The sequence below is a fragment of the Mangrovibacter yixingensis genome (assembly GCF_020523985.1).
GTDB lineage: Bacteria > Pseudomonadota > Gammaproteobacteria > Enterobacterales > Enterobacteriaceae > Mangrovibacter > Mangrovibacter yixingensis.
Genome location: NZ_JAIVKM010000005.1, coordinates 173015 through 230685, shown reverse-complemented (window position 1 = coordinate 230685; position 57671 = coordinate 173015). Strand labels below are relative to the sequence as shown.

Annotated in this window: 53 protein-coding genes (2 of these 53 running past the window's edge); 42 read left to right on the top strand and 11 right to left on the bottom strand. The window is 50.0% G+C overall.

Translation table 11 applies throughout. From position 1 onward, the window contains the following. Window positions 1–536: the 5' portion of a uracil-DNA glycosylase gene (ung, locus tag LC084_RS17055; RefSeq protein WP_226572365.1), read on the bottom strand. 157 nt of this gene lie to the left of the window's left edge; 536 of the gene's 693 nt are visible here — the first part of the coding sequence; its start codon is at window positions 534–536; its stop codon lies beyond the left edge, outside the window. Window positions 537–852: 316 nt separating this feature from the next. Here ung and grcA point away from each other — a divergent pair, with 316 nt between their 5' ends. Beyond that, a complete protein-coding gene (gene grcA / locus LC084_RS17050) occupies window positions 853–1236 on the top strand; it encodes an autonomous glycyl radical cofactor GrcA (RefSeq protein WP_226572364.1) in 384 nt (127 codons plus the stop codon). Between the two features lie 136 nt (window positions 1237–1372). Here the strand turns inward: grcA and srmB are convergent, their stop codons facing one another. Then, window positions 1373–2722, bottom strand: coding sequence for an ATP-dependent RNA helicase SrmB (gene srmB, locus LC084_RS17045; RefSeq protein ID WP_226572374.1), 1350 nt, complete (start codon window positions 2720–2722; stop codon window positions 1373–1375). 129 nt (window positions 2723–2851) lie between these two features. Here srmB and trmN point away from each other — a divergent pair, with 129 nt between their 5' ends. Further along, entirely contained in the window at window positions 2852–3589 is a 738-nt protein-coding gene (trmN, locus tag LC084_RS17040; RefSeq protein ID WP_226572363.1) for a tRNA(1)(Val) (adenine(37)-N(6))-methyltransferase TrmN, read from the top strand. Here the strand turns inward: trmN and nadB are convergent. Further along, complete coding sequence (gene nadB / locus LC084_RS17035) at window positions 3574–5193, bottom strand: L-aspartate oxidase (RefSeq protein ID WP_226572362.1); 1620 nt, start codon at window positions 5191–5193, stop codon at window positions 3574–3576. The two genes, trmN and nadB, sit on opposite strands and share 16 nt — an antisense overlap. Before the next feature lie 424 nt (window positions 5194–5617). On the opposite strand from nadB, the gene rpoE reads away from it, so the two are divergent. The 11 genes from rpoE to acpS all read left to right on the top strand — a co-directional run bounded on the left by rpoE (window position 5618) and on the right by acpS (window position 14990). Further along, window positions 5618–6193, top strand: a complete 576-nt coding sequence (gene rpoE, locus LC084_RS17030; RefSeq protein ID WP_226572361.1) for an RNA polymerase sigma factor RpoE — start codon at window positions 5618–5620, stop codon at window positions 6191–6193. 33 nt (window positions 6194–6226) lie between these two features. Continuing rightward, window positions 6227–6886, top strand: a complete 660-nt coding sequence (gene rseA, locus LC084_RS17025) for an anti-sigma-E factor RseA (RefSeq protein WP_226572360.1) — start codon at window positions 6227–6229, stop codon at window positions 6884–6886. Further along, entirely contained in the window at window positions 6886–7842 is a 957-nt protein-coding gene (gene rseB, locus LC084_RS17020) for a sigma-E factor regulatory protein RseB (protein WP_226572359.1), read from the top strand. Before rseA ends, rseB begins: the two co-directional genes overlap by 1 nt. Beyond that, window positions 7839–8318 carry a SoxR-reducing system protein RseC gene (gene rseC / locus LC084_RS17015; RefSeq protein ID WP_226572358.1) on the top strand — a complete coding sequence of 160 codons (480 nt, stop codon included), beginning with the start codon at window positions 7839–7841 and terminating at the stop codon, window positions 8316–8318. Before rseB ends, rseC begins: the two co-directional genes overlap by 4 nt. A 202-nt stretch (window positions 8319–8520) precedes the next feature. Beyond that, window positions 8521–10320, top strand: coding sequence for a translation elongation factor 4 (gene lepA / locus LC084_RS17010; protein ID WP_226572357.1), 1800 nt, complete (start codon window positions 8521–8523; stop codon window positions 10318–10320). Between the two features lie 12 nt (window positions 10321–10332). Further along, on the top strand, window positions 10333–11307 hold the full coding sequence (lepB, locus tag LC084_RS17005; protein WP_226572356.1) for a signal peptidase I: 975 nt from the start codon (window positions 10333–10335) through the stop codon (window positions 11305–11307). Between the two features lie 166 nt (window positions 11308–11473). Beyond that, window positions 11474–12154 (top strand): ribonuclease III, encoded by a 681-nt coding sequence (gene rnc / locus LC084_RS17000; RefSeq protein WP_036116412.1) that lies wholly within the window; start codon window positions 11474–11476, stop codon window positions 12152–12154. Continuing rightward, on the top strand, window positions 12151–13056 hold the full coding sequence (gene era / locus LC084_RS16995; RefSeq protein WP_036116411.1) for a GTPase Era: 906 nt from the start codon (window positions 12151–12153) through the stop codon (window positions 13054–13056). Before rnc ends, era begins: the two co-directional genes overlap by 4 nt. 11 nt (window positions 13057–13067) lie before the next feature. Then, on the top strand, window positions 13068–13808 hold the full coding sequence (recO, locus tag LC084_RS16990; RefSeq protein ID WP_226572355.1) for a DNA repair protein RecO: 741 nt from the start codon (window positions 13068–13070) through the stop codon (window positions 13806–13808). A gap of 70 nt (window positions 13809–13878) precedes the next feature. Beyond that, entirely contained in the window at window positions 13879–14610 is a 732-nt protein-coding gene (gene pdxJ / locus LC084_RS16985; RefSeq protein WP_226572354.1) for a pyridoxine 5'-phosphate synthase, read from the top strand. Next, on the top strand, window positions 14610–14990 hold the full coding sequence (gene acpS, locus LC084_RS16980) for a holo-ACP synthase (protein WP_226572353.1): 381 nt from the start codon (window positions 14610–14612) through the stop codon (window positions 14988–14990). Before pdxJ ends, acpS begins: the two co-directional genes overlap by 1 nt. Here the strand turns inward: acpS and LC084_RS16975 are convergent. Together LC084_RS16975 and LC084_RS16970 are read right to left on the bottom strand one after the other, a co-directional pair. Then, window positions 14987–15247 carry a YfhL family 4Fe-4S dicluster ferredoxin gene (locus LC084_RS16975; RefSeq protein ID WP_226572352.1) on the bottom strand — a complete coding sequence of 87 codons (261 nt, stop codon included), beginning with the start codon at window positions 15245–15247 and terminating at the stop codon, window positions 14987–14989. The two genes, acpS and LC084_RS16975, sit on opposite strands and share 4 nt — an antisense overlap. A gap of 46 nt (window positions 15248–15293) precedes the next feature. After that, window positions 15294–16142 (bottom strand): MurR/RpiR family transcriptional regulator, encoded by an 849-nt coding sequence (locus LC084_RS16970; protein WP_226572351.1) that lies wholly within the window; start codon window positions 16140–16142, stop codon window positions 15294–15296. A 122-nt stretch (window positions 16143–16264) separates the two neighbouring features. On the opposite strand from LC084_RS16970, the gene murQ reads away from it, so the two are divergent. From murQ to tadA, 3 genes are all read left to right on the top strand, one after another. Next, on the top strand, window positions 16265–17164 hold the full coding sequence (murQ, locus tag LC084_RS16965; RefSeq protein ID WP_226572350.1) for an N-acetylmuramic acid 6-phosphate etherase: 900 nt from the start codon (window positions 16265–16267) through the stop codon (window positions 17162–17164). Continuing rightward, a complete protein-coding gene (gene yfhb / locus LC084_RS16960) occupies window positions 17151–17822 on the top strand; it encodes a phosphatidylglycerophosphatase C (RefSeq protein ID WP_226572349.1) in 672 nt (223 codons plus the stop codon). Before murQ ends, yfhb begins: the two co-directional genes overlap by 14 nt. A gap of 185 nt (window positions 17823–18007) precedes the next feature. Then, on the top strand, window positions 18008–18532 hold the full coding sequence (gene tadA / locus LC084_RS16955; RefSeq protein WP_226572348.1) for a tRNA adenosine(34) deaminase TadA: 525 nt from the start codon (window positions 18008–18010) through the stop codon (window positions 18530–18532). 3 nt (window positions 18533–18535) lie between these two features. Here the strand turns inward: tadA and mltF are convergent, their stop codons facing one another. Beyond that, complete coding sequence (gene mltF / locus LC084_RS16950) at window positions 18536–19981, bottom strand: membrane-bound lytic murein transglycosylase MltF (RefSeq protein WP_226572347.1); 1446 nt, start codon at window positions 19979–19981, stop codon at window positions 18536–18538. Window positions 19982–20249: 268 nt separating this feature from the next. Between mltF and purL the strand changes: the two genes are divergently transcribed. From purL to glnB, 5 genes are all read left to right on the top strand, one after another. Beyond that, window positions 20250–24131 carry a phosphoribosylformylglycinamidine synthase gene (purL, locus tag LC084_RS16945; RefSeq protein WP_226572346.1) on the top strand — a complete coding sequence of 1294 codons (3882 nt, stop codon included), beginning with the start codon at window positions 20250–20252 and terminating at the stop codon, window positions 24129–24131. A 583-nt stretch (window positions 24132–24714) separates the two neighbouring features. Further along, window positions 24715–26169, top strand: coding sequence for a sensor histidine kinase (locus LC084_RS16940; RefSeq protein WP_226572345.1), 1455 nt, complete (start codon window positions 24715–24717; stop codon window positions 26167–26169). Then, a complete protein-coding gene (locus LC084_RS16935; RefSeq protein ID WP_226572344.1) occupies window positions 26162–26935 on the top strand; it encodes a two-component system QseEF-associated lipoprotein QseG in 774 nt (257 codons plus the stop codon). The genes LC084_RS16940 and LC084_RS16935 overlap by 8 nt, the downstream gene beginning before the upstream one ends. Next, window positions 26932–28272 carry a two-component system response regulator GlrR gene (glrR, locus tag LC084_RS16930; protein WP_226572343.1) on the top strand — a complete coding sequence of 447 codons (1341 nt, stop codon included), beginning with the start codon at window positions 26932–26934 and terminating at the stop codon, window positions 28270–28272. Before LC084_RS16935 ends, glrR begins: the two co-directional genes overlap by 4 nt. Before the next feature lie 108 nt (window positions 28273–28380). Then, window positions 28381–28719 carry a nitrogen regulatory protein P-II gene (gene glnB, locus LC084_RS16925; protein WP_226572342.1) on the top strand — a complete coding sequence of 113 codons (339 nt, stop codon included), beginning with the start codon at window positions 28381–28383 and terminating at the stop codon, window positions 28717–28719. A gap of 69 nt (window positions 28720–28788) precedes the next feature. Here the strand turns inward: glnB and hmpA are convergent, their stop codons facing one another. Continuing rightward, window positions 28789–29979: an NO-inducible flavohemoprotein gene (gene hmpA / locus LC084_RS16920; RefSeq protein WP_226572341.1), complete on the bottom strand. Its 1191-nt coding sequence runs from the start codon at window positions 29977–29979 to the stop codon at window positions 28789–28791. A gap of 319 nt (window positions 29980–30298) precedes the next feature. Between hmpA and glyA the strand changes: the two genes are divergently transcribed. Together glyA and LC084_RS16910 are read left to right on the top strand one after the other, a co-directional pair. Beyond that, window positions 30299–31552 (top strand): serine hydroxymethyltransferase, encoded by a 1254-nt coding sequence (gene glyA, locus LC084_RS16915; protein ID WP_226572340.1) that lies wholly within the window; start codon window positions 30299–30301, stop codon window positions 31550–31552. Between the two features lie 137 nt (window positions 31553–31689). Further along, on the top strand, window positions 31690–32835 hold the full coding sequence (locus LC084_RS16910) for a 3-phenylpropionate MFS transporter (protein WP_226572339.1): 1146 nt from the start codon (window positions 31690–31692) through the stop codon (window positions 32833–32835). Between the two features lies 1 nt (window position 32836). Here LC084_RS16910 and csiE read toward each other — a convergent pair whose 3' ends face one another. Then, window positions 32837–34120, bottom strand: a complete 1284-nt coding sequence (gene csiE, locus LC084_RS16905; RefSeq protein ID WP_226572338.1) for a stationary phase inducible protein CsiE — start codon at window positions 34118–34120, stop codon at window positions 32837–32839. A gap of 132 nt (window positions 34121–34252) precedes the next feature. Between csiE and LC084_RS16900 the strand changes: the two genes are divergently transcribed. Beyond that, window positions 34253–34867, top strand: coding sequence for a DUF1007 family protein (locus LC084_RS16900; RefSeq protein WP_226572337.1), 615 nt, complete (start codon window positions 34253–34255; stop codon window positions 34865–34867). Beyond that, the gene (locus LC084_RS16895; protein ID WP_226572336.1) at window positions 34858–35862 is read left to right on the top strand and encodes a nickel/cobalt transporter; all 1005 of its coding nucleotides are present in this window, start codon (window positions 34858–34860) and stop codon (window positions 35860–35862) included. The genes LC084_RS16900 and LC084_RS16895 overlap by 10 nt, the downstream gene beginning before the upstream one ends. Window positions 35863–35908: 46 nt before the next feature. Here LC084_RS16895 and suhB read toward each other — a convergent pair whose 3' ends face one another. Then, window positions 35909–36712, bottom strand: a complete 804-nt coding sequence (suhB, locus tag LC084_RS16890) for an inositol-1-monophosphatase (protein ID WP_226572335.1) — start codon at window positions 36710–36712, stop codon at window positions 35909–35911. A gap of 119 nt (window positions 36713–36831) precedes the next feature. Here suhB and trmJ point away from each other — a divergent pair, with 119 nt between their 5' ends. The 11 genes from trmJ (at window position 36832) to sseB (ending at window position 45611) form a co-directional block, all read left to right on the top strand. Continuing rightward, entirely contained in the window at window positions 36832–37566 is a 735-nt protein-coding gene (gene trmJ, locus LC084_RS16885; RefSeq protein WP_226572334.1) for a tRNA (cytosine(32)/uridine(32)-2'-O)-methyltransferase TrmJ, read from the top strand. 125 nt (window positions 37567–37691) lie between these two features. Continuing rightward, the gene (iscR, locus tag LC084_RS16880; protein WP_036116374.1) at window positions 37692–38183 is read left to right on the top strand and encodes a Fe-S cluster assembly transcriptional regulator IscR; all 492 of its coding nucleotides are present in this window, start codon (window positions 37692–37694) and stop codon (window positions 38181–38183) included. A gap of 111 nt (window positions 38184–38294) precedes the next feature. Then, a complete protein-coding gene (locus LC084_RS16875; protein ID WP_226572333.1) occupies window positions 38295–39509 on the top strand; it encodes an IscS subfamily cysteine desulfurase in 1215 nt (404 codons plus the stop codon). 30 nt (window positions 39510–39539) lie between these two features. Then, entirely contained in the window at window positions 39540–39926 is a 387-nt protein-coding gene (gene iscU / locus LC084_RS16870) for a Fe-S cluster assembly scaffold IscU (protein WP_036116369.1), read from the top strand. A 48-nt stretch (window positions 39927–39974) separates the two neighbouring features. Further along, window positions 39975–40298 (top strand): iron-sulfur cluster assembly protein IscA, encoded by a 324-nt coding sequence (iscA, locus tag LC084_RS16865; RefSeq protein ID WP_036116367.1) that lies wholly within the window; start codon window positions 39975–39977, stop codon window positions 40296–40298. A 78-nt stretch (window positions 40299–40376) separates the two neighbouring features. Next, complete coding sequence (gene hscB / locus LC084_RS16860; RefSeq protein ID WP_226572332.1) at window positions 40377–40892, top strand: co-chaperone HscB; 516 nt, start codon at window positions 40377–40379, stop codon at window positions 40890–40892. Window positions 40893–40956: 64 nt separating this feature from the next. Next, on the top strand, window positions 40957–42807 hold the full coding sequence (gene hscA, locus LC084_RS16855; RefSeq protein WP_226572331.1) for a Fe-S protein assembly chaperone HscA: 1851 nt from the start codon (window positions 40957–40959) through the stop codon (window positions 42805–42807). 1 nt (window position 42808) lies between these two features. Beyond that, complete coding sequence (gene fdx, locus LC084_RS16850) at window positions 42809–43144, top strand: ISC system 2Fe-2S type ferredoxin (protein ID WP_226572330.1); 336 nt, start codon at window positions 42809–42811, stop codon at window positions 43142–43144. A gap of 12 nt (window positions 43145–43156) precedes the next feature. Then, window positions 43157–43357: a Fe-S cluster assembly protein IscX gene (gene iscX, locus LC084_RS16845; RefSeq protein WP_226572329.1), complete on the top strand. Its 201-nt coding sequence runs from the start codon at window positions 43157–43159 to the stop codon at window positions 43355–43357. 96 nt (window positions 43358–43453) lie between these two features. Continuing rightward, complete coding sequence (gene pepB, locus LC084_RS16840) at window positions 43454–44743, top strand: aminopeptidase PepB (RefSeq protein WP_226572328.1); 1290 nt, start codon at window positions 43454–43456, stop codon at window positions 44741–44743. Window positions 44744–44816: 73 nt separating this feature from the next. Further along, a complete protein-coding gene (gene sseB / locus LC084_RS16835; RefSeq protein ID WP_226572327.1) occupies window positions 44817–45611 on the top strand; it encodes an enhanced serine sensitivity protein SseB in 795 nt (264 codons plus the stop codon). Between the two features lie 43 nt (window positions 45612–45654). Here sseB and sseA read toward each other — a convergent pair whose 3' ends face one another. Further along, window positions 45655–46494, bottom strand: a complete 840-nt coding sequence (gene sseA, locus LC084_RS16830) for a 3-mercaptopyruvate sulfurtransferase (RefSeq protein WP_226572326.1) — start codon at window positions 46492–46494, stop codon at window positions 45655–45657. 178 nt (window positions 46495–46672) lie between these two features. Here sseA and LC084_RS16825 point away from each other — a divergent pair, with 178 nt between their 5' ends. From LC084_RS16825 to LC084_RS16810, 4 genes are all read left to right on the top strand, one after another. Continuing rightward, window positions 46673–51613 (top strand): alpha-2-macroglobulin family protein, encoded by a 4941-nt coding sequence (locus tag LC084_RS16825; RefSeq protein WP_226572325.1) that lies wholly within the window; start codon window positions 46673–46675, stop codon window positions 51611–51613. 3 nt (window positions 51614–51616) lie between these two features. After that, window positions 51617–53953, top strand: coding sequence for a peptidoglycan glycosyltransferase PbpC (pbpC, locus tag LC084_RS16820; RefSeq protein WP_226572324.1), 2337 nt, complete (start codon window positions 51617–51619; stop codon window positions 53951–53953). Window positions 53954–54114: 161 nt separating this feature from the next. Further along, entirely contained in the window at window positions 54115–54546 is a 432-nt protein-coding gene (gene ndk, locus LC084_RS16815; RefSeq protein ID WP_226572323.1) for a nucleoside-diphosphate kinase, read from the top strand. 161 nt (window positions 54547–54707) lie between these two features. After that, window positions 54708–55880, top strand: a complete 1173-nt coding sequence (locus LC084_RS16810; protein ID WP_226572322.1) for a bifunctional tRNA (adenosine(37)-C2)-methyltransferase TrmG/ribosomal RNA large subunit methyltransferase RlmN — start codon at window positions 54708–54710, stop codon at window positions 55878–55880. A 182-nt stretch (window positions 55881–56062) separates the two neighbouring features. On the opposite strand, the gene LC084_RS16805 is transcribed toward LC084_RS16810, so the two are convergent. Continuing rightward, window positions 56063–56260, bottom strand: a complete 198-nt coding sequence (locus LC084_RS16805) for a hypothetical protein (RefSeq protein WP_226572321.1) — start codon at window positions 56258–56260, stop codon at window positions 56063–56065. 26 nt (window positions 56261–56286) lie between these two features. Between LC084_RS16805 and rodZ the strand changes: the two genes are divergently transcribed. Together rodZ and ispG are read left to right on the top strand one after the other, a co-directional pair. Further along, window positions 56287–57297, top strand: a complete 1011-nt coding sequence (gene rodZ / locus LC084_RS16800; protein ID WP_226572320.1) for a cytoskeleton protein RodZ — start codon at window positions 56287–56289, stop codon at window positions 57295–57297. 22 nt (window positions 57298–57319) lie between these two features. Further along, window positions 57320–57671: the 5' end (the start) of a flavodoxin-dependent (E)-4-hydroxy-3-methylbut-2-enyl-diphosphate synthase gene (gene ispG, locus LC084_RS16795; protein ID WP_226572319.1), read on the top strand. Its footprint extends 767 nt past the window's final position; only the first 352 of its 1119 coding nucleotides appear in the window; its start codon is at window positions 57320–57322; its stop codon lies beyond the right edge, outside the window.

The window sequence follows — 57671 nt, the reverse complement described above, 5'->3', positions numbered from 1 at the left end:
CTTTGCCGGTCGATTATACTGCCTTTTTTCTGTGCATGTGCGCCCCACAACAGAAAGACGACACCTTCACAGTGCGCATTAATCAATGAAATTACTTTATCAGTGAATGTTTCCCAGCCAAAACTGGCATGAGAATGCGCTTTTCCTGCTTCAACGGTTAGTACGGTGTTGAGCAGCAATACCCCCTGGCGTGCCCAACTTTCAAGATAGCCATGGTTCGGGCGTTGAAAACCGGGTAATGAACCTTCCAGCTCTTTATACATATTCACTAGTGATGGTGGTGGTGCAATGCCTGGCAGGACAGAGAAAGCCAGCCCATGGGCTTGCCCCGGGCCATGATAAGGGTCCTGTCCCAGAATTACGACTTTGATATCGCCTAATTCGGTATAACGAAATGCATTAAACACATCTTTTGCTGGTGGGTAGACTGTAATACCAGCTCGGCGAACATCAGCCACTCTTTGCAGTGTTTCGATGAAATAAGGTTGCTGCTTTTCCTCTGCCAGCACATCGTGCCAGGTTAGTTTTCCTGCCATGCCTTTCTCCCACAATTTTGCTGGGGCTAGCTTACCGTGTTCACCCTGCGAAGCAAAATGCCACCTTCATTTTTGTTTATTTTGTTCAAATTTTTTTGAAAATTTACAAAACTTTTTTCCATCAGTGAAATGCATAAGTTGATGTAAAACAAATAGAACCATTAATGACCTTTTTATTCGAATGGTTTTTATTGATTAAAATCAAAGAATGCAGCCCTGGTGACTGGTATATAAACAATATCGCAACAATGGTTTTACCAATTGGCCAGGCACTGGCCATTAAAATCACGAACAACTGCTCTTAGGGAGACATAGCATGATTACTGGTATTCAGATTACAAAAGCTGCAAATGACAATTTGATGAATTCTTTCTGGCTGCTGGACAGCGAAAAAGGCGAAGCACGCTGCGTTTGTGCAAAAGCTGGTTTTGCCGAAGATGAAGTGGTTTCAGTAAGCAAACTGGGTGAAATCGAATATCGCGAAATTCCAATGGAAGTAAAACCGGAAGTCCGCGTTGAAGGTGGTCAACACCTTAACGTTAACGTGCTGCGTCGTGAAACACTGCAAGATGCAGTGAAACATCCAGAAAAATACCCGCAGCTGACTATCCGTGTTTCTGGCTACGCAGTGCGTTTTAACTCACTGACTCCGGAACAACAGCGTGATGTTATTGCCCGTACTTTCACAGAAAGTCTGTAATATCCGCACCAACAATTTATTCAGCGCCATACCTTCGGGTGTGGCGTTTTTTTGTATTCAGGGTGGGGGTAATTGAAATAAATAAGCCCACGCTTGAACATGGGCTTATATAGTGTTTGGCAGGTGTGCCAGGCCATTATGACTGTTTGTCAGTGCCTTCTGCTTCTGGTGCAGCCTGTTTGACTGAAGCTGGTTGGCGCCTTTTACCCACATTTTTGGTGTCACGGTGGCGCTGTTTCACTCTGCCTTTTGTTTTATTCTGCTCTTTTTTCTTGTCTTCACGGCGAGCTTTAACTTTCTTAGAGGGTTTCCCTTTCAGTTTGTCGCTCGGAGTTCTCGTGGTGGGCCGGAGCTCATCAATGACTCGCGATTTGAGTGGCTCCTGAATATAACGCCCAATTTTGCCCAGTAATAAATGGTCGTGGGCTTCAACTAACGAAATGGCTGTCCCTTTGCGCCCGGCACGGCCTGTTCTGCCAATACGGTGAAGATAAGTGTCTCCCCCACGCGGTAAGTCAAAGTTGAATACGTGGCTGACATCCGGAATATCAATACCACGGGCTGCGACATCCGTGGCAATAAGTACATTAACTCTGCCATCGGTCAGGCGCTTGATTGCTTCATTACGTTTAGCCTGAACCATTTCACCTTCAAGATAACAGGTTTGAATTCCGGCATCGCGCAGCCACCCGGCTAACTCATGAACACGTTCGCGCTTACGCACAAAAACAATGGAGCGCGTAACATCAGATTGACCAAGCAGATTTACCAGCAACGCAGTTTTATGCTCAACGTTGTCAGCACGGTAATACCACTGGTGGATTTTTTTACGCTCACGTACTGATGGCGTAGAAGACACTTCGGCCGGATCATCAAGCAGACGTTCGGCAAAATCTTTTATTGCTTGCCCTTCAAGGGTGGCGGAAAACAACATGGTTTGTTTACGCCAGCGAGTTTCACCTGATATATGCTCGATATCCTGGGCAAACCCCATATCCAGCATCCGATCCGCTTCATCAAGAATCAGCATTTCAACAGCACGGCAGTCGAAATTCTCTTCTTTTATGTATTGCAACAAGCGGCCTGTCGTTGCGACAACAATGTCCTGGTTCTCGCTGAATACTTCAGCATGGTTCATGTAAGCAACACCGCCAGTAATGGTGGCAATATCCAGCTTAGTATGGGCTGCCAGCTCTTTGGCATGCTCTGCAACTTGCATTGCCAGCTCGCGAGTCGGAGTAAGGATCAATACCCGAGGAGGCCCTGACTTTTTACGCGGAAAATCGAGCAGATGTTGCATCACCGGCAATAAGTAAGCCGCAGTCTTCCCGGTTCCGGTTGGTGCGGAGCCCAGAATATCGCGCCCCTCCAGTGCAGGAGGAATAGCTTCAGCCTGAATAGCCGTTGGGCGAGTAAAGCCTTTATCCTGAAGTGCATCCAGTAGGCTTTCATCAAGTTCGAGTTCGGAAAAAGTGGTTACAGTCATCATCTACCTCTGAGTGGGGGGGCGATTATAGACGTTTAGGCTAATATGTTCATCTCTAATATCATGAACCCCTTTTCCCTTAACGCCCTTTCTCCTATGCTACAACGGTTTCATGTAAAGGTGGCAAGTATGACCGGGCATAAAGCAGTACTTCGTCGGGGTGGTTTTACCTTCAAACAGTTTTTTGTGGCTCATGATCGTTGCGCGATGAAAGTCGGAACCGATGGTGTACTTCTGGGGGCCTGGGCACCGGTGGCCGGTGTAAAACGTATCCTGGATATTGGTACGGGTAGTGGCTTGCTGGCATTGATGCTTGCTCAGCGCACCCATGGCAATGCGTTCATTGATGCTGTTGAGCTTGATAGCGCCGCAGCAATTCAGGCTGGGGAAAATGTAGCTGCCTCGCCATGGGCCGATAAAATTACAGTTCATCAGGCGGATATCAAACAGTGGCATTTGCAGCATTCTGAGCGTTATGAACTCATTGTTAGCAACCCGCCGTACTTTGACAAAGGTGTATCCTGTGCCACACCTCAGCGGGAAGGTGCCCGTTATACTACGCAACTTGATCATGGCTCTCTTCTACAATGTGCAGCTGAACGCATCACTGAGCAGGGTTTTTTTTGTGTGGTGTTGCCAGAATCGATAGGGCAGGTTTTTGTATCGCAGGCAGAACAGCAAGGCTGGTATTGTCGTTTTCGTGCAGATATCACTGAGCATGAAGCGAAGCCGCCACACCGCGTGTTACTCGGTTTGTCTCCAACCTCAGGGGAATTCTTTGCGGAACGAATTGTTATCCGCGGGCCAGACCAGCATTACTCAGAAGCATACACCGGCCTGACCCAGGACTTCTATTTATTTATGTAGCTGGTGGGCGAGAGAATGCTCGGCCCGGATTCAGGTAATGTGTCTGGGTAATCCAGCGTATAGTGCAGACCACGGCTCTCTTTACGCATCAGTGCGCAGCGGACAATTAACTCAGCAACCTGAACCAGGTTACGCAGTTCCAGCAAATTATTGGAAACGCGGAAATTGGCGTAATATTCATGAATTTCTTGCTGCAGCATTGTAATACGCCGTAATGCCCGCTCCAGGCGTTTAGTGGTACGAACAATACCTACGTAATCCCACATCAACAAACGAAGCTCATGCCAGTTATGCTGAATGACAACACGTTCATCAGCATCATCGACGCGGCTTTCATCCCAGACAGGCAGTTTCTGAACATGCCTGATGGCCGGAAGGCGTTTGTTGATATCTTCAGCAGCAGACCAGCCATACACCAGACATTCCAGTAATGAGTTAGACGCCATACGGTTGGCGCCATGCAGCCCGGTATAGCTTACTTCTCCAATGGCATACAGCCCGTCAATGTCTGTTCTCCCATGCTCATCAATCATTACACCACCACAGGTATAATGTGCGGCTGGAACTACAGGTACGGGATCAGTAGTTAAATCAATACCCAGTTCTAACAGTTTTTCGTAAATCATGGGGAAGTGCTGGCGGATAAAAGGCGCGGGTTTGTGGCTGATATTGAGGTACATACAATCCGCGCCAAGGCGTTTCATTTCATGGTCAATGGCTCTGGCAACCACATCCCTTGGAGCCAGTTCTGCACGCTCATCTATCTCAGGCATGAAGCGGGAACCATCCGGGCGAGTCAGGTGTGCACCTTCGCCACGGAGTGCTTCAGTTAACAAGAAATTACGTGCCTGTGGGTGGAATAACGCAGTCGGGTGGAATTGATTAAACTCAAGATTAGCCACCCGGCAACCGGCTCGCCATGCCATGGCAACACCATCTCCAGAAGCAATGTCCGGGTTTGTCGTATACTGGTAGACCTTTGATGCTCCACCGGTTGCCAGCACAACAGAACGGGCTTTACAGGTCTCTACTTTTTCTTTTTCTCGGTTCCAAATCCAGGCACCGACCACGCGTCGGGTTCCGGATAACCCAATTTTGTCTGAAATAATCAGGTCGACGGCATTAAACCGTTCGAGAACCTGAATATTGGGGTGACTCAACGCCTGGCTGACCAGCGTGGTTTCAACCGCTTTCCCCGTAGTATCGGCAGAGTGAAGGATTCGGCGATGACTGTGCCCTCCCTCACGAGTCAGGTGATAGCCTGCTTCACCGTTGGGCTGAGTTTCAGTATCGAACATTACCCCTTGGTCTATCAGCCACTGCACACAATGACGGGCATTGCTGGCAACAAACTCAACGGCACTCTGTTCACAAATGCCTGCTCCGGCTACCAGCGTATCTTCCACATGCGCTGTAACACTGTCTGTCTCATCAAAAACAGCGGCAATTCCGCCTTGTGCATAAAAGGTAGAGCCTTCGCTGATAGGGCCTTTACTCAGTACAATCACCTTGTGGTTACTGGCAAGGCGTAACGCCAAAGACAAGCCAGCAGCTCCACTCCCTATAATCAGTACGTCACTAATATAATCAGATGAAGTTGTCATGATGTTGTGTTTAATTTACTAAACAAGATTAGCTGAGCATAGCACCAGGTTGCGAAAAAATGCACAATTTTTTTATTTTCGTAGCAAAGACTAAACAGCTTAAGCGGCGCAGGTCGGGATAAAGCGCAAACTTAAGTAAATATTTGCGAGGCTTGTCCTTAGTCTGTGATTTTGAGGTGAAAAAACATGATGCATGAGATACCCTGCACAAACTTGAACGCAAATTTCTGTTGCCAGAATTTGTGTTTAGCTGCGGCAAAAAAGAATGAAAATGATATTTGTCCGTAATCAATGAACAAAAACAATAGCGTAATGGAACTCTGGTTGTTTCTGCGTGTCTTAGCTGGTACTTGCTCATTGTGCGAAGACAGAGTGGCAGTTTGGTTACGCGTGGAAATTTGGGTTTGGGGAGAAATTACCTCGGATGAGCGAGCAGTTAGCGGATCAGGTTCTTGTCGAACGGGTCCAGAAGGGAGATCAAAAATCATTCAACTTACTGGTTGTTCGCTACCAGCATAAGGTTGCGAGTCTGGTTTCCCGTTATGTTCCTTCAGGTGATGTACCTGATGTGGTTCAGGAATCTTTCATCAAAGCATATCGCGCACTGGATTCTTTCCGGGGTGAAAGTGCTTTTTATACCTGGCTATATCGTATTGCGGTGAATACCGCGAAAAATTATTTGGTTGCTCAGGGGCGTCGCCCACCATCCAGTGATGTTGATGCAAATGATGCTGAAAATTTCGAAACGGGTGGGGCATTAAAAGAAATTTCGAACCCTGAGAACTTAATGTTGTCTGAGGAACTGAGACAAATTGTTTTCCGGACGATTGAGTCCCTCCCGGAAGATTTGCGCATGGCTATTACATTGCGTGAGATCGAAGGGATGAGCTATGAAGAAATAGCAGCCATCATGGACTGCCCTGTCGGTACGGTTCGTTCACGTATCTTCCGGGCCAGGGAAGCAATTGATAATAAAGTTCAACCGCTTATCCGGCGTTGACGATAGCGGCATACTGGAAAAAGGTATCTAGGCATGCAGAAAGAAAAACTTTCCGCTCTTATGGATGGTGAAACTCTGGACAATGAAACTATCAGCGAGTTATCGCGCGATAAATCATTGCTGCAGACGTGGGAAAGCTATCACCTTATCCGTGACACTCTTCGTGGCGATACAGGACCAGTCCTGGATTTTGATATTTCCGCCCGTGTTATGGAAGCCATAGAAAAAGAGCCCGCACGTAATCCGTCGCCTCTTATTACAGAATCTCAGCCAACGCCTCACCAATGGCAAAAAATGCCATTTTGGAAAAAGCTTCGCCCCTGGGCAAGCCAGCTTACTCAAATTGGTGTTGCCGCGTGTGTATCGCTTGCCGTGATAGTCGGCGTGCAGCAATATAATACCGGTGGCAGAGCAGCGGATTCTGTTGCTCAGCCTGAAACTCCGGTGTTCAATACCTTACCCATGATGGGGAAAGCCAGCCCGGTTAGCCTTGGTGTGCCATCTGACAGCATGAGTGTGGATGGTGGCCAGCAACAAATGCAGGAACAGCGTCGTCGGATTAATGCCATGCTGCAGGACTACGAACTGCAGCGCCGGTTGCACGCAGAGAAACTGCAATTTGAACAGGCGCAAACCAAGCAGGCGGGAATTGAAGTTCCCGGCAATCAAACTTTAGGAACGCAATCGCAGTAATGAAGCAGCTTTTGTGTGTTGTCTCTTTACTGGCTGGTAGTGTTTTTTTTACGCATAACGCCTCGGCAGATACTACATCGCCCGGGGCGTTGTTGCAGGAAATGAACCAGGCCAGTCAGTCTCTGAACTATGAGCTTTCTTTTATCAGCATCAATAAACAGGGTGTGGAATCGCTGCGTTATTCCCATGCCCGGCTGAACAATGAAACTCTGGCTCAACTCCTTCAGATGGATGGCCCTCGTCGCGAAGTCGTTCAGCGCGGCAATGAAATCAGCTATTTTGAGCCTGGCCTGGATCCTTTCACGCTTAATGGCGATTATATTGTCGATTCGTTACCTTCTCTGGTGTATAGCGATTTCAAACGTTTGGCTCCCTATTATGATTTTATTCCGGTAGGCCGCACGCGTGTAGCAGACAGGCTGTGCGAAGTGGTGCGTATTGTTGCCCGCGATGGCACGCGCTATAGCTATATTGTCTGGCTGGACAGTGAAACACACCTTCCTCTGCGGGTTGACTTACTAGACCGTGATGGTGAAACGCTTGAACAGTTTCGGGTTATCTCCTTTAGCGTAGAGCCACAAGTGCCGGAAAAAATTAAAAAACTGGAAAAAGCCAGTTTGCCGCCACTACTTTCCATTCCTGATACGGAAAAAAATAACTTCTCTTGGGCACCTACCTGGCTGCCACAGGGTTTTACTGAAGTGTCCAGTAGTAAGCGTCCGATACCAACTCTTGATGTTCCTGTAGAGTCACGCCTTTATTCTGATGGTTTGTTTAGTTTTTCGATTAATATTAACCGTGCTGAAGGCGTTACAGGAGATCAAGTATTACGCACTGGTCGTCGTACAGTAAGCAGTGAAGTGCGGAATAGCATGGAAATTACTGTCGTAGGTGAGTTACCGCCACAAACGGCAAAACGTATTGCAGACAGCGTAAAATTCAAGGCAACACAATGATCAAAGAGTGGGCAACCGTGATTTCCTGGCAAGATGGCACTGCGACAGTGCAGTGCGATGTGCAAAGTGGCTGTAGCCAGTGCTCATCTCGCAAAGGTTGTGGTAGCCGGGTATTAAACAAACTGGGGCCAGAAACGGTACACCAAATTTCGGTTTACTCAAAAGAGCCGCTCAGTGCCGGGCAGAAAGTTGAACTGGGTATTGCTGAAAGTAGTTTGCTGGGTTCGGCATTGTTGGTTTATATGGTGCCACTTATTGGCCTGTTTATCGTGTCCGGTATTTGTCAGGGTGTTTTTGCCAGTAACCTCTGGACGGGTATGGGGGCTGTGGTTGGTGGTCTGCTTGGGTTTTGTGTTGCGCGTTGGGCTGCTTCCCGCCTGAGTGCTCGTGCTTCAATGAACCCAGTTATTTTGAGCATTGGGTTGCCCCCCGGCACCTGGCGTACTGTTGATTCCTCTCCCGCTGCTTCCAGGTAATTCCTTCAAAAAACGATTGGCGCCTGCTGCTGTCTCTCAATAAATTAGTCAACCGCGGTGTAGGAGTGCATGAGCATTTCCTCGCTTTCTGGTTGTAGTGTAGAATGCAGCGTTTCAGGCACCAGTCGGCCATATAGATATCAGGCTTATACTGCGCGTAGCGCGGAGCCTCCCAGGATTTGAAAGGCATAAATCTCCAAATATGAAGAACATACGCAACTTTTCTATCATCGCACATATCGACCACGGTAAGTCGACCCTGTCGGACCGAATTATCCAGATTTGTGGCGGTTTGAGTGACCGGGAAATGGCCGCACAGGTGCTGGATTCCATGGATCTTGAGCGTGAGCGCGGTATTACCATCAAAGCGCAAAGCGTTACTCTCGACTACAAAGCAACTGATGGCCAGGTCTACCAGTTAAACTTTATTGATACCCCAGGCCACGTTGACTTCTCCTACGAAGTTTCACGTTCCCTGGCGGCTTGTGAAGGTGCATTGCTGGTGGTGGATGCAGGTCAAGGGGTTGAAGCCCAGACCCTGGCGAACTGCTATACCGCTATCGAGATGAATCTTGAAGTGGTGCCAGTACTGAACAAAATTGACTTACCTGCAGCAGACCCTGAGCGTGTCGCAGAAGAAATTGAAGACATTGTGGGTATTGATGCTGCTGATGCCGTGCGCTGTTCAGCCAAAACAGGTGTTGGTGTGCCTGAAGTGCTGGAACGACTGGTTCGGGATATCCCGGCGCCTGAAGGCAGCCCGGAAGCACCATTGCAGGCTCTGATTATCGACTCATGGTTCGATAATTACCTGGGTGTTGTCTCTTTGATTCGTATTAAAAACGGTAGCCTGCGTAAAGGCGATAAAGTCAAAGTGATGAGCACTGGGCAGGCATACAATGCAGACCGCTTGGGTATATTTACACCGAAACAAATAGATCGTGATGTTCTTAATTGTGGTGAAGTAGGTTGGTTAGTCTGCGCCATCAAAGATATTCATGGCGCGCCAGTGGGCGATACGCTTACTCTTGCTCGAGCACCCGCGGACAAAGCTCTGCCAGGTTTCAAAAAAGTGAAACCACAGGTATATGCAGGGTTATTCCCGGTCAGTTCCGATGACTATGAAGCGTTCCGCGATGCCTTGGGTAAACTCAGTTTAAATGATGCGTCTTTATTCTATGAACCGGAAACTTCCACTGCGCTGGGCTTTGGTTTCCGCTGCGGCTTCCTTGGCCTGCTCCATATGGAGATTATCCAGGAGCGCCTGGAACGTGAATACGATCTGGACCTGATAACAACAGCTCCAACCGTGGTTTATCAAATTGAAACCACGGCAGGTGAAGAGCTGTATGTTGACAGCCCTTCCAAATTACCCGCTATCAATAATATTGCAGAATTACGCGAACCTATTGCGGAATGTAACATGCTTCTGCCGCAGGAATACTTGGGTAACGTGATTACACTGTGTATCGAGAAACGTGGTGTACAGACGAACATGGTCTACCACGGCAACCAGGTCGCGCTGACTTACGAAATTCCAATGGCCGAAGTGGTTTTGGATTTCTTTGATCGTCTGAAGTCAACCTCGCGTGGTTATGCTTCTCTTGATTACAACTTCAAACGTTTCCAGGCTTCCGACATGGTGCGTGTAGATGTATTAATCAATAGTGAGCGCGTGGATGCACTGGCTATCATTACTCACCGGGATAACGCACCTTATCGTGGTCGTGAACTGGTTGAGAAAATGAAAGATTTGATTCCGCGCCAGCAATTTGACATTGCAATTCAGGCCGCGATTGGTAACCACATTATTGCCCGTTCTACGGTGAAACAGTTGCGTAAAAACGTACTGGCAAAATGCTATGGTGGCGATGTCAGCCGTAAGAAGAAACTGTTGCAGAAACAGAAAGAAGGTAAAAAACGCATGAAGCAGATCGGTAACGTAGAACTGCCTCAGGAAGCCTTCCTTGCAATTTTGCATGTGGGTAAAGATAGCAAATAATAAGGAGTTGGCATGGCAAATATGTTTGCCCTGGTCCTTGTCATTGCAACACTGGTGACGGGCGTATTATGGTGCATTGACAAGTTTATCTTTGCACCAAAACGACGTGAGAAGCAGGCCGCCGCACAGGCGGCCACAGACGGTGCACTTGATGCGAAAACATTGAAAAAAGTTGGGCCTAAGCCTGGCTGGATGGAAACCGGCGCATCAATTTTTCCGGTTCTTGCCATTGTTTTGATTGTCCGTTCATTTATCTTCGAACCCTTTCAAATACCATCGGGTTCTATGATGCCGACGTTGCTGATAGGCGATTTTATTCTGGTTGAAAAATTCGCTTATGGCATTAAAGATCCTATTTTCCAAAAAACACTGATTGAAACTGGGCACCCTAAACGTGGTGATATTGCTGTATTTAAATATCCCAAAGATCCAAGCCTTGATTACATTAAACGTGTTATTGGCTTGCCCGGTGATCGCATTACTTATGATCCCTCAACCAAGGAACTGACTATTCAGCCGAATTGCAGTTCAGGCCAGGCATGCGGCAGTGCGTTGCCGATTACTTATTCCAATGTTGAAGCCAGTGATTTCGTTCAGACATTTGAGCGGACCACGGGTGGTGAAGCTTCAAGTGGTTTCTGGCAACTGCCTCAAAATCAAACAAAAGATGGTGGTATTCGCCTGGCTGAACGTAAAGAGAGCCTGGGGAGTGTGACACATCGTATTCTCACCGTGCCTATTGCTCAGGATCAACTGGGAATGTATTACCAGCAACCGGGTCAACCACTTGCTACCTGGGTTGTGCCACCGGGTGAATATTTCATGATGGGTGACAACCGTGATAACAGCGCAGACAGCCGTTATTGGGGGTTTGTTCCTGAGGCTAATTTGGTAGGCAAAGCCACTGCAATTTGGATGAGTTTCGAAAAACAGGAAGGTGAGTGGCCTACTGGCGTTAGATTTAGCCGAATCGGTGGTATTCATTAATTAAAAGGTTAATCAGATAACGACATCCCTTGTCGTTGTGTATAGAATATCCCCCCGAGTTTTTAGGTTGGCTCTCTTAAATGGGAGCCACAGCACACGAAACAGGTTTGGAAATCAGCTCTGTTCCGTGTGCTGAATTGTTGACGCATTCATTAATTGGTATCACATGAACCCCATCTTAATTAATCGGCTTCAGCGGAAGCTGGGCTACACTTTTCATCATCAGGATCTTTTGCAGCAGGCATTAACTCACCGTAGTGCCAGTAGCAAGCATAATGAACGTCTGGAATTTCTTGGTGATTCTATTCTTAGCTATGTTATTGCTAATGCGCTCTATCACCGTTTTCCTCGGGTGGACGAAGGGGATATGAGCCGTATGCGTGCCACGTTGGTGCGTGGTAATACTCTGGCGGAAATTGCTCGTGAATTTGAACTGGGTGAATGCCTGCGTTTGGGGCCGGGTGAATTGAAAAGTGGGGGATTCCGTCGGGAATCTATTCTGGCGGACACGGTTGAAGCACTGATTGGCGGTGTTTTTCTCGATAGTGATATTCAGACGGTTGAACGTTTGATCCTCAGTTGGTATCAAACGCGCCTGGACGAAATAAGCCCGGGCGATAAGCAAAAAGATCCGAAAACGCGTTTACAAGAATTTCTGCAAGGGCGTCATTTACCGTTGCCTGGTTATCTGGTTGTTCAGGTACGGGGCGAAGCCCATGACCAGGAATTCACGATTCACTGCCAGGTTAGTGGCCTGAACGAACCCGTGGTTGGCACTGGTTCCAGCCGCCGCAAAGCGGAGCAGGCAGCCGCTGAACAGGCGCTAAAACAGCTGGAGCTGGAATGAGCGAAGAAAATACTTACTGCGGGTTTATTGCAATAGTAGGGCGTCCGAACGTGGGTAAATCCACGTTGTTGAACAAACTGCTGGGGCAAAAGATTTCCATCACCTCGCGCAAAGCGCAGACGACACGTCACCGTATCGTCGGCATCCATACCGAAGGCCCGTATCAGGCAATTTATGTCGATACTCCAGGCTTACATATGGAAGAGAAACGGGCGATTAACCGCCTGATGAACCGTGCTGCAAGTAGCTCGATTGGTGATGTTGAACTGGTCATTTTCGTCGTTGAAGGCACCCGCTGGACGCCAGATGACGAAATGGTGCTCAACAAGCTAAAAGATGGTAAAGCACCGGTCATCCTGGCTGTGAATAAAGTGGATAACGTGGCAGACAAAGCCGACCTGTTACCCCACTTACAGTTCCTTGGCCAGCAAATGAATTTCCTTGATATTGTGCCGATTTCCGCAGAAGACGGTACTAATGTTGACACCATCGCGAGTATTGTCCGTAAACACCTGCCGGAAGCTATTCACCATTTCCCGGAAGACTATATTACGGATCGCTCACAGCGCTTTATGGCTTCGGAAATTATTCGTGAAAAACTGATGCGTTTCCTGGGGGCTGAATTACCGTATTCCGTCACTGTTGAAATTGAGCGTTTTGTTACTAACGAACGTGGTGGATACGATATCAATGGCCTGATTCTGGTGGAGAGAGAAGGCCAGAAAAAAATGGTTATTGGCAACAAAGGTGCCAAAATAAAAACAATTGGTATTGAAGCCCGCAAAGACATGGAAGACATGTTCGAAGCCAAAGTGCATCTTGAACTGTGGGTGAAAGTTAAATCAGGCTGGGCTGATGACGAACGGGCGTTACGTAGCCTGGGTTATGTCGATGATCTCTGAGGCTTGATATTGTGGAAGGCTGGCAGCGGGCTTTTGTTTTGCATGGTCGCCCCTGGAGCGAAACCAGCCTTCTTCTTGATTTGTTCACAGAAGAACAAGGGCGCATACGCGTGATTGCGAAAGGTGCCCGCTCCCGCCGTTCCCACCTTAAAGGTACATTACAGCCTTTCACACCACTTCTGGTTCGCTGGGGCGGGCGTGGTGAGGTGAAAACCCTGCGCAGTGCTGAAGCCGTCTCACTGGCATTACCTCTTACCGGCATTGCACTGTACAGCGGTCTGTATATCAATGAGCTGCTTTCACGGGTACTTGAACAAGAGACCCGCTATTCCGCGCTTTTTTTCGATTATTTGCACTGTGTTCAGCATTTGGCAGGTGTTACCGGGTCGCCAGAGCCTGCATTACGCCAGTTTGAACTGGCGTTGCTATCTTGTTTGGGTTACGGCGTTGATTTTCTGCACTGTGCGGGTTCTGGTGCCGAGGTGGATGACACCATGACTTATCGCTACCGTGAGGAAAAAGGCTTTATTGCCAGCCTGGTTGTCGATAATACCAGTTTTACTGGTCGGCAACTTAGAGCGCTGGCCAGCCGCGATTTTCCCGATGCCGATACACTTCGTGCAGCCAAACGGTTTACCCGCATCGCACTCAAACCCTATTTAGGTGGCAAACCCCTGAAGAGCCGTGAGCTTTTCCGCCAATTCCTGCCGAAAAAAACACCGCTTACTCCTGATGGTGGTGGTGAACACTAACCGAACGTAGCCAGGCTTTCGTTGTGCGGTGTACACTCCATTAATATCGTATTCAAAACGGAGAGCTGTCATGGCTGATTTGCTGTTAGGCGTTAACATTGATCATATTGCAACGTTGCGTAATGCACGCGGTACCGCGTACCCAGACCCGGTTCAGGCCGCATTTATTGCTGAGCAGGCAGGAGCTGATGGTATTACGGTGCATTTGCGTGAAGATCGACGCCACATAACAGACCGTGATGTGCGTATTTTACGCCAGACACTGCATACCCGAATGAATCTCGAAATGGCGGTAACAGAAGAGATGGTTGGCATTGCCTGTGAAACCCGCCCGCATTTTTGCTGCCTTGTGCCGGAAAAACGCCAGGAAGTGACGACTGAAGGTGGCCTGGATGTCGCAGGGCAGCCTGAAAAACTCGCTGATGCCTGCAAGCGCCTGGCTGCTGCGGGTATTCAGGTTTCTTTGTTTATCGACCCGGAACATACCCAAATTGACGCGGCTGTTGCCGCTGGTGCGCCTTATATTGAACTGCACACCGGCTGCTATGCTGATGCACAAGATGAAACCACTCAGGCAAAAGAATTGGCTCGTATTCAAGAAGCCGCTCAGTACGCAGCAAGCAAAGGCCTGAAAGTGAATGCCGGCCACGGGCTGACTTATCACAATGTGCAGGCGATAGCGGCTATTCCTGAAATGCATGAACTGAACATTGGCCATGCAATCATTGGCCGTGCAGTGATGTCTGGTTTGAAAGAGGCAGTCAGTGAAATGAAACGCCTGATGCTGGAAGCTCGTGGTTAATGGCTATTGTCGGTATTGGTACGGATATTGTTGAAATTGCGCGTATCGAGGCCGTGATGGCGCGAACTGGTGAGCGTTTTGCAAAGCGTATTCTTCATGAAAACGAATGGAAACTCTTTGCCGCTCATCAGCAGCCAGCCCGCTTTCTGGCAAAGCGTTTTGCAGTGAAAGAAGCTGCATCAAAAGCAATGGGAACAGGTATTCGTAACGGTCTTGCATTTGAGCAGTTTGAGGTAGTCAACGATGCGCTTGGCAAACCACAGCTGTGCTTACACGGAGAGGCGGCAGTGCTGGCTGAAAAGCTGGGGGTGAGCTTTATGCATGTCACTATTGCTGACGAACGCCATTACGCCTGCGCTTCAGTGATATTTGAGCGTTAAATTTTATCCGCATGATGCAGCAGAACGAACTTATCCCATAACTGCTCTTCACTTTCCTGGTGTGCCGGGTCCGTAATAATCGTATTGGGGATGGGGCACACCTTCTGACAGGTGGGGGTTTCGTAGTGACCAATACACTCCGTGCACCGGTCTGCATCAATCTGGTAAATGTCTGCGCCCATAGAGATTGCCTGGTTTGGGCACTCTGGCTCACACATATCGCAGTTAATACATTTTTTGGTGATCAGTAGGGCCATGTCGCAATCTCGGTAACGCGGAAAAAATGGGCTGGCATTATACGCTTTAACTGAGTTTTTTTACCAGTTCCTCGCTGTGGCGGATACGATTAGGCGCATTATCGAGATCCTGTTGCACTAATCCCATAAATAATAGATCCGCCAGCATCATTTGAGCTGAATTTGCGGATATCGATGCACTGCGTGTCGCCTGTTCTTCGGCAATGGTGTACAGGCAGTGTGTAGCGCGTTGTTGCAGGCTATTGGGGGTAAAACCAGTAATCGCCAAAACTTTCGCGCCTACTCGCAAAGCTTCATCGGCGGCAAGATTAATTTCTCGTCGTTCTCCTGTGTAGGAGATAGCCAGAAATACATCTTCCTGGTTCATTGCCTGTATGCTGGATAATAACGCATGGGGGTCTAAAACCGGAGAAGCCCGCAAGCCTATCTTCATTAGTTTCCATGCCAGATTTTGTGCCACTAATCCCGAGGCACCAATACCGGTAAGAATGATTTGCCGCGCATTACGCAACAAAGTTACGCTGCTGGCCAGCTTTTCTTCTGTATTAACATCCAGCGAAGCATGCATCGCTGCAACATTGTCTTTAATCAGCTTTTCCCCGACCAGCCGTAAAGGGTCATCGCCCAGAATCTGGTTATGAACCGGTACTGAATGCGGGTTTGGCGAATTGGCAAGTGCATCACTTATTGCCAGTTTGAGTGCAGGGAAACCTTTATACCCCAATTTCTGAGCAAACTTCACTACGCTCGACTGGCTTACACCTGATTCCTGCGCCAGTTGCTGTGAGCTTAAATGGCGGGCATGATCAGGGTTAGCCAGTATAAAATCAGCAAGTTTGCGGTCACTCTGAGCCAGTATCGGGTAACGTTGGCGAATGCGAATCAGGCAATTCATGGTCATTCCATTTGTCAGTATGCGGGCCAGTTGGTTAGCATGCGGCCATTAATCTCGCAGAAATGAATTTAATATTCCATTATAACGCGATTGTTGTGAATTAAATATTCTGAGGTAAAGAAATGAATCTTGGCGCCCTGGTATCAGAAAGCCGCAACCCCGAAACCATGGATTTAGACGCGATCTCTACACTGGAAATGGTGACACGCTTTAATCAACAGGATGAACGTGTTGCCACGGCAGTCCGGCAAACATTGCCAGATGTGGCGAAAGCGGTTGATGCTGCGGCCACAACGCTGAAATCAGGTGGGCGAATTATCTATATGGGGGCAGGGACAAGTGGGCGTTTGGGGGTTCTGGATGCATCTGAATGCCCTCCAACCTTTGGCGTACCTCACGGGCTGGTTATAGGCCTGATAGCAGGCGGGCCATCGGCTTTACTGAAAGCAGTAGAAGGTGCCGAAGACTCCCCAGAATTAGGTGCAACTGATCTTAAAAACCTTAATCTGGTTGCAAACGATATCGTGATCGGGCTGGCGGCTTCAGGCCGTACGCCTTACGTGATTGGCGGCCTGAAATATGCTCGTAGTATAGGATGCTGCGCGGTGGCAATTTCATGCAACCCGGATTCCCCTATTGCGCAGGTGGCAGATATTGCTATCTCGCCTGTTGTCGGGCCTGAAGCACTAACGGGTTCAACCCGTCTGAAATCAGGTACTGCGCAAAAACTGGTACTGAACATGATCTCCACCGGTGCAATGGTGCGGTTTGGCAAAGTTTGGCAAAATTTAATGGTGGATGTGAAAGCCACCAACGTGAAACTGGTGGATCGTACATGCCGAATTGTTAGCGAAGCGACAGGCCTGAGTTATGAATCGGCAAAAGCCTTACTGGAGCAAACAGGATATGAAGCGAAACCCGCTATCCTGATGGCGCTTTCTGGTCTTGATGCATCAACGGCAAAAGCCAGGCTGGATCGTCACAACGGTTTTTTGCGTGAGGCGCTGAATGATAAAACCTGATAGAGACAAGCGACCAGTAACACCTGAATCCTCAGCGCGCCGCATTGTATTTTTTGATCTGGATGGCACATTGCACCGGGAAGATCTATTCGGTGAGTTCATGTTTTTTTTACTGCGCCAACAGCCATTAAATGCTCTTTTATTATTAGCGGTGTTGCCGCTGGTAGCTGCGGGGTTTTTGCTGCAGGGGCGGGCTGTGCGCTGGCCTGTAAGCTTGCTGCTATGGAGTTTAACCTTCGGGCGCAGGCAGTCGCGGTTGTTAGCGCTGGAACAACAGTTCACACAAACGTTCCGCAAGCGGGCTACAGTATTCAAACAGGTTCAGGCAAGGCTTGAGGACTATGCCTGCCAGGGCGATGTCGATATCTGGTTAATCACCGGCTCTCCGGAAACCCTGGTGCGCAAAGTTTATGGGCAAACCCCTTGGTTCTCATCAGTTAACTTGATAGGCAGTGAGATAACTCGGGGACGTGGTGCATGGTGTTTGTCCCGGCGCTGTTTTGGTCAAGAGAAAGTAGTGCAGCTTGGGTTGCGCATTGGTAAGCCATTAGCGTTATACAGTGGTTACAGTGACAGCGTTCAGGATAACCCTTTGCTGGCTTTGTGCCAGCATCGCTGGCGAGTTACTCCTGGCGGTGAATTAGAGCAATGGCGCTGAGTCTGTACTCTTTCTCTTATTCCACGTCTGTGTATAATGCGCGGCGTTTTGTTAATCTAACTCGCGGTCCAGTCTCTTGATGTTTCCCTGAGCTGGTATCGGGCTGAATCACGGTGACACCTTCTAACCTTACTTTAAGGTGCTGCCTGTAACGCGAACCATTTTTCTGTTAGTTGGAGATTGTTGTGACCGGAAGTGAAACTGACCATATTCGCTGGATGCGCCATGCACTCACTCTGGCTCAGCGGGCTTGGGATGAAGGCGAAGTTCCGGTTGGTGCAGTTCTGGTTCATCAGGGGCAGGTCATCGGCGAGGGCTGGAACCGGCCTATCGGCCATCATGACCCAACTGCACATGCTGAAATGATGGCCCTGCGCCAGGGCGGCTTAATACTGCAAAACTACCGCCTGTTGGAAACCACGCTATACGTTACGCTGGAACCCTGTGTGATGTGTGCAGGCGCTATGGTGCATAGCCGGATAGGGCAGCTGGTCTATGGCGCCAGTGATGAAAAAACCGGGGCGGCTGGCTCGCTGATGGATGTGCTGGGGCATCCGGGCATGAATCATAGAGTCGCTGTTACAGGTGGTATTCTGGCACAAGAGTGCGCCGGGTTACTGAGTGACTTTTTCCGTATGCGTCGCCAAATGCACAAGGCGAATAAGCAGGCATCCAGGCAGGTAACTAAACAACAGCCAGGAAGCCAATAATTATCAGCGCATCCGCATATCAGGCATGACTTCTGCCAGTTGTGTTTTGTCCTGTTCTTTTTCTGCCATTTTCTCTTTTTCGCGCAAATATCCGGCAAGGCTTAACTGATAACGCCGGATATTTTCAACATACTTATAAGCTTCATTACCACGCGCATAGCCATAAGTCGTTTTACTGTAATAGCGCTTCTGGCTAAGCAGTGGCAGGCGCTGCTTAACATCAGACCAGCTATCCGGGTTGCTTTTTTGGCGGGATGTAAGCGCTCTGGCATCCATCATATGTGCATACCCCATATTATAAGCTGCCAGCGCAAACCAAATGCGTTCATCTTCCGGAATAGTTTGTGGAATTTTGTCCATCAATTTATTCAGGTAACGAGCACCACCACTGATACTTTGCTCCGGGTCTAACCGGTCTGAAAGACCCAGACTTTGTGCTGTATTCCGGGTTAGCATCATTAGCCCACGAACACCTGTTGGCGAAGTTGCCAGTGGATCCCAGTGAGATTCCTGGTAAGAAATCGCGGCCAGTAACTCCCAGTTCATACTGGTTGCATATTTCTCAAATAGCGGGCGCAAATCTGGCAATACGTTATCAATAGCGCGCAGAAATGTCCGTGTATCGACATAATCGAAATCACCGACGTGGCCCAGATATTTTTCTTCAAGACGAGCGAGAGTGCCGTTTTCTCCCATACGGTTAAAGAAATCTAACATTGCAGCAGGAAGGCTGCCGTCATCCTCTTTGCGGCTAAACCAGGTGACGGGTTGTTCGTCTGTCACATCTTGCACAATCGCTAATTGTGGGTGGACCCGCTGAAATACACTGATTGCAACTGAATCAGCAATAGTGAAGTTAATTTTGCCTTCAACCACTTGCTGCATGAGCGTTGTCATGTTGTGTTTGGCATCGGTTTGCCAGGTCAGGTCTGGGTAACGGGTTTCTTTTAGTTTTTTTAAGTCATCAATTACCGCCTGTCCCGGAGAAAGCACCAGTTCGCCCGGTTTTACTCCCCCCAAAGAACGCGGATGAGGGCTGCCTATGCGATAAACCATTTGCTGTGAAACTGAATAGTAGGTTGGCCCGGCCTGGTAATTTTTAGTGCGCTGTGGGCTGTAAATAAGCCCGGCGGCAAGAATATCTGCTTTACCACTGTCCAGGTCATCAAACAGTTGATTCACGTTCTGGCGAACGGTGACTTCAAGCTTAACACCCAGGTAATGGGCAAACGCACTGGCAAGTTGGTAATCCAGACCATCGGGTTTGCCATTGACGGAGTTCCAGGTAAGTGGTGAGCTGATTGTGCTGACGCGCAAAACCCCCCGGGACTGAATTCCGGCGATTTCATTTTCGGCTTTGCCTAACCAGGAAATTGAGGGCCACAATGCCACTGCAAGCAACAAGGTTACGACACCGATGAGAAGATAATTAATTTTTAACTTTTTCAATTAGTTAAATCTTTACGGTGTAAAACAGTCAGCTAACAATAGTCATTCAGTAGTGGAATCCAGTGAGGAACTGAGCGGCATTTTGCTTAACAAAACGCCAGTTGGCAACCCGTCCGCACAAATTGCCACAATAGCTGTCATTGCTCATGAGGGATTTTATTTCTGCGCAAACGGTTTCGTCAGCGCCTGGTATTCTCTATAATGACGCCCGTTTTCCCCCGAAATACCTGGCTAAGCGTCTATTGGCCCTTCGAAGACGAGAGATTTAATGATGGAAATTCTGCGTGGTTCGCCTGCATTGTCGGCATTTCGTATTAACAAACTGCTGTCCCGCTTTAAGGATGCTCATCTGCCAGTGAGCAATATTTACGCCGAGTATGTTCACTTTGCTGACCTAAAAGCACCACTCAGTGCCGATGAACTCGCCCGCTTACAGCGCTTGCTGAAATATGGCCCAACCCTGACAGAAAACACACCGGAAGGGCAACTCATTCTGGTTACCCCGCGCCCGGGTACTATTTCTCCGTGGTCTTCTAAAGCGACTGATATCGCACATAACTGCTCTTTGGAGCAGATTAGCCGCCTGGAGCGTGGCGTTGCTTACTATTTACAGGGGACTCTGACTGAACAACAGTGGCTACAGGCTGCTGAATTAGTGCATGACCGCATGATGGAAACGGTGTTCAGCACTATGAATGATGCTGAGCGCTTGTTTGCACACCACGAACCGGCACCAGTTCAGTCTGTCGATATTCTTAATCAGGGGCGTCAGGCTCTGGTTGATGCCAATATCCGTCTGGGCCTTGCTCTGGCAGAAGATGAAATTGACTACCTGCAAGATGCATTTACTAAGCTTGCCCGCAACCCGAACGATATCGAACTGTATATGTTCGCCCAGGCGAACTCAGAACACTGCCGCCATAAAATCTTTAATGCCGATTGGGTCATTGATGGCGAAGAACAGCCTAAATCGCTGTTTAAAATGATTAAGAATACGTTTGAAACCACGCCAGACCATGTGTTGTCAGCCTATAAAGATAACGCCGCTGTTATGGAAGGTTCAACGGTTGGGCGTTTCTTCGCAGAGCGGGGCTCAGATCATTATGATTTTCACCAGGAAGAAGCGCATATCCTGATGAAAGTTGAAACCCATAACCACCCGACGGCTATTTCACCATGGCCAGGCGCTGCAACCGGTTCTGGCGGTGAAATTCGTGATGAAGGTGCCACCGGGCGTGGTGCAAAACCCAAGGCTGGCCTGGTAGGGTTCTCAGTATCTAACCTGCGTATCCCTGGGTTTGAGCAGCCGTGGGAAGAAGACTTCGGTAAACCTGACCGTATTGTTTCAGCACTGGATATTATGCTGGAAGGGCCGCTCGGTGGGGCTGCATTTAACAACGAATTTGGCCGCCCGGCACTGAATGGTTATTTCCGTACCTATGAAGAGCGGGTGACCAGCCACAACGGCGAAGAACTGCGTGGTTACCACAAGCCGATTATGCTGGCGGGTGGTATTGGTAATATTCGTGCCGATCACGTTCAGAAAGGGGAAATTCCACCGGGTGCCAAACTGATTGTGCTGGGTGGCCCGGCGATGAACATTGGCCTCGGTGGTGGTGCTGCATCTTCCATGACTTCCGGCCAGTCTGATGCCGATTTGGATTTTGCCTCTGTGCAGCGCGATAACCCAGAAATGGAACGCCGTTGCCAGGAAGTGATTGACCGTTGCTGGCAGCTGGGCTCCAACAACCCGATATTGTTTATCCATGATGTTGGCGCTGGTGGTTTGTCGAATGCGATGCCTGAACTGGTGAGTGATGGTGGGCGTGGCGGGCGTTTTGAACTGCGCGATATCCTGAATGATGAACCTGGTATGAGCCCGCTGGAAGTGTGGTGTAACGAATCCCAGGAGCGTTATGTCCTGGCAGTGGCACCAGAACAGTTGGCCTTGTTTGATGAACTATGCCGCCGTGAGCGTGCCCCTTATGCGGTCATTGGCGAAGCCACTCAGGAACAACATCTGACCTTGAATGACCGGCACTTTGATAACCAGCCAATTGATATGCCGCTGGATGTGTTGCTGGGCAAAACGCCGAAGATGACCCGTAATGTAACCCGCCTTAAAGCCGAAGGTAAGGCTCTGGATTGCTCAGCAATTAATCTTGCTGACGCGGTTAAACGCGTAATGCATTTACCCGTGGTTGCGGAGAAAACTTTCCTGGTCACAATTGGTGACCGTACTGTAACTGGGATGGTTGCTCGGGATCAGATGGTCGGCCCGTGGCAGGTTCCGGTGGCAAACTGTGCTGTGACCACCGCCAGCCTGGACAGCTACTATGGTGAAGCAATGTCTATGGGTGAACGTGCCCCCGTTGCATTGCTGGATTTCGGTGCCTCTGCTCGCCTCGCTGTAGGTGAAGCTCTGACTAACATTGCTGCCACACACATTGGTGATATCAAGCGTATTAAATTGTCGGCAAACTGGATGGCCGCTGCCGGGCACCCGGGCGAAGATGCCGGGTTATACGAAGCGGTGAAAGCGGTTGGCGAAACCTTGTGCCCACAATTGGGGCTTACCATTCCGGTGGGTAAAGACTCCATGTCAATGAAAACCCGTTGGCAGGAAGGCAGCGAACAGCGCGAAATGACTTCACCGTTGTCACTGGTTATTTCTGCCTTTGCCCGCGTGGAGGATGTGCGTGGCACGGTAACACCACAATTGCGTACTGGTGGCAACGCACTGTATCTGGTTGACCTTGGAGAAGGGGCAAATACTCTGGGCGCAACCGCTCTGGCTCAGGTTTACCGTGGTTTGGGGGATAAACCGGCCGATGTCCGTGATGCCGCTAAGCTGAAAGGTTTTTACGATGCCATGCAGGCACTGGTAGCTGAAGGTAAATTATTGGCTTACCACGACCGTTCAGACGGTGGCTTGTTGGTCACTTTGGCAGAAATGGCCTTTACGGGGCACTGTGGTATTCAGGCGGATATTTCAGGGCTGGGTGACACATTGCCTGCACTGTTCACTGAAGAACTGGGTGCAGTTATTCAGGTTGCAGAAGCTGACCGTGCTGTTGTTGAGCAATGCCTGAAAAGCTACGGCCTCGAAGCCTGTGTTCACTACCTCGGCCAGGCTGTTGAAGGTGACAGCTTTACTCTGACAGCCAACGGTGAAACGCTTTATAGCGAAAAACGTTCTCAGCTGCGCATGTGGTGGGCGGAAACAACCTGGCAGATGCAGCGCCTGCGTGATAACCCGGATTGTGCGGACCAGGAACATAACGCGAAAGCCAATGAGCAGGATTCCGGTCTGAATGTTGCATTGACCTTTGATATTAATGAAGACATTGCCGCGCCTTATATTGCTACTGGTGCTCGTCCGAAAGTGGCAGTATTGCGTGAGCAAGGGGTTAACTCGCATGTGGAAATGGCTGCAGCATTCCATCGCGCAGGTTTTGACGCCATCGATGTACACATGAGTGACTTACTGTCTGGCAAGCGTGATCTGGAAGCATTCCAGGCACTGGTTGCCTGCGGTGGCTTCTCTTATGGTGACGTACTGGGCGCCGGGGAAGGTTGGGCTAAATCCATCCTGTTTAACGAACGTGTTCGTGACACTTTCCAGGCGTTTTTCCACCGCCCACAAACTCTGGCTCTTGGTGTTTGTAACGGTTGCCAGATGATGTCCAACTTGCGGGAGTTAATCCCTGGCAGTGAGTTGTGGCCACGCTTTGTACGTAACCATTCTGATCGTTTTGAAGCGCGTTTCAGTCTGGTGGAAGTGGCTCAGAGCCCGTCTTTATGGCTTAACGGTATGGCTGGTTCTCATATGCCTATTGCTGTTTCCCATGGTGAAGGCCGTGTGGAAGTCCGTGATGCTGCACATCTGGCAGCACTGGAAAGCAAAGGGCTTGTGGCATTGCGTTATATTGATAACGCTGGCAGCGTCACTGAGAACTACCCTGCTAACCCTAATGGTTCACCAAATGGTATTACAGCTGTTACCAGTGAAAGTGGCCGGGCGACAATCATGATGCCGCACCCTGAACGTGTGTTCCGCACAGTCAGTAACTCCTGGCACCCGGAAAACTGGGGAGAAGATAGCCCCTGGATGCGTATTTTCCGTAATGCGCGTAAGCAGTTGGGGTGATATCGTTTCAGGCATAATCATTTCACAGAGCCTTCCTTTGGGAAGGCTTTTTTGTTTTTCAGGCACTGTCTGGCTTGCTGTGTTGCTGGTGTGTCTCTATTTGCCAACAGAGTGGTTATTATATTGTCGCTATTTGGTGACACTTAATTTACTGATTATTAGTGTATTTATTGTTTTCTATTTATAGTGTCTCTTTTTGGCGACGTCTTAGGTGTATGGTTACTCTGCTGTTTACCAGTGACCTGAAGTTAATCTCATAATAATCAGGTGATTACATTTTATTTTCATACTTGGCACGATCTGTGCATATACTTATTCAGTGGCTCATTCACCTCGTTATGTCAGCCCCATCTGGGCGCGCTACATAAAACTCCGAATGACGCACAAAAAGGTGCCTGCCGTCCAACTACTGATTATTGCAATGCTTTATCAGGCTCAGGGCGAAACGTTGAGTTAGGCACCGCCTGAATTTTGAACAAAGGCAGGGTTTTTATTCCCTGCCTTTGTTGTTTCTCTGCCTGGTACTTTTCACTGGCTTACGTGTCAGTTAGCATCGAATGATTCAGGATGATGTGAGACAACCATGCTACTACCCCGCCAGCTTATTCCCCGCTCACTACGCCAACTGGTTATTATGGCGTTTTTATTAGTGCTGGTTCCCTTATTGGTTCTGGCCTGGCAAGCCTGGCAGAGCCTGAATGCGTTGAGCGACCAGGCGGCACAAACCAACCGTAATACACTGGTGGATGCCCGCCGGAGTGAAGCAATGACCAGCCTGGCTCTTGAAATGGAGCGCAGCTACCGGCAGTTTTGCGTACTAGACGATAATACGTTGCGAAACGTGTACCAGACACAGCACAGCCGTTATCTGGCTTTACTTGATGCGTGGAACAGCGGGTTGCCAGATAGCACAATTTTGCAGCAACTGAGGGATAATCTGGATGCCCTGTCACATCTGCAATGTACCAACAGTGTGCCGGAGAAACGGTCAGCACAGAATCTGGAGATCTTTGCCGATAACAATGCATCACTGGTTCAGGCAACCAGAGCCATGGTTTATTCTCGTGGGCAGCAACTTCAGCAAGAAATTGCTGAGCGTGGGCAGTATTTTGGTTGGCAGGCATTAATTTTATTTATTGTCACTCTGGTGCTGGTGATGCTGTTTACCCGCACTATCATCGGCCCGGTAAAGGCGATAGAAGCCATGATCAACCGGCTGGGTGAAGGGCAATTTCTCTCCAGTGAAGAAAGTGTCAAAGGGCCGAAAGAACTCCAGGTAATAAGCCAGCGCATAGTCTGGTTAAGTGAGCGCCTGGCCTGGCTGGAATCCCAGCGCCACGAGTTTCTTCGGCATATTTCACATGAGTTAAAAACGCCTCTGGCAAGCTTGCGAGAAGGGACTGAATTACTTGCCGATGAAATCGCTGGGCCGCTCAACACAGATCAGCAGGACATAGTGCAAATACTGGATTCAAGTAGTATCCAGTTACAAAAGTTGATTGAGCAACTACTCGATTACAATCGGAAAATAGTGGAGAGTGCAATCGAACTGTTGCCAGTGGAGCTGGGAGTATTAATCGACCAGGTTGTCAGTGCTAATGCTTTGCCCGCAAGAGCAAAAATGATGCATACCGTGATTGAACTGGATGAGCCATACTGCCTGGCTGATCCTGCTCAACTCACTACCGCACTGGACAATCTCTATTCCAACGCCGTGCACTATGGTAATGAATCCGGTAGTATTTATCTGCATTCAGCCCGTTCTGGTCAGTACATCAGCATTGATATAGCAAATACCGGTACGCCCATTCCTGATTCTGAAAAGAATATGATTTTTGAACCCTTTTTTCAGGGGCGCCAGCAACGCAAAGGTGCCGTGAAAGGCAGTGGGCTAGGTCTCAGTATTGCCCGTGACTGTGTACACCGTATGCAGGGGGAACTGAGCATAGTGGAACATAAAAAAGGTGATGTCTGTTTTCGCATTACGTTGCCTGTAGCTAAAACGGAAGTTGAGACGGAACACTTAAAAAATGCCTAATCCTTTTAGTACCTGTAGCGCCGTCGCGCGCAGGTTTTCTTTGCGGGCTATGTTATACCGGGTTTTATCGGGGGGGCTCTTTCTGGTGCTTGCTGGTTGCCAGTCAGGCAGTGAAACTACCTCATTATCCGGAACATTCAAAGCTCCGCCGGTACCACAAACCGAGTTGACTGATTACCTGGCAATGCGTTGCTCTGATTTGCTACAAATGCGTACCAGGGAAACAAGCGCCACAGAAAACCCGCTTTACTGGGCAGCATTTATTTCTTGCGCACGTCAGACAGAACCGAATACTGCCCGTGTTATCGCCAGCCGCTGGGCAGAGTCCGGGTGGTATGACACACTGCGAAGCGCCATTATGCTGTCCCGTTCTTTGCCAGAAAATACAGTGCGCCAGCGTTATCTGAATCAGGTATTTCTGGTGCATAAAGAAATTCCCGCCAGTGTCGTCCCTTTATTCAATATGTGGTGGGATAATGAGCAGTTGGCTCTGAAACTGGCAACCCAGCAAAATCAGTATGCCCAGTTGAAAAATAGCACTGACCAGGAACTTGAAACGTTACGCCAACAACAGCAACTCCTGCATCAGCAACTGGAAACAACAACACGTAAACTGGAAAATTTAACGGATATTGAGCGTCAGCTTTCAACCCGTAAAGCGGGTGGCGTCTATACCCCTGATACAGGTGCAGGCCATTCAGGTACTTCGCACTCATCAGGTAGTGCATCAGGGCAGTCAGGCTCTGATGGAGAGGAAACACCATGACATTAGCGGTCAACGCACATTTATTATTAGTGGATGATGATCCGGGGCTATTGAAACTCCTGGGAATGCGGCTTGCCAGCGAAGGTTACCAGGTTTCGACAGCAGAAAGCGGGCAGGAAGGGCTGCGGGTACTGTCGCGTGAGAAGATTGATCTGGTGATAAGCGATCTGCGCATGGACGAAATGGACGGATTGCAATTATTCAGCGAGATCCAAAAACGTAGCCCTGGCATGCCTGTGATCATTCTGACTGCTCATGGATCAATCCCCGATGCTGTTTCAGCTACTCGCCAGGGCGTATTTAGCTTTTTGACGAAACCGGTTGACCGTGAAGCACTGTACAAAGCAATTGACGAAGCGTTATCCCAGAGTGGGAGCGCAGTGGATGAAGCATGGCGGGAAAATATCGTTACCCGTAGCCCGCTGATGCAACGCTTGCTTGAGCAGGCCAGAATGGTGGCGCAGTCTGATGTCAGTATTCTGATTCAAGGGCAAAGTGGTACCGGTAAAGAAGTACTGGCCAGAGCTATCCATGCTGCCAGCCCCCGGTCTGGAAAGCCTTTTGTCGCTATTAATTGTGGTGCGTTACCTGAACAACTCCTCGAATCGGAACTGTTTGGTCATGCCAGAGGTGCTTTCACTGGGGCAGTCAGTTCCCGTGAAGGGTTGTTTCAGGCCGCACAGGGTGGGTCACTGTTTCTTGATGAAATAGGTGATATGCCGCTGGCATTGCAGGTAAAATTACTGCGAGTGCTTCAGGAACGCCAGGTGCGCCCGTTAGGCAGTAACAGCGATATCGCTGTAGATGTGCGTATTATTTCTGCCACACACCGTGACCTGCCTAAAGCGATGGAGCTAGGGGAATTCCGGGAAGACTTGTTCTATCGGCTGAATGTTGTCAGCCTGAAAATACCTCCACTACAGGCTCGCCCTGAAGATATTCCCTTGTTGGCAAACCACCTGCTGCGTCAGGCTGCTGGTCGCAATAAACCTTTTGTTCGCCGTTTCTCAACCGAAGCCATGAAATTGCTGGTCGCGGCGGCCTGGCCTGGTAATGTGCGCCAGTTGGTGAATGTGATTGAGCAGTGCGTGGCGCTGACGGCAGCGCCGGTTATTAATGAAGCACTTGTAGCCCAGGCGCTGGAAGGGGAAAATACAGCACTGCCGACGTTTGCAGATGCCCGCAGCCAGTTCGAACTCAATTACTTGCGTAAGTTGCTGCAAATAACCAAAGGTAACGTTACTCAAGCCGCACGTATGGCCGGGCGTAACCGTACCGAGTTCTATAAGTTACTGGCCCGCCATGAATTGGACGCCAGCGATTTCAAAGGTGCATGATTTTTTTGGCGCATTTACGTACCGCTATCTACCCGGTATGTGGTACCGTTAGCGCCCGCTTATGCTGTTCGTTGTTGCCTCCCCTGCGTGGCGTTTTAAGGAACCACCATGAAAAAGATTGATGCGATTATTAAACCGTTCAAACTAGATGATGTTCGTGAAGCTCTGGCTGAAGTGGGCATTACAGGGATGACGGTCACCGAAGTGAAAGGTTTTGGCCGCCAGAAAGGTCACACAGAGCTCTACCGTGGCGCAGAATACATGGTGGATTTCCTGCCTAAAGTCAAAATTGAAATTGTTGTAACTGACGACCTGGTAGATATGTGTGTCGATACCATCACACAAACTGCTCAGACGGGTAAAATTGGTGATGGCAAGATTTTTGTTTTTGACGTTGCGCGTGTAGTGCGTATTCGTACTGGCGAAGAAGACGACGCTGCAATCTAATTAGCTGGCGCTGACGTTTCCAAAATCATCATTTCTCTGAGCCCTCGCATTAAGCGAGGGCTTTTGTATTTACAGCACTTTATGTGGGCCAAAGCATTCGTAGTGAATACGTTCGGCGTTAACACCGTTATCCACTAACTGCCGGGCAATAAACTGCATAAACCCAACCGGGCCGCACAGCCACCAGGTCATTTGTGGGTCGTTCAGGCTGGATGTGTACGGGGTCAGGTCCATACGGCCTGCTTTAATACTGCTCGTCTCTGTAATATCTGCCGGCTCAGGCTTGCTGTACCAAATCTGTTGGGTAAAGTGGCGAAGTTGTGCTCCGGTATGTTTTACCAGACTAGAAAATGCGTGCTGGTGGCTATTTTTCGCTGCATGGAACCAATTAACCTGGGCCTGGTGGCCGCATTGTGCCAGTGAGCCTAACATGGCGAGTAATGGTGTCATCCCGGTACCCGCAGAAATTAAGCTTACTGGTGTTTGTGGTGTGACATTCAGGTAAAAATCCCCTGCTGGTGGTGCAAGGCAGACAATATCACCGGGTTCAGCGCAATCATGCAACCAGCGCGAAACCAACCCCTTATTGTCTCGTTTAACGGCGATACAGTAGTGTTGCCCGTCTGGCTGGTGGGTAAGGGAATACTGGCGAATTTCCTGATGTTCAAAACCGTCTGGTTTGATCCATACAGCAGTATATTGACCCGGTTGGTAAGCTATGACACAGCCACCGTCTTCAGCGGCAAATTTAAAACTGGTAATGGTTTCACTTTCTCGTGTTTTGGCGATAAGGCGAAAACGGCGTGTACCTTGCCAGCCACCCTTCTTATTCAGGTTGTTTTGGTAGATTTCCGCTTCGCGGCGAATAAATATCTCAGCCAGCGCCTGATAAGCCTTTCCCCATGCATCCAGCACATCCTGCCTTGGGTTGAGCATCTCCTTGAGTGTTGCCAGTAAGTGATAGCCAACGATGTCATATTGTGCTGGCTGAATACTGAAACTGGTATGTTTTTGGGCGATTTTCTCAACAGCTTTGCTCAGAGCTTCTGGCGTTTCCAAATGGCTTGCCCAGGCACAAATCGCATTGAACAGTGCCTCACGCTGATCACCATTACGTTGATTACTCATATTGAATATTTCTTTGAGTTCAGGGTTATAGAGGAACATCCGTTCGTAAAAATGAGCCGTCAACGCCGGGCCGGTTTCCATAACCGCTGGAATAGTGGATTTCACCATAGCGATGGTTTTTGCCTCAATCATCAGACTGTCTCCATTTTATAACATGTATTTTATATACATCTTATAAAATAAGCCGAGATGCTGTAAACGACTATTTTTTGCTGGACAAAGCGAGGTGGAAGATGAAATAACATGCATGTCATGTTGAGAAAATATCCTATTCTTTACGCATGTAATTGTTTTGTTGAAAGCCTTGTCTGGCGCTGTGCCAATCGTTTGCGTAAAAACCTCCTTCAGCCTCTATCTTCCCTTTGTGAATCGGTTTAAACTGTTGCCCGTTGCCCACAAGGGTCCCCTAAAGCAGTATATTTTTTACCGTTAGCTGAGTCAGGAGATGCGGATGTTAAAGCGAGAAATGAACATTGCCGATTATGATGCCGAACTTTGGCAGGCGATGGAGCAAGAGAAAGTACGTCAGGAAGAACACATTGAGCTGATCGCCTCCGAAAACTACACCAGCCCACGCGTTATGCAGGCGCAGGGTTCCCAGTTAACCAATAAATATGCTGAAGGCTACCCTGGCAAACGTTATTACGGTGGTTGTGAATACGTTGATATCGTAGAACAACTGGCCATTGACCGTGCTAAAGAACTGTTTGGCGCAGATTACGCTAACGTTCAGCCTCATTCAGGTTCCCAGGCAAACTTTGCCGTTTACACAGCATTGCTGCAACCGGGCGACACAGTGCTGGGTATGAACCTGGCCCATGGTGGTCACCTGACTCACGGTTCACCAGTTAACTTCTCTGGCAAACTGTACAACATCGTGCCTTACGGCATCGATGAAACTGGCCATATTGATTACGCTGATTTAGCCAAACAGGCGGAAACCCACAAACCGAAAATGATCATCGGTGGCTTCTCTGCATATTCTGGTGTGGTTGATTGGGCGAAAATGCGTGAAATCGCTGACAGCATTGGTGCTTATCTGTTTGTTGATATGGCACACGTTGCAGGTCTGGTTGCTGCAGGTGTTTATCCGAACCCAGTTCCACACGCTCATGTTGTGACAACCACTACTCACAAAACGCTGGCTGGCCCGCGCGGTGGTTTGATTCTGGCGAAAGACGGCAGCGAAGATTTGTATAAAAAACTCAACTCTGCTGTGTTCCCTGGTGGGCAGGGCGGTCCGTTAATGCATGTGATTGCCGGTAAAGCGGTAGCATTGAAAGAAGCCATGGAACCTGCGTTCAAAACTTACCAACAGCAGGTTGCTAAAAACGCGAAAGAGATGGTGTCTGTATTCCTGTCTCGTGGTTATAAAGTCGTTTCTGGCGGCACTGATAACCATCTGTTCCTGCTGGACCTGGTTGATAAAGAAATCACCGGTAAAGATGCTGATGCAGCTCTGGGCCGTGCCAACATTACCGTAAACAAAAACAGCGTACCTAACGATCCTAAGAGCCCATTTGTGACTTCTGGTATTCGTGTCGGTACACCAGCGGTTACTCGTCGTGGCTTTAAAGAAGCTGAAGTACGTGAGCTGGCGGGTTGGATGTGTGATGTGCTGGATAATCTTAACGATGAAGCCACCATTGAGCGTATCAAACAAAACGTACTGGCAATCTGTGCACGTTTCCCGGTTTACGCATAATTTCGTTTTACTTTACTAAAACGTATAAAACAGGCCGCACATCCGGCCTGTTTTTTTATGTGTTATCACACTGTTAATTACCACTTGCATGCCAGATGCCCCTCGGCGAAACTATCGCCCTCGCACAGGGAGGCAGTATGGTTATGCAGTCTACGCGCTGGCTGGCGCTCAGTTATTTCACCTATTTTTTCAGTTACGGTATTTTCCTCCCTTTCTGGAGTGTCTGGCTTGAAGGCCGCGGGCTTAAGCCCGATACCATTGGTTTATTGTTGGGATGTGGCCTGGTCGCCCGTTTTTTGGGCAGCTTGTTATTGGCACCTCGTGTGAACGATCCTTCCCGTCTGGTTTTTGCTTTGCGGTTGCTGGCTTCGTTAGCTTTCCTTTGTGCGCTCGGTTTCTGGGTAGGGAACCAGGTAGTCTGGCTATTATTAGTCATGCTAGGGTTTAACGTTTTCTTCTCGCCTCTGGTTCCTCTTACTGATTCTCTTGCCGGAACATGGCAGCGGCAATTCCCTCTGGATTATGGGCGAGTACGTCTTTGGGGATCGCTGGCCTTTGTTATAGGCTCTGCCTTAACCGGAAAACTGGTTAGCCTGTACCAGTCAGATGTGATTCTGATTATGTTGATGCTGGGAACCGGAGCAATGGTCGCGGGGATGATGCTCCGCCCGTCTGTGATGCCGCAGGGAGTATTGCGCCAGCAGGATCATACCGGTTTGGCGGGATGGTGGGCTCTGGTTGTACGTTCGTGGCGTTTTATTGCCTGTGTGTCACTGTTGCAAGGTGCGCATGCGGCGTATTACGGTTTCAGTGCTATTTACTGGAAAGATGCAGGTTATTCTGCTGCGACTGTCGGGTATTTATGGTCTCTGGGCGTGGTGGCTGAAATTATTATATTTGCCCTAAGCAACCGCCTGTTTCGCCGCTGGAGTGCCAGCCAGTTGTTACTACTTTCGGCTGTTTGTGGCGTTATTCGTTGGTCAATTATTGCCGAAACCACGGCATTACCGTTTTTACTGGTGGCACAGGTACTGCATTGTGGCAGTTTTACCGTCTGCCACTTGGCGGCTATGCGGTATATTTCGGCACGTCAGGGGGCAGATGTTATTCGTTTGCAGGCTGTCTATTCGGCGGTGGCGATGGGTGGCAGTATTGCGTTAATGACGCTCTTTGCTGGTTTCTTGTACCAGCACCTGGGGGCTGGGATGTTTTGGGTCATGGCGGGTGTCGCTTTCCCTGCGATATTTATTCGCCCGGCTCGCCCGTTGGTCAAACAGCCTTAGCTTAGCCTTCGAGAATGGTGCGAATACGCTGCTGTTGGTGGAGCGTTAAAGGTTCCACCGCGTGAATCAGCGGGGGAGATACCAACGGAAAGTGTGTCTCATAAGGGCTTATCACCAGGTCAATATCTGCAGGTGTCCCTTCATGATGAAAGGCCTGCACTGTCTGGTACTGGATATTTAACGGTAATAACGTCAATTCCCGTACCTGTTTTTCCAGTTCCTTTTCTCGTGGTGGATTATCACCAGTTAATAACAATACTTGTTTCTCATGTAGCGCATCAGCCTGCATTAGCCATGCACCGAAAATTACGGCGATAAGCCCGGTTTCCTGGGCAGAAAAGTGGAGCTGATAGTGCCCGGACAAAGGTTGCAGCACCTGCTGTGTTGTGCCTATTAATCGTGGATAAAGCCGTACAATTTCTTCTGGCAGGCTGGTTTCAATCCCAATACCCAGCACCACTCTTTCCAGTGCCTGGAACAGATGGATATATAGCTGGCGATGCAGGCCTTCTTCATCACTAAAGTGCAGACCTGTTTGTGTACGAAAATCATGGGTCATTCGCCGAATTGAGAAATGCAATTGCTTCTCATGCTGATTAGCCGTGCTGTCAGGGTCAGGAGTTTTAAGTAATGAAAAAACAAACCCTAGCATATGTGAATGCTGGCCGTGCACGGGAGCAGATAACTGGCGGTTAAGGTGCCCGAATATTTCACAGGCTGCCGAAAACTCATTGCGATTTTCAATCCATTCACGCTGCAAACGATTAAATTCAGGTAAACAGTCTGCTAAATGATAATGCAGACTGTAGAGTAGCCAGAATCGTAGAAAACGAGCATCACGTTCACTGAACTGCCTGGACAGGCGACGGGCACTTAAAGAAACCAGAGCATGCAGGTTTGTTTCATCATATAAAGCACGTGGGATACTTTGCTGTTTTAGGGTCTGTTTTATACGAGGGATTATCTGTTGCTCCACGAAGTCTGGTGTAATCCGCAGTGCCCGCCTTAACCAGTGGAACAGGCACAGTTGCTTGTCCAGGTCGGTGCCTTCAATAATGTAATGGCCTTCGGTGTTTGGCCGGATTACTAAACGGTGGCATGCATGAATTTCTTCATGAGTATCAGCAATATCATTATTCAGTGTTTCCAGGTCAGTACCATTAATAGTACTAAGTAATTCCGGTGTGAAATGTTGTTCAGTGAGCAAAAGCAATAACAACAGATGGCACTGGCGTTGCTGACGCGTAAGCACTGTTTTTACTGGCGCTGGCGTCGTTGTTGTCATGCTGCCTCTCCTGGAGATACATTAAGTAAACTTAAGCATATACATTGTCAGACGGCCAGATATGTTTTTATCCGCGGAATTTTGACTGGCTCACAAAATTTTATGTTGAGGAATTTTAGTTTGGTAAAGGCCATGAATTATAAATGGATTTTTCTTGTGGCGCTGGCGTATGCCAGTACCGTGTTGGCACATCCCCATAGTTTTATTGATATTCAAACCAGTACACTGGGGGATTCGCATTTATCCGGTCTGCAAATGCGCTGGGAAATGGATGAAGTGACATCGGCAGATTTGCTCTACGATGCCGGGTCGGCACCTGAAGGCGATGCCGTGTGGCAGAAACTGGCTCAGGAGGTCATGCAAACTATTTCTTTACAGCACTATTTCACATCACTGTGGTATGACCAAAAACCGGTGAGGTTGCTGGCTGTGGGGGGGAGTGGCAAGTTGTATAAAATAGGGCATAAAGCCGTACTTTCTTTCACACTTGCACCAGCGTCTCCTCTTGAGTTGGCCGGGCATACCTTCCGCTTGCAGACCTATGACCCAACCTATTATGTCGACATGTCCTGGCAGAAAGACAGCGATGTTACCTGGCCCGCTAATTGCGACGTCAAGGTCAAGACTCCCAGCCCTGGTGCCGAAATCCAGGCGTATGCGTTGTCGCTGGATAACCAGTCAGCACCCGATGAAGACCTTGCTTTAGGCGAGCATTTTGCCCAAAAAGTGGAGGTGGTATGTCATTGATCTCCACCCCGCGCAAGCAAGGGCCCCGTATTAGTGATATGTGGCCGTTAGCTGTTTTTCTTATTTGCTTAGTCATTGTTTGTGGTTGGCTATGGGCTAACTGGTCACAGGTGCTGTTTCAAAGTGCTTCCTGGCAGCGTGAGCTGAATCAACAGGTAAGCCAATTATTGCGCGGTATTGCCAGTACGCCAGTGAAATCCGGCATTATGTTGGTTGGCGTGAGTTTTCTCTATGGCATTTTGCATGCGCTCGGGCCTGGGCATGGAAAAGTGATTATCGCAACATGGCTTGCAACAAACCCGGCAAAATTGAAAACCAGCCTGCGTATGACACTGGCGGCTTCTTTGCTGCAAGGCCTGGTTGCAGTAGTGCTGGTGTTTGTCGTGCTCTATATATTGGCACTACCTTCACGCCAGCTTCATTACAGCCATTATCTTCTGGAAAAAACGAGTTTTTTAGTCGTGACCGCGCTGGGAGTAATGCTCTGTTTTCGGGCCATTCGCCAGTTGTGGCGCACATTAAAACGCCCAATACGTTTTCAACGTATGCACCTGGCAGGCAGCGGTAAGCCTGCTCATATCCATTCCCCTCATTGTGGCTGCGGGCATCAGCATATCCCGCTACCTGAACAGGTTTCTGGCGCAGTCAGTTGGCGTGAGAAGGCAATGGTTATTGGTTCCATGGGGATGCGGCCTTGCTCCGGTGCCATTATGGTGTTGTTGTTCAGCAAGGTAGCAGGCGTATTTTTCTGGGGAATTGTTGCGGCGATGGCCATGGCTGCAGGCACTGCGATTACGATTTCATTGCTGGCTTTTTTAACGCACGGTTGCCGTGCTATGGCACAAAAGCTGGTACAAAACCGTGGTGTGGTTTACTGGCAACAAACTGCGTGGGCGACATTGGCACTGGCTGGGGGAGTGATACTTTGCGTGTGTGGCATTGTGTTGTGGCAAAGTACCGAATTGGTTTTGCCTGGCTTACGGGGCAGGGGGTAAATCTACAGTTCCCTTCTCTGCATAACAGAGAAGGGAACTGAGTGGCTTAGCGTTTCAGCGCTTCACTCAGCTCATCGCGCATAGTAGACAGCATGTTTTTCACTACACGCGGGTTACCAGCAACGATGTTACCGGTGGTCAGGTAGTTGTGGCCGCCAACAAAGTCGCAAACCAGACCGCCAGCTTCACGCACCAGCAATTCACCCGCCGCGAAATCCCACGGGCGCAGACCAATTTCAAAGTATCCATCCACGCGGCCAGCGGCAACGTATGCGAGATCCAGTGCTGCAGAACCAGTACGACGGAAGTCAGCACATTCAATGAACAGTTTGCCCATGATATTCATATAAGTAGTGGCGTACTGTTTGGCCTTGAATGGGAAGCCAGTTGCCAGAATGGTACCGTCCAGGTCGCGGGCAGTGCTGCCACGCAGACGGTAGCCATTGAGCTGTGCGCCCTGGCCACGAACGGCAGTGAAAAGTTCATTGCGCATTGGATCGTAAACAACAGCCACTTCGGTACGGCCTTTGATACGAACAGCAATAGAAACAGAGAAGTGCGGTAAACGCTTAATGAAGTTGGTGGTGCCATCCAGCGGATCGATAACCCATTGTACATCCTCGTCAGTACCGGCCAGTTCACCACTCTCTTCAGTAATAATGGTGTGCTGAGGGTAAGACTTTTGGATAACCTCAATAATCAGACTTTCGGCGGCTTTGTCCACGTTAGTCACGAAGTCGTTGGTACCTTTCTGGCTGGTTTCAACGCTATCCGGGGTTTCGTAATTTTTGGCAATTAAGTTACCCGCCTTGCGTGCAGCGCGCACGGCGATATTGAGCATTGGATGCATCAGGTTTCTCTCACTGGATGTTAAAGAACAGGAAAACGGGCGGAGTATAGCAGAGGGTTCGGAATATGTCTCAGGTTTATGCTAATATGGCGCGATATTCTTAATCTGCTGTGAACATTATGCTGCAAAACATACGTGTAGTACTGGTTGAAACGTCCCACACCGGCAATATGGGGTCTGTTGCCCGTGCCATGAAAACCATGGGGTTAACCAATCTTTGGCTGGTGAATCCATTGGTAAAACCTGATTCTCAGGCTATCGCACTTGCTGCAGGTGCCAGTGATGTCATTGGTGATGCTCAGATTGTAGATACACTGGATGAAGCGCTGGCAGGGTGCAGCCTGGTGGTTGGCACCAGTGCTCGTTCCAGAACGCTCCCCTGGCCAATGCTGGATCCGCGTGAATGTGGCCTGAAAGCGACAGAAGAAGCGCAACATGCACCTGTCGCTATTGTATTTGGCCGTGAGCGTGTTGGCCTGACGAACGATGAACTGCAAAAATGCCACTACCATGTTGCGATTGCGGCAAACCCAGACTATAGCTCCCTTAACCTGGCTATGGCTGTGCAGGTCATTGCCTATGAAGTGCGTATGGCATTTTTGGGCCAGAGTGACGCTCATAAAAGTGAGTCCGAACCTACTCCTTATCCCCTCGTGGATGACCTGGAACGTTTTTATACGCACCTGGAACAGGTGTTGCTCAATACCGGGTTTATTCGCGCTAACCATCCCGGCCAGGTCATGAATAAACTGCGCCGTTTGTTTACCCGTGCCCGTCCGGAAAGCCAGGAATTGAATATTCTGCGCGGCATTTTGGCGTCGATTGACCAGGGTGAGCATCCGCACCAAAAATAGTTGACTAAAATAGTCAGGTAAATAGTTGACCAATTTACTCAGGAATGTCAGACTTGTCTTCGCTGTGCAAAACTATTCTATGATAAACCCCCGGCTCGAGGGGCATTTTTGAGGTTAAGTAAGACATGAGACTGACATCAAAAGGGCGCTATGCCGTCACCGCAATGCTGGACGTTGCGCTTAACTCCGAAGCGGGCCCGGTTCCGTTGGCTGATATCTCTGAACGCCAGGGAATTTCGCTCTCTTACCTGGAGCAGTTATTCTCCCGCCTGCGTAAAAATGGCCTGGTTTCCAGTGTCCGTGGCCCTGGTGGCGGATACCTGCTAGGTAAAGATGCCACATCCATCGCTGTGGGGGAAGTGATTAGTGCAGTAGACGAATCGGTAGATGCCACCCGTTGTCAGGGTAAAGGCGGCTGCCAGGGCGGAGATAAATGCCTCACTCACGCTTTATGGCGTGACCTGAGTGACCGTCTGAGTGAATTCCTGAATGGTATTACGCTGGGTGAGCTGGTGAATAACCAGGAAGTGCTGGATGTTGCTGACCGCCAGCACGGCGATAACACCCTTCGCAGTTCGCGTCCGCAAGACGCCATCAATGTTAAATTACGCGCATAAAAACGTAATAATATAGTTATTTCGAATCAGGCCAGGGTTACCTGGCCGCTGATATTACGCCGATATTGGCCTGATTCGCCGCATTGAAGTGATGTACGGAGCTTAAGAGCGATGAAATTACCGATTTATCTTGATTACTCAGCCACAACGCCGGTTGACCCGCGTGTTGCTGAGAAGATGATGCAGTTTATGACAATGGATGGGACTTTCGGCAACCCGGCTTCCCGTTCTCACCGTTTTGGCTGGCAGGCAGAAGAAGCTGTGGATGTAGCTCGTAACCAGATTGCTGAACTGGTTGGTGCAGACCCACGCGAAATCGTCTTCACCTCAGGTGCCACAGAATCCGACAACCTGGCAATTAAAGGTGCTGCAAACTTCTATCAGAAAAAAGGCAAGCACATTATTACCAGTAAAACAGAACACAAAGCAGTTCTGGATACTTGCCGCCAGTTAGAGCGTGAAGGTTTTGACGTCACTTATCTGGCGCCGCAAAGCAACGGTATTATTGACTTAAAAGCTCTTGAAGCAGCAATGCGTGATGACACAATCCTGGTTTCTATCATGCATGTTAACAACGAAATCGGTGTGGTTCAGGATATCGAAGCTATCGGCGAATTATGCCGTGCGCGTGGCATTATCTACCATGTCGATGCGACCCAGAGCGTAGGTAAATTACCTATCGATCTGAGCAAGTTGAAAGTTGACCTGATGTCTTTCTCTGGCCACAAAATCTATGGCCCGAAAGGTATTGGTGCGTTGTATGTTCGCCGTAAACCGCGTGTGCGTATTGAAGCGCAAATGCATGGTGGTGGCCATGAACGTGGTATGCGTTCAGGTACTCTGCCAGTTCATCAGATTGTTGGGATGGGTGAAGCCTATCACATTGCTAAAGAAGAAATGGCAAGTGAATCTGCTCGCCTTGGCGCACTGCGTGCTCGCTTGTGGAATGGCATTAAAGACATTGAAGAAGTCTATCTTAATGGCTGCCCGGAACACACCGCACCAAACATCCTGAACGTCAGCTTTAACTATGTTGAAGGTGAGTCACTGATTATGGCGCTGAAAGACCTTGCGGTTTCTTCTGGTTCCGCCTGTACCTCAGCAAGCCTTGAACCTTCTTATGTGCTGCGTGCTCTTGGTATGAGCGATGAGCTGGCTCACAGCTCTATTCGCTTCTCATTAGGGCGTTTTACGACAGAAGAAGAAATTGATTACACCATCGAACTGGTTCGTAAATCTATTGGTCGCCTGCGTGAACTTTCTCCGCTGTGGGAAATGTTTAAACAGGGTGTTGATCTGACGACCATCGAATGGGCTGAACATTAATCAATAAGCAGGACATAAGGAGAATTCACCATGGCATATAGCGAAAAAGTGATTGATCACTACGAGAATCCCCGTAACGTGGGTTCCTTTGATAACAACGATGAAAACGTTGGTAGCGGTATGGTTGGCGCCCCGGCATGTGGCGACGTCATGAAACTGCAGATCAAAGTAAATGATAACGGCGTGATTGAAGACGCACGATTTAAAACCTATGGTTGCGGTTCCGCAATTGCATCCAGCTCACTGGTTACTGAGTGGGTAAAAGGGAAATCCCTGGATGAAGCACAGGCGATTAAAAATACTGACATCGCCGAAGAGCTTGAGCTGCCGCCAGTGAAAATTCACTGCTCAATTCTGGCAGAAGATGCTATTAAAGCCGCAATTGCTGATTATAAAAGTAAACGCGAATCAAAATAATGTCTTCCGGGCTTGCCCGGAAATCTGAAAGCTTATTGAGGTTGTTGTATGTCGATTACCCTTAGCGACAGTGCTGCTACTCGAGTTAACACTTTTTTAGCTAACCGCGGAAAAGGTTTTGGCTTGCGCCTTGGGGTTCGTACCTCGGGTTGCTCCGGCATGGCTTATGTACTGGAGTTTGTTGACGAGGCGGCCGCAGAAGATGTGGTGTTCGAAGACAAAGGCGTCAAAGTGGTTGTCGATGAGAAAAGCCTGCGTTTTCTTGATGGCACTCAGTTGGACTTCGTAAAAGAAGGCCTGAACGAAGGGTTTAAATTCACAAACCCTAACGTGAAAAATGAGTGTGGCTGCGGCGAAAGTTTTAACGTCTGACAGCGCACCCTCCACCGACCCCATAGCAACATGTTTGCTGTGGGGTATTGCTTTTAGTCTGCAAACTCCGGAACGTTTATGGATTACTTTACCCTGTTTGGGGTGCCGGTAAGTTATTCGCTCGACAGCAGTCAACTGGCGGACCGGTACCAGGAACTGCAGCGTCAGTTTCACCCCGATAAATTCGCCAGCCGCCCGCAAGCGGAACAATTACTGGCTGTTCAGCAGTCCGCCAACATCAATCAGGCGTGGCAGACCCTGCGTCATCCCCTTTCTCGTGCAGAATATATTTTGTCCTTGCATGGCTTCGACCTGGCAAGTGAACAGCATACGGTGCGTGATACCGCGTTTCTGATGGAACAACTGGAATTGCGTGAAGAACTGGATGGCATTGAGCAAAAACGTGATGAGGTTCGTCTGGAAGCATTTTTAGCGCGCGTCACGCAAATGTATAATGCGCGCCACAAAGATATGGTGTCGCTGCTGGATGCAGAACAGTGGGACAGTGCCGCAGACAGTGTGCGTAAGTTGCGTTTTTTGGACAAGTTACGCTCGCAGGCAGAACAATTCGAAGAAAAATTGCTCGATATTTGATGCTGGTGTTTTCCGGCAACCATCAACCACCTGGTAACCCAGGTGATGAATTTGGAAGCTTAACATGGCCTTATTACAAATCAGTGAGCCCGGCATGAGTGCTGCGCCGCATCAGCGCAAGCTGGCGGTGGGGATTGACCTGGGGACCACAAACTCGCTGGTGGCGACGGTCCGTAGTGGGCAAACCGAAACCCTGGCTGACCATGAAGGGCGTCATTTGTTGCCATCAGTTGTACATTACAATGCCACGCAACATCTGGTCGGGTGGGAAGCGCGTGCAAATGCCGCTCAAGACCCAGCTAATACCATCAGCTCGGTAAAACGCCTCATGGGCCGTTCACTGAGTGATATTCAGGCACGCTACCCGCATTTACCTTACCAATTCCAGTCCAGTGAAAATGGCTTGCCGCTTATCGTTACCCCGGCAGGTGCTTTGAACCCGGTGCGTGTTTCTGCTGACATTCTCAAAAATCTGGCGGCAAGAGCGGTTGAGACACTGAACGGTGAGCTGGATGGCGTAGTTATCACGGTTCCAGCTTATTTTGATGATGCTCAGCGTCAGGCAACTAAAGATGCTGCCCGTCTGGCGGGCTTGCATGTACTGCGTTTGCTGAATGAACCTACTGCTGCGGCGATTGCCTATGGGCTTGATTCCGGCCAGGAAGGCGTGATTGCCGTGTATGACCTGGGTGGTGGTACTTTTGATATTTCTGTCCTGCGTCTGAATCGCGGTGTGTTTGAAGTGTTGGCAACCGGAGGGGATTCCGCGCTGGGTGGTGATGATTTCGACCACCTGCTGGCAGACTGGCTCTGTGAGCAGGCAGGGCTGAATACTCCGCTGGATAGCCGCCTGCAACGCCAGGTGCTGGATACGGCGATTGCCACCAAAATTGCGCTGAGTGATGCACAACAAACTGAAGTGCGGATAGGCGACTGGCTGGGCACCGTTACGCGTTCACAATTCAATGAACTGATTGGCGCACTGGTTAAACGGACTTTACTCTCCTGCCGCCGCACTTTGAAAGATTCCGGTATCGATGCCAGTGAAGTGCTGGAAGTCGTGATGGTGGGGGGCTCTACTCGTGTACCTCTGGTGCGTGAACGGGTAGGTGAGTTTTTTGGCCGTACACCGCTGACGTCAATCGACCCGGATAAAGTTGTGGCAGTTGGCGCGGCGATTCAGGCAGATATTCTGGTGGGTAACAAACCTGACAGCGAAATGTTGTTGCTGGATGTCATCCCCTTGTCACTGGGCCTGGAAACGATGGGGGGCCTGGTGGAAAAAGTTATTCCACGGAACACGACTATTCCTGTGGCCCGCGCCCAAGAATTCACTACCTTTAAAGACGGCCAGACTGCAATGGCGATTCATGTCTTGCAGGGGGAACGTGAACTTGTTTCCGATTGCCGTTCACTGGCCCGTTTCTCTTTGCGTGGCATTCCGGCATTGCCTGCTGGTGGTGCGCATATCCGCGTTACTTTCCAGGTAGATGCGGATGGGCTGCTGAGCGTAACGGCTATGGAAAAATCAACCGGAGTAGAAGCCTCTATTCAGGTGAAACCCTCTTACGGCCTGTCAGATGGTGAAATTGCTTCCATGATCCAGGATTCCATCAGTTTTGCAGAGCAGGATGTTAGCGCTCGAATGCTGGCAGAACAAAAAGTTGAAGCGGCCCGTGTACTGGAAAGCCTGGCCGGAGCACTTGACGTTGATGGCGCCTTGCTGGACGACAATGAACGTCTGGCGATAGATACTGCAGCAGTACAACTGCAGGATGCCGCTCAGGGAAATTCCCCAGACGCCATTGAAAATGCAATAAAAAATGTTGATAAGCAAACTCAGGAATTCGCTGCGCGCCGGATGGATGCATCTATTCGTCGGGCGTTGAAAGGCCATTCCGTCGACGAGGTTTAATATGCCTAAGATTGTTTTTCTGCCCCATCAGGATCTTTGCCCGGATGGCGCAGTTTTGGAAGCACAGACGGGTGAGACGATTCTTGACGTTGCTCTGCGCAACGGCATCGAAATCGAACATGCCTGTGAGAAATCTTGTGCCTGCACTACGTGCCACTGCATTGTTCGTGAAGGTTTTGATTCCCTGCCTGAAAGCAGCGAAGATGAAGACGACATGCTGGATAAGGCCTGGGGTCTGGAGCCAGAAAGCCGCCTGGGTTGCCAGGCGAAAGTAACAGATGAAGACCTGGTGGTTGAGATCCCGCGCTATACCATTAACCATGCACGTGAACACTAACAGGAGAGCGACATGGGATTAAAATGGACAGATAGCCGTGAAATCGGTGAAGCACTCTACGACAGCCGCCCGGATGTTGATCCGAAGACGGTTCGTTTTACCGATATGCACCAATGGGTTTGCGAACTGGATGAATTCGACGATGATCCCAGCGCATCCAATGAAAAAATTCTTGAAGCCATCCTGCTGGTTTGGCTGGATGAAGCGGATTGATACCAGGTACGGGCTGCATTTAGCGGCCCGTTTTTGCGTCTGTTCGCAGCATATTTTTTGTGTGAATCGTTACACACAGTTTTAAGGATACTAACAATGACAACTGAAGTGATGAACATCACGCTTTCCAGCACACCCGCTGATGCGCGCTGGGGCGAAAAAGCACTGTACAGCATCAATAATGAAGGGATTACCCTGCATTTAACCGGCAACAATGATAATGCGTTGATCCAACGTGCTGGCCGCAAAATTGATGGCCTGGGGTTCAAACAGGTCGCTCTGGCTGGCGAAGGCTGGGATGTTGAAAAAAGTTGGGCGTTCTGGATGGGCTACCGCGCGCCAAAAGGCGTGCGCAATGTTGAGTGGCCGGTTCTTGAACAAGCAGAACAGCAAGAACTCAATAACCGCCTCAAGATTATTGACTGGGTACGAGACACTATAAATCTTCCCGCAGAAGACTTGAGCCCGGAACAACTGGCAACCCGTGCTATTGATTTATTAGTGGATGTCGCGGGTGACCAGGTGAGTTACCGCATCACTAAAGGCGAAGATTTGCGTGAACAAAACTATGCCGGTATTCATACCGTCGGGCGTGGTTCCTCGCGTTCACCGGTATTGCTGTCCCTTGATTTCAACCCAACAGGCGATGCAGAAGCACCGGTATATGCCTGCCTGGTAGGGAAAGGTATCACCTTTGATTCTGGTGGCTACAGCCTGAAACAAAGCAGCTTTATGGACTCCATGAAGTCTGATATGGGTGGCGCTGCGCTGGTGACGGGTTCACTGGCTTTTGCGATTACTCGTGGCCTGCAAAAGCGCGTCAAACTGCTGTTATGCTGTGCAGATAATATGGTGAGTGGCAACGCGTTTAAACTGGGTGACATCATTCGCTACCGCAACGGCAAAACCGTTGAAGTGATGAATACTGATGCTGAAGGCCGCCTGGTGCTGGCCGATGGCCTGATTGATGCCAGCGCATTAAAGCCAGAGCTGATTATTGATTGTGCGACATTAACTGGTGCGGCGAAAACGGCGTTGGGTAACGACTACCATGCACTGCTGAGCTTTGACGATGCACTGGTCAGCAAACTGATGACCAGTGCAACTGCGGAAAATGAAGCCTTCTGGCGCCTGCCGCTTGCGGAGATCCACCGCCATCAGTTGCCATCAAACTTTGCCGAGCTGAATAACACTGCCGGAGCCGTTTCCCCGGCAGGTGCGAGTACGGCTGCGGGCTTCTTGTCGCATTTTGTCGAAAACTACCAACAGGGTTGGTTGCATATCGACTGCTCGGCGACATACCGTAAGTCTGCCGTTGATCTGTGGTCCGCTGGTGCTACCGGGATTGGTGTGCGCACACTGGCTAATCTGCTGACCAACGACTGAGTTGCCTGTGTAATCCGGAGCCTGAAGGTAATCCCTCAGGCTCTTTTCTTACCTGTACTTGATGAAAAGCACGATGGCCGATAACCAACCTCAACCTATCTCTCAAAATAAACTGGAAACATTGCTGGAACAGGCTGCGACTGAACCAGCATGGCGCCCGGCATTTTTCCGTGAATTACTCGATGCCAGTGTTTGGGTGCCGGGTTCTTCACCTGGTGATGCAGCAATTACGGCAGATTCTGTCGTTGACCTGCAGCACTGGGAAAAAGAAGACGGCACATCCGTGATTCCATTTTTTACTTCTGTGCAGGCACTCGAACAGGTAGTAGAGCACGAGCAGGCGTTCATTGTTATGCCTGCCAGAGTGCTGTTTGAGATGACTCTGGGGGAAACGCTGTTTCTTAATGCCCGGTTACCAACCGGGAAAGAGTTCCTGCCCGGTGAAATCCGCCACTTGTTGAGTGAGCAAGGCTCGCCACTGGCAGAGCACACAGTGCTGGAAGGTGGCAGCCAGTTGCAACTCTCTGCTGTGGAAAACCCACCGGCACAATTAGTTGAGTCACTGACTACGTTATTTAAGAACCACAATCGGGTAAAACGCGCGTTTGTGTGCACGCTAAAAGAGTCACCTGAAGAGGCGGGTAATTACCTGATTGGTATTGAAGCCGAAGGGGATATTGAACCTCTTATCTATGAAACCGGGAATGTGGCTGCAGATATACTAACGGGCGATGAACCGGTAGACATTTGCCTGGTCGCAGAAGGCGAAGCAGGAATCAGCCACTTTATGCTGGCACACTTGACGCCCTTTTATGAACGGCGTTGGGGAAGTTTTCTGCGTGATTTAAAGACACAGCGCATTCTGTAAAATTACCCCGGCAGGGGGAGACTTGCCGGGGTAATTAATTCTCTCAGGGTTCAACAGGTAAATCAGTCCGGCTTCCCCATTCACTCCATGAACCGTCATACAGCGATACGCCGTTCACATCCAGTGAAGTGAGTGCCAGCACAATCACCGCAGCAGTAACACCAGAGCCACAACTGGCAATAACCGGTTTGTCGAAATCCACTCCTGCCTTGGTGAAGATAGTGGCTAGCTCTTCCGGTGCTTTTAATGTACCGCCCTCAACCAGGGTTGCCCAGGGCACATTTAACGAGCCCGGTATATGCCCACGGCGCAAACCAGCGCGGGGTTCATCCACTTGCGCATTGAAACGCGCTGCTGGCCGTGCATCAACAATCTGGGCAGTACCTTCATGGCTAACCAGCAACACATCTGTGACGTTTTTCATTACTAGTGGGTCGAAATGGACGTTAAAATCGCTTTCTGGAAGAGAAGGGACACCTGTTTCCAGTGGCAAATTTAGTTTGCGCCATGCAGCCAGGCCACCGGATAAAATTGAAACGGTTTCCACGCCAAATGCGCGCAGCATCCACCATGCGCGTGGGGCAGAATAGAGGTTGCCTTCATCATACACAACCAGGTGCTTATCTTGATGAATACCCCGCTCACGCATCGCGACTGCAAAAGTTTCCGGGCGCGGCATAGTGTGAGGTAACGGGCTGCTGTGGTCAGATAATGCCTCAATATCAAAAAAAGGCGCTTCAGGAAGATGGCCTTCCAGGTACTCTTGCTGCATATCCCGCTGTTCATCGCCTACTGTAGCCATGCGGGCATCAATAATTTGAACTTCCGGGTCGTCCAGGTGCTCAAGAAGCCACTCAGGGGTGACAAAAAAAGCAGTACTCATGTTGGCCTCCTTTAATCATTTATCGGTTAATTCTCGGCGTTTACGTGTTTAATTACAACTAACACACGCAGGACATCGACCCGGCTAACATACCGAATCCAGGGATATGGCAAAAAACGAATCTTTAGCATAATACTGGTTTATCTTTTTATCGGTCTTTTCGGCCAGGGATACCGCCATGAAATTTGCCCGCTATATTTGTGTGGCAGCCTTATTCTGCGCCCTCAGCGCACTGAGTGGCTGCGATGATAATACAACGCCAGCGTCAGGCTCGGCACCTCAGTCACAAGCTTCTGCCCCTCAAGAACAAAAAACGGATGCCGCACAACGGGAAAAACTGGCAAAAGCGAGTGCCGGGAAGCCGTTTACACTCCAGGATTCCTCTGAAATTCAGCTCGACGGTGCCAGCACACTGGCTCTGACATTCTCAGTTCCCCTCGATCCTGATCAAGATTTCTCCCGCGTTGCACATGTCGTGGATAAAGAAAAAGGGAAAGTGGACGGTGCCTGGGAGTTATCGGACAACTTAACGGAATTACGCCTGCGCCACCTTGAACCCCGCCGTGAATTAACGATTACTCTCGACCCAGGGCTTAAAGATATTAATGGCCAGGCATTTGGGAAAAAATGGCAATCCTCGCTGACTACGCGTGATATTGAGCCAGTAGTGGGTTTTGCCAGCCGTGGCTCACTGCTCCCAACAAAAGTGGTGAAAGGCCTGCCAGTCATGGCGCTTAATATCAGCCAGGTTGACGTCAATTTTTACCGGGTCAAACCCGAGTCTTTGGCGGCGTTTATCAGCCAGTGGGAATACCGCAACAGCCTGAGTAACTGGGAATCAGACACCCTGCTGAAAATGGCAGACCTTGTGTATACCGGGCGGTTTGAACTCAACCCGGCAGCCAATACTCGTGAAAAATTATTGCTACCGCTTGGGGATATTACCCCGCTACAGCAGCCTGGTGTTTACCTTGCAGTAATGAACCAGGCGGGCCATTACAACTACAGTAATCCGGCAACGTTATTTACCTTGAGTGATATCGGCCTGTCACTGCACCGTTACCACCAGCAAATGGATATTTTCACGCAAAGCCTGGAAAACGGTAGCGGGCAGGAATCCGTTGATATTCAGTTACTCAACGAGAAAGGCCAGGTGCTGGCGAATGCCACAACGGACAACCAGGGCCATGCCAGCCTGAAAACCCCTAAGGGTGCGGCACTGTTGCTGGCAAAACATGATGGGCAAACCACAATGCTGGATTTGAGCCAGCCAGCACTGGACCTGGCTGAATTCGATATTGGTGGCAAGCCAGGTTACAGCAAACAGTTTTTCATGTTTGGCCCACGGGACCTTTACCGCCCTGGAGAGACTGTTGTCATCAATGGTTTACTGCGTGACAGCGATGGTAAACCTGTGGCGGACCAGCCGGTAAAACTGGACGTGGTTCGCCCAGACGGGCAGGTAGCACGTACCACGGTTTTACAGCCGCAAAACGGCTTATACCAGTACCGTGTCACCCTGGATAAAAATGCACTAACCGGCCAGTGGCATCTGCGTGCCAATGTGGGCGATAACCAGGCGCGAAGCTGGGATTTCCAGGTTGAAGACTTTATGCCTGAACGCATGGCGCTGCACGTTGATGTTCAGCCAGAACCCTTGTCTCCGGGCGCAGACGCTGTATTCCGTGTTCAGGGGCGCTATTTGTATGGTGCTCCGGCTTCTGGCAACACCCTGCAGGGGAAACTTTTCTTGCGCCCATTACGGGATGCAGTACCCACATTGCCGGGGTTTGAGTTTGGCAACATCAGTGAAGCAAACCTTAGCCGCAGCCTTGATGAAGTCCAGACCACACTGGATAACACTGGCCGGGTGGATATTTCTGAAGCCAGCCAGTGGAGTGATACCACTTCACCAGTAAAAGTGATTTTCCAGGCAAGTTTGCTGGAATCAGGAGGCCGCCCGGTAACGCGCCAGCTTGAACAGGCTGTTTGGCCAGCAGAAGTGTTACCGGGTATTCGCCCGCAGTTCGCTAAAAAAAGCACTTACGATTACCGCACGGGGAGTGAATCCAGCCAGGCGGTGGTTGACGAAAACAGCCAGGCCGGGTTCGATATTGTTTATGCTCGCCCGGATGGCACACGCGTGGCAGTGAATGGGCTTACGGCACGGCTCATTCGGGAACGGCGCGATTATTACTGGAACTGGTCTGAAGATGATGGATGGACATCGCGCTACGATCAGAAAGACCTGGTCGAAGGGGAGCAAACCCTGAACCTTGCTGCTGGTGAAACCGGCAAAGTGAGTTTCCCGGTAAGCTGGGGATCTTACCGCCTTGAAGTAAAAGACCCGCAGGGGAACCTCAGTAGTGTACGCTTCTGGGCCGGTTACAGTTGGCAGGACAACAGTGACGGCACCGGTGCCCAGCGCCCGGACCGCGTGACGATGAAAATCGATAAACCCTCCTATCAACCGGGCGACACTATTCAGTTGCATCTGGCAGCACCACAAGCCGGGAAGGGATATATCATGGTGGAATCCAGTGATGGCCCATTATGGTGGCAGGCTATCGATGTTCCCGCTGATGGCATGGACCTGAGTATTCCGGTCGACAAAACCTGGCATCGTCACGACCTCTACCTCAGTGCTCTGGTTGTTCGCCCTGGTGACAAAACACAGGCGCTTACCCCGAAACGTGCTGTTGGCCTGCTTCACCTGCCATTAGGTGACCAAAGCCGTCGTCTGGATGTAGCGCTGCAGGCACCGGTTAAAATGCGCCCTAACCAGCCACTTACTGTGAAGGTTCAGGCCAAAGCAGCCGATGGCGCGCTGCCTGGCAAAGTTTACGTTTTACTCTCTGCTGTAGACAGCGGTGTGCTGAATATCACGGATTATGTTACGCCAGACCCGTGGCAAGCGTTCCTCGGCCGCAAGCGGTATGGCGCTGATATTTATGATATCTACGGCAATGTGATTGAAGGCCAGGGCCGTATGGCGGCACTGAAGTTTGGTGGCGATGGTGACGACCTGAAACGTGGCGGTAAGCCGCCCGTCAATCATGTCAATATTATTGCCCTGCAAGCTCAACCTGTAGTGCTGAATGCGCAAGGGGAAGGAACAGTCACATTACCTATTGGCGATTTTAATGGGGAACTGCGCCTGATGGCTCAGGTATGGTCAGCAGACCGCTTTGGCAGCAGTGAAAGCAAAGTGGTTGTTGCCGCACCGCTGGTAGCGGAACTCAGTACACCGCGCTTTCTGGCTGGTGGCGATCACTCCCGCCTGGTGCTTGATCTCTCTAACCTGACGGATAAACCACAGCATTTAGCTATCAATATGGCTGCCAGTGGGTTGCTCAGCCTTGATGCCGGTAATACACAAAGTGTGGCTCTGGCTCCTCAGCAACGTACTTCGCTGTCTATTCCTGTTCAGGCGGGGCAAGGCTATGGCGATGGTGTGCTGAATGTGACAATTAACGGCATTTCCCTGCCAGGGGAAACATTTAGTCCGCTGACCAAACAGTGGAAAATTGGGGTACGCCCGGCTTTCCCTGCACAAACTATCAGTGCAGGCACTCAGTTGATGCCCGGTGAACAGTGGCACTTGCCTGCCGGGTGGTTGGATGGTTTATCTGCATCAACACTGGAAGGTAAATTGCTGATAAGTGGACGTCCGCCATTGAATCTGGCCCGTTATATTAGCGAACTGTATGCCTGGCCTTATGGTTGCCTTGAACAAACCACCAGTGGGTTGTTCCCGTCGCTTTATACCAACCGGGCACAGTTACAGGCTTTGGGAATAAAAACGTCAAGTGATGAAAAACGCCGGGAAGCAGTAGAAAGCGGTATTGCGCATTTGCTCGAAATGCAGCTCGAAAATGGCGGTTTTGGCTTGTGGAGTAAAGACAGTGCAGAAGAATACTGGCTGACCGCGTACGCCACTGATTTCCTGATTCGCGCCAGTGAACAAGGCTACAGTGTGCCAGTCGCCGCACTGGAGAAAGCCAACAACCGGTTATTACGTTACTTGCAAGACCCCGGCATGATTAGTGTGCGCTATAGCGGGAACCCGGCAGCCAGCCGTTTCGTGGTGCAAAGCTATGCGGCTCTGGTGTTGTCCCGCCAGCAAAAAGCGCCGCTGGGCGCATTGCGTACTCTGTGGGAAAGACATGCCGTAGCACCATCCGGCTTGTCACTGGTGCAGTTGGGTATTGCGCTCAAACGCATGGGGGATACAGAACGGGGCAAGCAAGCACTGTTAAGCGGTATAGCGATGCCCCGTAAGGCGCACGCCTGGTTAGGTGATTACGGCAGCCCGGTACGCGATGAAGCCCTGGTATTAAGCCTGCTGGAAGAAAATAACCTGCTGCAAAACCAGCAGCCTGCCTTGCTGGCGGCGCTTTCCCAGGCTGTATGGGGCGAAGCCTGGTTGTCTACCCAGGAAAATAATGCACTGTTCCTGGCGGCCCATAATACCGCACAGCAAGGGGCTGAATGGCAGGTGCAAAACCAGAACGGAGATACCCTGTCGGGTAAAGCTGACCAGGTTTCTGTGCTGTCTGCAGAGCAGCAATCTGCCCTGAGTCTCACCAATACGGGAACGGGCCCTTTGTGGGTGCGTATGGATAGTACCGGCTACCCTGAACAGTCGCCTGCACCTTACAGCAATGTGGTGCACATTGAGCGCCATTACCTGGATACTGAGGGCAACACACGATCACTCAGTAACCTGCACAGTGGTGAATTAGTGCTGGTATGGCTTGATGTCTGGGCTGATAAACGTGTTCCTGACGCCCTGGTGGTTGATTTACTCCCCGCCGGACTGGAGCTGGAAAACCAGAACCTGGCAAGTAGCTCGGCCTCGCTCAGTGAGAATGGTTCAGAGGTGCAAAACCTGATTAACCAGATGCAACAGGAAGATATTCAGCATATTGAGTTTCGTGATGACCGTTTTGTTGCGGCAATGACGCTTAATGAAGGGCAACATTCAACACTGGTCTATCTTGCCCGTGCGGTAACGCCGGGAGTTTACCAGGTGCCCGTACCTCAGGTTGAATCTATGTATGTGCCACAGTGGCGCAGCACAGGAAACGCGATGGGCTTGTTACATGTGGTACCCTGATTAATGCGACAGGGGAAATATAAAATTTGCTGGAAACTGTGGGGCGGCTGCCTGGCCGCCTTTTTCTTGTTGATTGCTGGCTTGTTGCTTGCGGACAGGCTTTACCCTTTGCCATTACACAGTGTTCACCCAGCCCGTATTGTGGTGACAGAAGACGGAACGCCACTGTGGCGCTTTGCGGATGAGAACGGAGTCTGGCGTTATCCGGTTAAGCCCGAGGAAGTTTCCCCGCGTTACCTGGAAGCGTTAATTAATTATGAAGACCGCTGGTTCTGGCATCATCCCGGTGTGAACCCACTTAGCCTGGTTCGCGCAGCCTGGCAGTGGGTCCGCAATGGTGAAGTGGTGTCAGGGGGAAGCACGCTGACCATGCAAGTGGCGCGCCTGATAGACCCACAACCCCGTACAATCACGGGTAAGTTGATTCAAACCGCCCGGGCGTTGCAACTGGAATGGCATCTTTCCAAACAGCAAATTCTGACGCTTTACCTTAACCGTGCACCTTTTGGTGGCACGCTGGAAGGGGTGGGGGCGGCCAGTTGGGCCTATCTTGGCAAATCGCCTAAGCACCTTACAGATGCGGAAGCTGCGTTACTGGCTGTACTGCCGCAGGCTCCAAGCCGGTTGCGCCCGGACCGCTGGTCTGAGAGAGCGCAAAAAGCACGCGATAAAGTGCTGGCCCGGATGCTGGAAGAGCATATCTGGTCTGCTAAACGCGTGCGCGAAGCCATGCAAGAACCCGTATGGCTTGCTCCCCGGCAAAGCCCGCAACTGGCACCTTTACTGGCACGTTACCTGCTGACTCAAGATAACCACCAACGGATTGTCACCACGATCGATGCCACCTTGCAGAGCCAGTTGGAAACTTTGGCCCTCAACTGGAAACACCGCCTGCCACCGAAAACATCGCTGGCGATTCTGGTCGTTGACCACCAGACCATGAAGGTGCGTGGCTGGGTGGGTTCGGTCGATTTAAATGATGACAGCCGGTTTGGCCATGTTGATATGGTTCGGGCTGTCAGATCCCCTGGCTCATTGCTGAAACCTTTTCTGTATGGCCTGGCGCTGGATGAAGGGTTAATACACCCAGGTTCATTACTTCAGGATGTGCCGCGGCGCTTTGGTGATTATCGCCCAGGGAATTTTGACAGCGATTTTAATGGGCCGGTAAGTATGAGTGAAGCGCTGGTGCGCTCGCTTAACCTGCCCGCAGTGCAGGTTCTGGATGCACTGGGGCCGAAAAATTTCGCCGGTCATTTGCGTAACATAGGGTTAAACCTGCGCCTGCCTGCCGCGGCGGAACCCAATTTGTCATTAATTTTGGGTGGGGCGGGAACCCGGCTGGACGAACTGGTCTCTGCTTACAGTGCGTTTGCTCGCGAAGGAAAAGTGGCCCGCTTACGCCTGCAACCACAACAGCCGCTGGTTGAGCGGCGGTTACTGTCACCAGGTTCAGCCTGGATAATTCGCCGTATTTTGGGGGGTGAAGAACAACCGTTGCCGGATGGCGCACTCCCCGCTGTTGCGCCTTTTGCCTGGAAAACGGGCACCAGTTATGGTTACCGCGATGCCTGGGCAATTGGTGTTTCGCCCCGTTACCTGATTGGCGTCTGGACCGGGCGGCCAGATGCGACACCGGTTGCCGGGCAGTATGGTTTTGCCAGTGCAGTACCGGTGATGAACCAGGTTAACACGCTACTCAGAGCAAACACTGGCCTGGCACAAAACCGTGAGCCAGCAGACCCAAGACCTGGCAGTGTGACATCCGGTACGATTTGTTGGCCAGGTGGCCAGAGCCTGCCTGAAGGCGACAGCAATTGTCGCCGACGGGTGTTTACCTGGCTATTGAATGACAGCCAGCCCCCTACGTTATTGGCTCCGGGGCAGGAAGGCCCTTCGGGTATAGTGCAGCGCCTGTGGCTGAACTCCAAAGGGTTGCGTGTCGGTGCTGATTGCAAAAATGCACATCCGGCAACATTGCTGCTGTGGCCGTTACCACTGGAGCCCTGGCTACCAGCACAGGAGCGGCGTGACATGCGTTTACCCGGTGTATCCACCCAGTGCCCACCTGTGATGCAGACAAACCTCAGCCCACTATTATTGCTCGGTGTGCGTGATGGCGCTATGGTGAAACCACCTGCCGGGCAGACGGTATTGAATATGCCACTTTCCACGCAGGGTGGTGGGCATGATCAATGGTGGTTTTTGAATGGTGATGCTCTGCCACAATCGGGTAATCATGTGACGTTGTCCTTGATGCATTCAGGGGAATACCAAGTGTTAGTGATGGATGGTAGTGGGCAAATTGCTGCGGCACGCTTTACTTTGCTGCCAAGATAAATCGTAAAGTCATCATTTTTTATGGGTTTGTTGCTAAAACATGGCTTTTTTTAAAAAAATGTTACCTTTATCCATAGGCAAGGCGGTAGCAGCTCATTATAATCTGCGCCACTTTGTCGCCGGGTTCCCCTGGCATTTTTAGAGAACAAACAGAGGTAATCATGGCAATTGAACGTACTTTTTCTATCATCAAACCAAACGCTGTTGCGAAGAATGTTATTGGCGGTATTTTTGCGCGTTTTGAAACCGCTGGGCTGAAAATTGTTGCCACTAAAATGGTGCATTTGACTCAGGAGCAGGCTCGCGGTTTCTATGCTGAGCATGATGGTAAGCCGTTCTTTGATGGTCTGGTTGAGTTTATGACTTCTGGCCCTATCGTTGTTTCTGCACTGGAAGGTGAAGACGCAGTACGCCGTCACCGTGAAATCCTGGGTGCCACTAACCCGGCCAATGCACTGGCAGGAACGCTGCGCGCTGATTATGCAGACAGCCTGACTGAAAACGGTACTCACGGTTCTGATTCTGTCGAGTCTGCAGCCCGTGAAATCGCTTTCTTCTTTGCTGAAGGCGAAGTGTGCCCGCGCACCCGCTAATAACTGCCTTTATTTGTGCTGTGATGCGTTAAGGCGTAGCATCACTGACAGAGAATTTGTACAATGCTGCGCCCCGGATGAGCGAGCCTGCTCACCCGGGGCGTATCTATTTACTCATTTACCTGGGGCCATAACGTGTAACAACGAGGCCGGAAAACTTTATGTCACAACAGATTACCGCACCTGAGTCCGTCGTTACTTCTGACTCGTCAAATTCGAATGCAGGCAAAATCAACCTGCTGGATCTCAACCGTCAACAAATGCGCGCTTTTTTCAGCGAAATGGGAGAAAAACCGTTTCGCGCTGATCAAGTCATGAAGTGGATTTATCACTATTGCTGTGATGATTTTGACGAAATGACTGATATCAACAAAGTGCTGCGTGGGCGGCTTAAGGCTGTCGCTGAAATTCGTGCACCGGAAGTGGCGGAAGAACAACGCTCTTCTGATGGCACCATTAAATGGGCGATTCAGGTTGGCAGCCAGCGCGTTGAAACCGTTTATATCCCAGAAGATGACCGGGCCACACTGTGTGTTTCCTCACAGGTAGGGTGCGCGTTGGAGTGTAAATTCTGCTCTACTGCTCAGCAAGGTTTTAACCGTAATTTACGGGTGTCTGAAATTATCGGGCAGGTGTGGCGTGCCGCGAAAATTATTGGTGCGGCGAAAGTTACTGGCCAGCGCCCAATTACCAACGTGGTAATGATGGGGATGGGTGAGCCACTGCTCAACCTGACAAACGTTGTTCCGGCTATGGAAATCATGCTGGATGACTTCGGTTTTGGGTTATCCAAACGCCGGGTAACGTTATCTACATCTGGTGTGGTTCCTGCACTGGATAAACTGGGTGACATGATTGATGTTGCTTTGGCTATATCACTGCATGCACCAACAGATGAGATCCGTGACGAAATCGTCCCGATTAACAAAAAATACAATATTGAGACATTTCTCGCTGGTGTGCGCCGTTATCTGGAAAAATCAAATGCCAACCAGGGGCGCGTCACGATTGAATATGTCATGCTCGATCATGTGAATGACGGCACTGAACATGCACATCAATTGGCGGAATGTTTGAAAGATACGCCATGTAAAATTAACCTTATTCCCTGGAACCCGTTCCCGGGAGCACCTTATGGCCGTAGTTCCAACAGCCGAATCGACCGCTTTTCCAAAGTGCTGATGGAGTATGGCTTTACCACCATTGTGCGTAAAACACGTGGTGATGATATTGATGCTGCCTGTGGTCAGTTAGCCGGTGATGTTATTGACCGAACCAAGCGTACAATGCGTAAACGTATGCAGGGTGAACCGATTGCAGTGAAAAGTGTCTGACAGGCAGCAGAGCTGTGGGCGAAGCCTGAATATTCAGGTTTTCGCCCCGTGCTTGTGAGGTGTCATCAATTGTGACAACGAAAGTGTCTGCAGGCGCAATAATTACGGTGCGTTTTTTTGCACTTTGAGGCAGTATGTAGCGGCACAACAACAGTTTAGCCGCGTAGCTCACCAGGCAGGCGTTATTTGGTGAGAAAGTATCCAGGTAAGAGTATGGGCATATGTCCATAATCGTTGTAATTTGCCAGAAAGTTAGCTGGCTCTGGGTATGCTGGGTGTTTCGGGCGGGCGAGGTTTAACACTTCGCAATGGGTAATTTCGCGGCGCGGGTCCGTGATGTCGCTATTGGTGACAGGGCAGGCCGGAGCCAATTTTTTCATTCAAACAGTACCAGCAGTTGTAGCTAATGAATACTGAAGCCACTCACGAACAAAATATCGCACAAACCACGGGCGAACGCCTCCGGGCCGCACGTGAGCAACTTGGGCTCAGCCAACAGATAGTGGCTGAACGCCTGTGTTTGAAAGTCTCCACGGTCCGGGATATCGAGGCAGACAACGCACCTTCGGATTTAGCTGCGACTTTTCTTCGTGGTTACATCCGTTCTTATGCACGTCTTGTCCATGTTCCGGAAGAAGAGCTCTTGCCTGCTCTGGCAAAACAAGCCCCCATCAGAACTGCTAAAGTTCAGCCAATGAAAGGCTATTCCATCGGGAAGAGTCGTAAAAAACGTGATGGCTGGCTGATGGGCTTTACCTGGCTGGTATTACTGGTTGTTATTGGTCTGACTGGCGCCTGGTGGTGGCAAAACCACAAGGTGCAGCAGGCAGAAATCAATTCAATGGCGGACCAGTCGGCGGCCCCTGCGGATAATGGCCAGCTTGTGCCTTTGAATAATACGGGTAGTGATGACAACACCGCTGCCGTGCAGGATAACCCGGCCCCTTCTGATAACGGTGCCACCGATTCGGCGCAGGCGAATACGCCAGCTCCAACAGCAGATAACAGTGCTGCACCGGCCGATAATTCGGCTGCAGTGGTTTCTCCGGGTCAGGCGAACACCGATTCCTTAACCAATACTGCACCTGCCGCAACCACTCAGGACTCTGGGTCATTACCGGCAGAACAGGCAACCACTGCTCCTGCTGCCAGTGGTGATTTGGTGATGAATTTCTCTGCTGACTGCTGGCTGGAAGTGTCCGATTCTACGGGCAAAAAATTGTTCAGCGGCCTGCAACACAAAGACAGTACCTTAAACCTGACAGGCCAGGCGCCATATAAACTGAAAATTGGTGCACCTCGTGCAGTCACTATTCAGTTCCAGGGTAAACCCGTTGATATGAGCCGCTATGCCCGGTCCAACCAGGTTGCCCGCCTGACGCTAAATGCAGAGCCTTCTGCTACTCAGGTGCAGTAACGACGCGTTTTCGGAGATTTTTATGCATAACGAAGCGCCCATTCAACGCCGTAAATCTAAACGGATTTACGTAGGGAATGTGCCAATCGGCGATGGTGCGCCCATCGCCGTTCAGTCCATGACAAATACCCGCACCACAGATGTTGACGCCACAGTGCAGCAAATTAAGGCGCTGGAGCGAGTTGGTGCGGATATTGTCCGTGTATCTGTTCCCACCATGGATGCCGCAGAAGCCTTCCGGCTCATCAAGCAACAGGTTACCGTTCCTCTGGTTGCTGATATTCATTTCGATTACCGCATTGCGCTTAAAGTTGCCGAATATGGTGTGGATTGCTTGCGCATTAACCCCGGAAATATTGGCAATGAAGAGCGTA

What these genes read in the sequence shown, in the direction of transcription:
- LC084_RS16940 (WP_226572345.1), top strand. Translation starts at nt 24,715, where the DNA reads ATGCTACTACCCCGCCAGCTTATTCCCCGCTCACTACGCCAACTGGTT.
- LC084_RS16970 (WP_226572351.1), bottom strand. Translation starts at nt 16,142, where the DNA reads ATGAATTGCCTGATTCGCATTCGCCAACGTTACCCGATACTGGCTCAG.
- lepA (WP_226572357.1), top strand. Translation starts at nt 8,521, where the DNA reads ATGAAGAACATACGCAACTTTTCTATCATCGCACATATCGACCACGGT.
- yfhb (WP_226572349.1), top strand. Translation starts at nt 17,151, where the DNA reads ATGATAAAACCTGATAGAGACAAGCGACCAGTAACACCTGAATCCTCA.
- era (WP_036116411.1), top strand. Translation starts at nt 12,151, where the DNA reads ATGAGCGAAGAAAATACTTACTGCGGGTTTATTGCAATAGTAGGGCGT.
- glyA (WP_226572340.1), top strand. Translation starts at nt 30,299, where the DNA reads ATGTTAAAGCGAGAAATGAACATTGCCGATTATGATGCCGAACTTTGG.
- LC084_RS16825 (WP_226572325.1), top strand. Translation starts at nt 46,673, where the DNA reads ATGAAATTTGCCCGCTATATTTGTGTGGCAGCCTTATTCTGCGCCCTC.
- LC084_RS16935 (WP_226572344.1), top strand. Translation starts at nt 26,162, where the DNA reads ATGCCTAATCCTTTTAGTACCTGTAGCGCCGTCGCGCGCAGGTTTTCT.
- trmN (WP_226572363.1), top strand. Translation starts at nt 2,852, where the DNA reads ATGACCGGGCATAAAGCAGTACTTCGTCGGGGTGGTTTTACCTTCAAA.
- LC084_RS16975 (WP_226572352.1), bottom strand. Translation starts at nt 15,247, where the DNA reads ATGGCCCTACTGATCACCAAAAAATGTATTAACTGCGATATGTGTGAG.
- suhB (WP_226572335.1), bottom strand. Translation starts at nt 36,712, where the DNA reads ATGCATCCAATGCTCAATATCGCCGTGCGCGCTGCACGCAAGGCGGGT.
- rseA (WP_226572360.1), top strand. Translation starts at nt 6,227, where the DNA reads ATGCAGAAAGAAAAACTTTCCGCTCTTATGGATGGTGAAACTCTGGAC.
- csiE (WP_226572338.1), bottom strand. Translation starts at nt 34,120, where the DNA reads ATGACAACAACGACGCCAGCGCCAGTAAAAACAGTGCTTACGCGTCAG.
- rnc (WP_036116412.1), top strand. Translation starts at nt 11,474, where the DNA reads ATGAACCCCATCTTAATTAATCGGCTTCAGCGGAAGCTGGGCTACACT.
- glnB (WP_226572342.1), top strand. Translation starts at nt 28,381, where the DNA reads ATGAAAAAGATTGATGCGATTATTAAACCGTTCAAACTAGATGATGTT.
- nadB (WP_226572362.1), bottom strand. Translation starts at nt 5,193, where the DNA reads ATGACAACTTCATCTGATTATATTAGTGACGTACTGATTATAGGGAGT.
- hmpA (WP_226572341.1), bottom strand. Translation starts at nt 29,979, where the DNA reads ATGATTGAGGCAAAAACCATCGCTATGGTGAAATCCACTATTCCAGCG.
- pdxJ (WP_226572354.1), top strand. Translation starts at nt 13,879, where the DNA reads ATGGCTGATTTGCTGTTAGGCGTTAACATTGATCATATTGCAACGTTG.
- sseB (WP_226572327.1), top strand. Translation starts at nt 44,817, where the DNA reads ATGGCCGATAACCAACCTCAACCTATCTCTCAAAATAAACTGGAAACA.
- iscU (WP_036116369.1), top strand. Translation starts at nt 39,540, where the DNA reads ATGGCATATAGCGAAAAAGTGATTGATCACTACGAGAATCCCCGTAAC.
- iscA (WP_036116367.1), top strand. Translation starts at nt 39,975, where the DNA reads ATGTCGATTACCCTTAGCGACAGTGCTGCTACTCGAGTTAACACTTTT.
- srmB (WP_226572374.1), bottom strand. Translation starts at nt 2,722, where the DNA reads ATGACTGTAACCACTTTTTCCGAACTCGAACTTGATGAAAGCCTACTG.
- LC084_RS16900 (WP_226572337.1), top strand. Translation starts at nt 34,253, where the DNA reads ATGAATTATAAATGGATTTTTCTTGTGGCGCTGGCGTATGCCAGTACC.
- LC084_RS16910 (WP_226572339.1), top strand. Translation starts at nt 31,690, where the DNA reads ATGGTTATGCAGTCTACGCGCTGGCTGGCGCTCAGTTATTTCACCTAT.
- ndk (WP_226572323.1), top strand. Translation starts at nt 54,115, where the DNA reads ATGGCAATTGAACGTACTTTTTCTATCATCAAACCAAACGCTGTTGCG.
- sseA (WP_226572326.1), bottom strand. Translation starts at nt 46,494, where the DNA reads ATGAGTACTGCTTTTTTTGTCACCCCTGAGTGGCTTCTTGAGCACCTG.
- LC084_RS16805 (WP_226572321.1), bottom strand. Translation starts at nt 56,260, where the DNA reads ATGAAAAAATTGGCTCCGGCCTGCCCTGTCACCAATAGCGACATCACG.
- fdx (WP_226572330.1), top strand. Translation starts at nt 42,809, where the DNA reads ATGCCTAAGATTGTTTTTCTGCCCCATCAGGATCTTTGCCCGGATGGC.
- LC084_RS16895 (WP_226572336.1), top strand. Translation starts at nt 34,858, where the DNA reads ATGTCATTGATCTCCACCCCGCGCAAGCAAGGGCCCCGTATTAGTGAT.
- glrR (WP_226572343.1), top strand. Translation starts at nt 26,932, where the DNA reads ATGACATTAGCGGTCAACGCACATTTATTATTAGTGGATGATGATCCG.
- murQ (WP_226572350.1), top strand. Translation starts at nt 16,265, where the DNA reads ATGAATCTTGGCGCCCTGGTATCAGAAAGCCGCAACCCCGAAACCATG.
- grcA (WP_226572364.1), top strand. Translation starts at nt 853, where the DNA reads ATGATTACTGGTATTCAGATTACAAAAGCTGCAAATGACAATTTGATG.
- LC084_RS16810 (WP_226572322.1), top strand. Translation starts at nt 54,708, where the DNA reads ATGTCACAACAGATTACCGCACCTGAGTCCGTCGTTACTTCTGACTCG.
- iscR (WP_036116374.1), top strand. Translation starts at nt 37,692, where the DNA reads ATGAGACTGACATCAAAAGGGCGCTATGCCGTCACCGCAATGCTGGAC.
- purL (WP_226572346.1), top strand. Translation starts at nt 20,250, where the DNA reads ATGATGGAAATTCTGCGTGGTTCGCCTGCATTGTCGGCATTTCGTATT.
- acpS (WP_226572353.1), top strand. Translation starts at nt 14,610, where the DNA reads ATGGCTATTGTCGGTATTGGTACGGATATTGTTGAAATTGCGCGTATC.
- rpoE (WP_226572361.1), top strand. Translation starts at nt 5,618, where the DNA reads ATGAGCGAGCAGTTAGCGGATCAGGTTCTTGTCGAACGGGTCCAGAAG.
- trmJ (WP_226572334.1), top strand. Translation starts at nt 36,832, where the DNA reads ATGCTGCAAAACATACGTGTAGTACTGGTTGAAACGTCCCACACCGGC.
- rseC (WP_226572358.1), top strand. Translation starts at nt 7,839, where the DNA reads ATGATCAAAGAGTGGGCAACCGTGATTTCCTGGCAAGATGGCACTGCG.
- pepB (WP_226572328.1), top strand. Translation starts at nt 43,454, where the DNA reads ATGACAACTGAAGTGATGAACATCACGCTTTCCAGCACACCCGCTGAT.
- LC084_RS16875 (WP_226572333.1), top strand. Translation starts at nt 38,295, where the DNA reads ATGAAATTACCGATTTATCTTGATTACTCAGCCACAACGCCGGTTGAC.
- rseB (WP_226572359.1), top strand. Translation starts at nt 6,886, where the DNA reads ATGAAGCAGCTTTTGTGTGTTGTCTCTTTACTGGCTGGTAGTGTTTTT.
- hscA (WP_226572331.1), top strand. Translation starts at nt 40,957, where the DNA reads ATGGCCTTATTACAAATCAGTGAGCCCGGCATGAGTGCTGCGCCGCAT.
- iscX (WP_226572329.1), top strand. Translation starts at nt 43,157, where the DNA reads ATGGGATTAAAATGGACAGATAGCCGTGAAATCGGTGAAGCACTCTAC.
- pbpC (WP_226572324.1), top strand. Translation starts at nt 51,617, where the DNA reads ATGCGACAGGGGAAATATAAAATTTGCTGGAAACTGTGGGGCGGCTGC.
- rodZ (WP_226572320.1), top strand. Translation starts at nt 56,287, where the DNA reads ATGAATACTGAAGCCACTCACGAACAAAATATCGCACAAACCACGGGC.
- hscB (WP_226572332.1), top strand. Translation starts at nt 40,377, where the DNA reads ATGGATTACTTTACCCTGTTTGGGGTGCCGGTAAGTTATTCGCTCGAC.
- lepB (WP_226572356.1), top strand. Translation starts at nt 10,333, where the DNA reads ATGGCAAATATGTTTGCCCTGGTCCTTGTCATTGCAACACTGGTGACG.